The organism is Anaerostipes stercorihominis, from assembly GCF_057535655.1.
Window position 1 is genome coordinate 57,672 of record NZ_BAAJCL010000010.1, and the last position, 40,420, is coordinate 98,091.

At 40.8% G+C, this 40,420-nt stretch carries 39 protein-coding genes and 1 other annotated feature (1 of these 40 running past the window's edge); of the genes, 10 read left to right on the top strand and 29 right to left on the bottom strand.

What is annotated here, in order from left to right; all coding sequences use genetic code 11:
* From AC27EF_RS09895 to AC27EF_RS09915, 5 genes are all read right to left on the bottom strand, one after another.
* On the bottom strand, window positions 1-530 hold the 5' portion of the coding sequence (locus tag AC27EF_RS09895; protein ID WP_487110588.1) for a hypothetical protein. 205 nt of this gene lie to the left of the window's left edge; only the first 530 of its 735 coding nucleotides appear in the window; the start codon lies at window positions 528-530; its stop codon lies beyond the left edge, outside the window.
* A 120-nt stretch (window positions 531-650) separates the two neighbouring features.
* Complete coding sequence (locus AC27EF_RS09900) at window positions 651-1,469, bottom strand: Cof-type HAD-IIB family hydrolase (protein ID WP_487110589.1); 819 nt, start codon at window positions 1,467-1,469, stop codon at window positions 651-653.
* Complete coding sequence (locus AC27EF_RS09905) at window positions 1,454-2,206, bottom strand: DeoR/GlpR family DNA-binding transcription regulator (RefSeq protein WP_487110590.1); 753 nt, start codon at window positions 2,204-2,206, stop codon at window positions 1,454-1,456. The genes AC27EF_RS09900 and AC27EF_RS09905 overlap by 16 nt, the downstream gene beginning before the upstream one ends.
* Window positions 2,207-2,355: 149 nt before the next feature.
* The gene (rd, locus tag AC27EF_RS09910; RefSeq protein ID WP_487110591.1) at window positions 2,356-2,514 is read right to left on the bottom strand and encodes a rubredoxin; all 159 of its coding nucleotides are present in this window, start codon (window positions 2,512-2,514) and stop codon (window positions 2,356-2,358) included.
* An 11-nt stretch (window positions 2,515-2,525) separates the two neighbouring features.
* Complete coding sequence (locus tag AC27EF_RS09915; protein ID WP_487110592.1) at window positions 2,526-2,891, bottom strand: desulfoferrodoxin family protein; 366 nt, start codon at window positions 2,889-2,891, stop codon at window positions 2,526-2,528.
* A gap of 102 nt (window positions 2,892-2,993) precedes the next feature.
* On the opposite strand from AC27EF_RS09915, the gene AC27EF_RS09920 reads away from it, so the two are divergent.
* The gene (locus AC27EF_RS09920) at window positions 2,994-3,671 is read left to right on the top strand and encodes a Crp/Fnr family transcriptional regulator (RefSeq protein WP_487110593.1); all 678 of its coding nucleotides are present in this window, start codon (window positions 2,994-2,996) and stop codon (window positions 3,669-3,671) included.
* Between the two features lies 1 nt (window position 3,672).
* On the opposite strand, the gene AC27EF_RS09925 is transcribed toward AC27EF_RS09920, so the two are convergent.
* Together AC27EF_RS09925 and sfsA are read right to left on the bottom strand one after the other, a co-directional pair.
* Window positions 3,673-4,701, bottom strand: coding sequence for an NUDIX domain-containing protein (locus AC27EF_RS09925; protein WP_487110594.1), 1,029 nt, complete (start codon window positions 4,699-4,701; stop codon window positions 3,673-3,675).
* Between the two features lie 31 nt (window positions 4,702-4,732).
* Entirely contained in the window at window positions 4,733-5,413 is a 681-nt protein-coding gene (gene sfsA, locus AC27EF_RS09930; RefSeq protein WP_487110595.1) for a DNA/RNA nuclease SfsA, read from the bottom strand.
* Between the two features lie 66 nt (window positions 5,414-5,479).
* Between sfsA and AC27EF_RS09935 the strand changes: the two genes are divergently transcribed.
* Both AC27EF_RS09935 and AC27EF_RS09940 read left to right on the top strand, forming a co-directional pair.
* Window positions 5,480-6,244, top strand: coding sequence for an ABC transporter ATP-binding protein (locus AC27EF_RS09935; RefSeq protein WP_487110596.1), 765 nt, complete (start codon window positions 5,480-5,482; stop codon window positions 6,242-6,244).
* On the top strand, window positions 6,234-7,034 hold the full coding sequence (locus tag AC27EF_RS09940; RefSeq protein ID WP_487110597.1) for an ABC transporter permease: 801 nt from the start codon (window positions 6,234-6,236) through the stop codon (window positions 7,032-7,034). The genes AC27EF_RS09935 and AC27EF_RS09940 overlap by 11 nt, the downstream gene beginning before the upstream one ends.
* A gap of 68 nt (window positions 7,035-7,102) precedes the next feature.
* Here the strand turns inward: AC27EF_RS09940 and AC27EF_RS09945 are convergent, their stop codons facing one another.
* The 9 genes from AC27EF_RS09945 to AC27EF_RS09985 form a co-directional block, all read right to left on the bottom strand.
* Window positions 7,103-8,608 (bottom strand): alanine/glycine:cation symporter family protein, encoded by a 1,506-nt coding sequence (locus AC27EF_RS09945; RefSeq protein WP_487110598.1) that lies wholly within the window; start codon window positions 8,606-8,608, stop codon window positions 7,103-7,105.
* 68 nt (window positions 8,609-8,676) lie between these two features.
* A complete protein-coding gene (locus AC27EF_RS09950; RefSeq protein WP_487110599.1) occupies window positions 8,677-9,528 on the bottom strand; it encodes a (2Fe-2S)-binding protein in 852 nt (283 codons plus the stop codon).
* Window positions 9,518-10,648, bottom strand: coding sequence for an NAD(P)/FAD-dependent oxidoreductase (locus AC27EF_RS09955; protein WP_487110600.1), 1,131 nt, complete (start codon window positions 10,646-10,648; stop codon window positions 9,518-9,520). Before AC27EF_RS09955 ends, AC27EF_RS09950 begins: the two co-directional genes overlap by 11 nt.
* A gap of 3 nt (window positions 10,649-10,651) precedes the next feature.
* Window positions 10,652-10,966 (bottom strand): (2Fe-2S)-binding protein, encoded by a 315-nt coding sequence (locus AC27EF_RS09960; RefSeq protein ID WP_487110601.1) that lies wholly within the window; start codon window positions 10,964-10,966, stop codon window positions 10,652-10,654.
* Between the two features lie 21 nt (window positions 10,967-10,987).
* Window positions 10,988-12,070 (bottom strand): NAD(P)/FAD-dependent oxidoreductase, encoded by a 1,083-nt coding sequence (locus tag AC27EF_RS09965; protein ID WP_487110602.1) that lies wholly within the window; start codon window positions 12,068-12,070, stop codon window positions 10,988-10,990.
* Window positions 12,071-12,212: 142 nt separating this feature from the next.
* Window positions 12,213-13,133, bottom strand: coding sequence for a dihydrodipicolinate synthase family protein (locus AC27EF_RS09970; RefSeq protein ID WP_487110603.1), 921 nt, complete (start codon window positions 13,131-13,133; stop codon window positions 12,213-12,215).
* A 45-nt stretch (window positions 13,134-13,178) separates the two neighbouring features.
* A complete protein-coding gene (locus AC27EF_RS09975) occupies window positions 13,179-14,705 on the bottom strand; it encodes a xylulokinase (RefSeq protein WP_487110604.1) in 1,527 nt (508 codons plus the stop codon).
* Between the two features lie 34 nt (window positions 14,706-14,739).
* A complete protein-coding gene (locus AC27EF_RS09980) occupies window positions 14,740-15,414 on the bottom strand; it encodes a hypothetical protein (protein WP_487110605.1) in 675 nt (224 codons plus the stop codon).
* Window positions 15,415-15,430: 16 nt separating this feature from the next.
* Window positions 15,431-15,757: a cupin domain-containing protein gene (locus AC27EF_RS09985; RefSeq protein WP_487110606.1), complete on the bottom strand. Its 327-nt coding sequence runs from the start codon at window positions 15,755-15,757 to the stop codon at window positions 15,431-15,433.
* A gap of 264 nt (window positions 15,758-16,021) precedes the next feature.
* Between AC27EF_RS09985 and AC27EF_RS09990 the strand changes: the two genes are divergently transcribed.
* Window positions 16,022-16,810 carry a DeoR/GlpR family DNA-binding transcription regulator gene (locus AC27EF_RS09990; protein ID WP_487110607.1) on the top strand — a complete coding sequence of 263 codons (789 nt, stop codon included), beginning with the start codon at window positions 16,022-16,024 and terminating at the stop codon, window positions 16,808-16,810.
* Between the two features lie 146 nt (window positions 16,811-16,956).
* Here the strand turns inward: AC27EF_RS09990 and AC27EF_RS09995 are convergent, their stop codons facing one another.
* Together AC27EF_RS09995 and AC27EF_RS10000 are read right to left on the bottom strand one after the other, a co-directional pair.
* Window positions 16,957-17,733: a Cof-type HAD-IIB family hydrolase gene (locus AC27EF_RS09995; protein ID WP_487110608.1), complete on the bottom strand. Its 777-nt coding sequence runs from the start codon at window positions 17,731-17,733 to the stop codon at window positions 16,957-16,959.
* Window positions 17,734-18,170: 437 nt separating this feature from the next.
* A complete protein-coding gene (locus AC27EF_RS10000) occupies window positions 18,171-19,532 on the bottom strand; it encodes a citrate/2-methylcitrate synthase (RefSeq protein WP_487110609.1) in 1,362 nt (453 codons plus the stop codon).
* A gap of 134 nt (window positions 19,533-19,666) precedes the next feature.
* Here AC27EF_RS10000 and AC27EF_RS10005 point away from each other — a divergent pair, with 134 nt between their 5' ends.
* On the top strand, window positions 19,667-20,098 hold the full coding sequence (locus AC27EF_RS10005) for a MarR family winged helix-turn-helix transcriptional regulator (protein WP_487110610.1): 432 nt from the start codon (window positions 19,667-19,669) through the stop codon (window positions 20,096-20,098).
* 71 nt (window positions 20,099-20,169) lie between these two features.
* Complete coding sequence (locus AC27EF_RS10010; RefSeq protein WP_487110611.1) at window positions 20,170-21,045, top strand: PHP domain-containing protein; 876 nt, start codon at window positions 20,170-20,172, stop codon at window positions 21,043-21,045.
* 79 nt (window positions 21,046-21,124) lie between these two features.
* Here the strand turns inward: AC27EF_RS10010 and AC27EF_RS10015 are convergent, their stop codons facing one another.
* Both AC27EF_RS10015 and AC27EF_RS10020 read right to left on the bottom strand, forming a co-directional pair.
* Complete coding sequence (locus AC27EF_RS10015; protein WP_487110612.1) at window positions 21,125-22,525, bottom strand: NAD(P)/FAD-dependent oxidoreductase; 1,401 nt, start codon at window positions 22,523-22,525, stop codon at window positions 21,125-21,127.
* Window positions 22,509-23,045: a GNAT family N-acetyltransferase gene (locus AC27EF_RS10020; RefSeq protein ID WP_487110613.1), complete on the bottom strand. Its 537-nt coding sequence runs from the start codon at window positions 23,043-23,045 to the stop codon at window positions 22,509-22,511. Before AC27EF_RS10020 ends, AC27EF_RS10015 begins: the two co-directional genes overlap by 17 nt.
* A gap of 106 nt (window positions 23,046-23,151) precedes the next feature.
* Between AC27EF_RS10020 and AC27EF_RS10025 the strand changes: the two genes are divergently transcribed.
* Window positions 23,152-24,627: a TRM11 family SAM-dependent methyltransferase gene (locus AC27EF_RS10025; protein ID WP_487110614.1), complete on the top strand. Its 1,476-nt coding sequence runs from the start codon at window positions 23,152-23,154 to the stop codon at window positions 24,625-24,627.
* A gap of 191 nt (window positions 24,628-24,818) precedes the next feature.
* Here AC27EF_RS10025 and aspS read toward each other — a convergent pair whose 3' ends face one another.
* The 7 genes from aspS to AC27EF_RS10060 form a co-directional block, all read right to left on the bottom strand.
* Window positions 24,819-26,564 (bottom strand): aspartate--tRNA ligase, encoded by a 1,746-nt coding sequence (gene aspS / locus AC27EF_RS10030; protein WP_487110615.1) that lies wholly within the window; start codon window positions 26,562-26,564, stop codon window positions 24,819-24,821.
* A 130-nt stretch (window positions 26,565-26,694) separates the two neighbouring features.
* Window positions 26,695-26,918: a binding site (T-box leader), on the bottom strand.
* A 5-nt stretch (window positions 26,919-26,923) separates the two neighbouring features.
* Window positions 26,924-28,783 carry a PTS fructose transporter subunit IIABC gene (locus tag AC27EF_RS10035; protein WP_487110616.1) on the bottom strand — a complete coding sequence of 620 codons (1,860 nt, stop codon included), beginning with the start codon at window positions 28,781-28,783 and terminating at the stop codon, window positions 26,924-26,926.
* A 14-nt stretch (window positions 28,784-28,797) separates the two neighbouring features.
* Window positions 28,798-29,904: a mannitol dehydrogenase family protein gene (locus tag AC27EF_RS10040; RefSeq protein ID WP_487110617.1), complete on the bottom strand. Its 1,107-nt coding sequence runs from the start codon at window positions 29,902-29,904 to the stop codon at window positions 28,798-28,800.
* Window positions 29,888-31,558 carry an alcohol dehydrogenase catalytic domain-containing protein gene (locus tag AC27EF_RS10045; protein WP_487110618.1) on the bottom strand — a complete coding sequence of 557 codons (1,671 nt, stop codon included), beginning with the start codon at window positions 31,556-31,558 and terminating at the stop codon, window positions 29,888-29,890. The genes AC27EF_RS10040 and AC27EF_RS10045 overlap by 17 nt, the downstream gene beginning before the upstream one ends.
* Before the next feature lie 33 nt (window positions 31,559-31,591).
* A complete protein-coding gene (locus tag AC27EF_RS10050; RefSeq protein ID WP_487110619.1) occupies window positions 31,592-32,362 on the bottom strand; it encodes a glucose-6-phosphate isomerase family protein in 771 nt (256 codons plus the stop codon).
* Window positions 32,363-32,372: 10 nt separating this feature from the next.
* On the bottom strand, window positions 32,373-34,142 hold the full coding sequence (locus tag AC27EF_RS10055) for a class I mannose-6-phosphate isomerase (protein ID WP_487110620.1): 1,770 nt from the start codon (window positions 34,140-34,142) through the stop codon (window positions 32,373-32,375).
* Between the two features lie 178 nt (window positions 34,143-34,320).
* Window positions 34,321-35,052, bottom strand: a complete 732-nt coding sequence (locus AC27EF_RS10060) for a GntR family transcriptional regulator (protein WP_487110621.1) — start codon at window positions 35,050-35,052, stop codon at window positions 34,321-34,323.
* A gap of 160 nt (window positions 35,053-35,212) precedes the next feature.
* On the opposite strand from AC27EF_RS10060, the gene nox reads away from it, so the two are divergent.
* Window positions 35,213-36,586, top strand: a complete 1,374-nt coding sequence (gene nox, locus AC27EF_RS10065; protein WP_487110622.1) for a H2O-forming NADH oxidase — start codon at window positions 35,213-35,215, stop codon at window positions 36,584-36,586.
* Here the strand turns inward: nox and AC27EF_RS10070 are convergent.
* Entirely contained in the window at window positions 36,583-37,527 is a 945-nt protein-coding gene (locus tag AC27EF_RS10070) for a tRNA dihydrouridine synthase (protein WP_487110623.1), read from the bottom strand. The two genes, nox and AC27EF_RS10070, sit on opposite strands and share 4 nt — an antisense overlap.
* Window positions 37,528-37,633: 106 nt before the next feature.
* On the opposite strand from AC27EF_RS10070, the gene AC27EF_RS10075 reads away from it, so the two are divergent.
* Window positions 37,634-39,028 carry an alanine/glycine:cation symporter family protein gene (locus AC27EF_RS10075; RefSeq protein ID WP_487110624.1) on the top strand — a complete coding sequence of 465 codons (1,395 nt, stop codon included), beginning with the start codon at window positions 37,634-37,636 and terminating at the stop codon, window positions 39,026-39,028.
* A gap of 32 nt (window positions 39,029-39,060) precedes the next feature.
* On the top strand, window positions 39,061-39,927 hold the full coding sequence (locus AC27EF_RS10080) for a phosphoribosylaminoimidazolesuccinocarboxamide synthase (RefSeq protein ID WP_487110625.1): 867 nt from the start codon (window positions 39,061-39,063) through the stop codon (window positions 39,925-39,927).
* Between the two features lie 104 nt (window positions 39,928-40,031).
* On the opposite strand, the gene AC27EF_RS10085 is transcribed toward AC27EF_RS10080, so the two are convergent.
* Window positions 40,032-40,382, bottom strand: coding sequence for a YaaA family protein (locus AC27EF_RS10085; RefSeq protein ID WP_487110628.1), 351 nt, complete (start codon window positions 40,380-40,382; stop codon window positions 40,032-40,034).
* Window positions 40,383-40,420: the final 38 nt, after the last annotated feature.

A 40,420-nucleotide genomic window follows, 5' to 3' on the forward strand; every position in this document is an offset into this window, starting at 1 on the left:
CCGACTGAAATTCCTGTAGTTACCAACATACTTTTCCATCTTCCATCCATACTACATGCGATCCATAAAAAAATGATTCCAAACAAATGATAAAACGTAATTAAGATGATAGAATAACATATAAGAGACAGGAAAAAGGAACTTTTCAGCAAAAGCAAAAAGGATGATTTATTCCAGAGACAAAGAGTATATACCGTACTATAACTTCCCACAAACCATATTGCAGTAATCCAACTGTTTCTTATCAAGTTCTTTCCATAATGTTTTCGGTTCATCCTATACATCTGATAAATCTGTCCTCCGGAAAGAAAATAGGCAAGCAGCATCTGATAAATCATTAAAAAAGCGATTGCATGGAGAAATGGTGCCTGAATTCCAACTGATGAGCTGGTAAACCCAAATAGTTCTTCGGTCGTGACTGCTTTTCCCACCACCCTGCCATAAAGAGTGTTCCAAAAAAGCAATAATACGAACATCCATATTCCGCTTCCTACAAATACTTTTAAATATTTTGATTTTCTAATATCCACATCATCCCTCCTTTCATATACTAGATATATTTCCGTCTTATTTGGTTCCCAAAACATAAGAAAAAGTTTCCAAACTTTTGTTCAGAAACTTTTTCTTATGTTTTTTATGCTACTTCTTTTTTAACAAAAATATTTCTCTAATACTTTTAACAAACCTTCCCTGTCGTTTGTATCCGTCACGTAATCTGCAATCTTCTGAACCTCTTTCGCCGCATTTCCCATGGCAACTCCAAGCCCTGCATATTGAATCATATCAATATCATTATGATTATCTCCAAATGCAATAATTTCTTCTCTGGTTACCCCGAATTTTCCTTCCAGCCGGCCAACGGCATCTGACTTCGACGCCTCCATAGACATAATCTCAAGATATGTATCTTTGGAACGGTATATACGGATTTTCGGAAACTGTTCTTTGAGTCTTTCCTCCAAGTCTGCAATCCGGTCTGCTTGTCCCATACACAGGATTTTATGGACTTCCTCAAAAGCCGATGCAGTTTCAAACGATACCTCTTTTGCCTGAACTCCGGTAATTTCCATTTCCTGCTTCACCCAAAATTCTTTGTTATCTTCTGCCATCCAAAGATCATTTGAATATAAATTGATCGAAATCTCAGAATCTATTTTCCGAATCATATGACACAATCTGTAAGCATCTTCTTTTTCCAGCGGCGCACTGTACATCGGCTGATTCTTCTCATCCACAATGAGCGCTCCACTGTAACAAATCATCGGACTCTCAATTCTCAACTCCCTGCGAATTCCCGTCATTCCCTTGGGCATACGCGCAGAAACCAGTACAAACGGAATGCCTTGTTGATTTATACTGTAAATTTTTTTTCTCGTCAGTCCAGGAATTTGATGACTTGTATTTAACAATGTACCGTCAATATCACTAAACACAGCTTTATATTTTCGTTCTTTTATACAATCTCCCATACAACTTCCTCCCGTCTTAAAATTTCCTTCCATTTCTCAGGTAATTCCCGATCTGTAATGAATACATCAATCTCTCGAAACCCAATGGCACGATGCTTACTGACCCTCTGAAATTTAGGATAATCTGCCAAAACTACGACTCTTTTGGAACGGTGCGCGGCTAATTTCTTAATCTGAGCATCCTCTTCATCCTCAAAATAGATTCCGTCCTCTCCGATGGCTGCAGCTCCGAGCACTGCCTGATCAAATTGAAGATCATGCAGTGCTTCCCAAACTGGATATCCATAAAAAAATCGGTTGCTTCGGTTTAAAATTCCTCCAAGTCCGTGAACCTCCACCTGCACACGCCCGGCAAGATATTCTAAATTATCCAAAGAATGCGTATAAACGCTTATGGGTTCTTTTAAATTGTCACATAAAAACTTCATATGCGTAGATGCATCCATAAAGCATAATTCCCCTCGATGAAGGTATTTTGCCGCCGCTATTCCAATTCTTCTTTTTCCTTCCATATTATCTGCCATTCTAGTTTGATAATTGCCAATATTCATTACAAAATCGGCTCTCGCGATTCCTCCGTGTGTCCGCACCGCACGTTTCTCCTCGGTCAGCTTAACAATATCACGTCTGGCAGTATCTCTGGAAATATGCAAACGCCCCATCAGCTCCTGATTTGAAAGCACTTCCTCTGTTTCCAGCCATTTTATAATTTTTTTCAAACGTTCTTCCTGATACATCGGCACCTCCTTTTTCAGTAATTATAAGTATTTTCAGAAACTTTTTCAAGTATTTATAAGTATTTTCTCTTATAAAAAAAGCAGCAGATTTGCCGTACCAAAAAAGAGGATGCAAAAACAAAAGTTTTTGCATCCTCTTTTTATGATTTTTACGCTTCTACAAATACATCTTTTCCTAATCCACAGATCGGACATACCCAATCTTCCGGAAGATCTTCAAATTTGGTTCCCGGCGCGATTCCGTTATCCGGATCTCCGGCTTCCTCATCATAAATGTATCCACATGGTTCACATTCCCATTTTTTCATTGCTTTTCTCCTTATCTTTTTTCGTTTTCTGCTTTCCACAATCCATGAAGATTGCAATATTCATAAGCTGCGACAAAATCTTCCCCTTCATTTAATACAAAGACCGCCTTCGGCTCGTCTCCCGGTTTGAATTTGTGCAATTGCCCTCCTTTGGTTGTTTCTACATAAACCCCCATGATATAATGCTCTTCCAGCATAGGATGTGCAACAGAACCAACTTCTACTATAACTTCTTTCCCATTCTGAGTTACCTGCGGCACATGTTTCTCCCCTGCTGCATCCGTTGAATTGGCCTTTAATTCCTCTGCGCTCACTTGACCATCCACGCCAAAAATATCAAATAATACAGTTCCATTTTCACGATAAAATTTGCTCATTTTTGTTTTCCCCCTTTACTGTTCTGACTTATGGTTTTATAATATATCAAAACAAGTATAAATTCCGTAACTAATGTTACAAAATACAAAAAAGGTGAAAAAATGGAGTTAAAAAATACAATTCTTTTCCAAAATCTGGAGGATCAGGAAATTGATCGGGTTTTGCACTGCTCTCATGCCAAAACCATCTGTTATGAAAAACAACAATCCATTGTTCTTCCCGATGATATTCCTAATGTACTTTATTTAATTCTGGAAGGAACTGTCATCATTGAACAATATAATTATATGGGAAAGCCTATGAATCTTGAATATCGAACTGCCGGAGATCTGTTCGGTGAATCTGATCTGTTTCTGAAAAAGGAGCGTTTTGACTATTCTGTGCGTGCTGCCAGCTTCTGTCACATTCTAACTGCAAAGCGAAGCTTTTTTTACCGTACCTGTGAACAAAGCTGCGAGCATCACAGCAAAATTATATTTAATATGCTTCACATTCTTGCCAATAAAAATAAACAAAAACAACAGCGTCTGGAATTGTTAACCTGCGGAGATCTCAATCAAAGAACGGCACAATATCTGTCTGAAACTGCCAAGGGTTCTTCGCTCATTACACTTCCTATGGACCGCAGCACACTGGCTGCCTATCTGAATACCACACGACCTTCTTTATCCCGAATCCTCTCCTCTATGCAGGATCAGGGAATTATCCAAATCGAAGGGCGCAAAAAAATTCGAATTTTAGATCCGCAGACACTCCTTGCTGTTGCAGATGGTATTTAAATCACATAACAGGTTGCTGCAAATACCTGCCTAATTGCTCAAGCTCATCCATAAAAATGCAGTGCTTTAACTCCCCTGCCCTAATTTTCTGCTTAACTTGTGTATAGTCCATCCAAAGAACTTCCTCGACTTCTTCTTTTTGAAGGCAAAAATCAACTGTTTCCATCGGTGCATAATATACATACACTGCGCTGATCTCATAGTTTAAAAATGCTTTGCCATAAAAATTGTCCTTTACAATACCTTGATGCATTCCAATATAATGCAATTCTTCCTCTGTTGCTTCCATCCCCAATTCTTCTGACAATTCCCGAAGAGCCGTCTTCATATAAGTATCTCCGGCAGCCACATGTCCGGCAGCAGAAATATCATAACAGCCCGGAAAAGAATCTTTGTTTTGGCTCCTCTTTTGAAGCAGAAGATCAAATCCTTTCTCTGTTTTTCGCACTACCCAAATATGAGCCGTCCCATGAGGATCTCCATCCTCATGGACCAGGGAACGTTCTTTTATCCTGCCTGTTTTTTCTCCTTTTTCATCCAAAAGATCAAAAAACTCCAACGCCTTTCCATCCAGAGAAGCTCCGAGAAGACAGCCCTTTTTATAGGTCAATTTTAAAGAGAAAAAAGGAGTTCTCTCTTCCAGATATCTTAAAAATAAACGATCTCCCTCCCAAAGTTCCAGATGAACAAGCTCTTCTTTTTTCACCCATTCAAGAACGCCCTCATCGCACTCCTTTACTTCCCCATAAAATTCTTCAATATGATAAAGGCACATCCACTCCTGTGCTTCTTTTTCCGTTCCCATATCCGACAAAAAGGTTACAATACCGCAAAAACGATACGTTATCGGTGTCAGTCCCGTTTCTTCCATCACTTCCCGAAACATGCATTCTTCGGGGCTTTCCCCGGTTTCAAAATGTCCGCCGACACCAATCCACTTGTCTTTGTTCACATCGTGTTTCTTCACAATCCGATGAAGCATTAAATAACATCCATCTTTTTCTATATAACATAACGTTGTCATTCCCATGCGACTGTTTCTCCTTCGTTTCTGTGTCTCTTCACAGAGCAATCGAAATAATCTGATCCACTTTTAATTCATCTTTTTGCACTTGACAGTCCAGCGCCAAAACATGAACCCCTTTTTTTACTGCTCTTCTTAAAACTTCTCCAAATTCAGGATGAGTTCTGTTATTGGGTTCAAACCTTACCGGTCCTTTCATTTGAATCACAAAAATAAGATAGGCTTCATACCCTTTCTCCATGCACCCGATAAGCTCCTCCATATGTTTTATTCCCCGCTGCGTAGGTGCATCCGGAAATCTGGCAATCCACTCTTCCTCCAAAGTAACTCCTTTTACCTCCACAAATGCCTTTTTTCCGTCTCCCTCCACATAAAAATCAAACCGTGAAGCTCCGTATTTCTGTTCTGCTTTCAGCAATGTCACATGCCGATAAATACCCCCGTCTGCCAGCCATTCTCCAATGACCTTATTGGGAGCCTGTGAATCCATATTAACCAGAATCTCCCCTTTTTGAACTCCAATTAAAGAATACCTTGTTTTACGAGCCGGATTGTCATGTTCTTCTAACCATACGTTAGCCCCCGGAATCAGCAGTTCACGGCACCGTCCTGTATTCTTTACATGCACTTTTTCTTCTCTTCCCTGAACCTCTACCATTGCAAGAAACCGATTGGGGCGGCTCAAAAAAATTCCCTCAACAATATTTTTATATTTCATTCTAAGATCCTATCACTTTCTTTTTCCTCAGCATATTCTATTATAACAAATAATTCGGAGGTATCTATGGCTTCTGCCCTTTCTTTTCAAAATATTTCTTACACATATCATACTGCGGCACAGGAAACCCTTGCTTTGTCCAATCTTTCTTTCGACATTGAGCCCGGTGAATTTATTGCCGTTGTCGGTCCAAGCGGATGTGGAAAATCCACCTTGCTGCACCTTGCCGCAAAGCTGCTTCCTTTGACATCCGGCAATATTTTTGTCAATGGATATCCACTGGAAATCTCAAAAGAAAAAATCGGTTATATGCTGCAAAAAGACCAGCTTCTTCCATGGAAAACCATTTACCAAAATGTAATTTTAGGACTTAAAATTCAAAAAATCAATGATCGTGCGGCTTATCAAAAAGCGGAAGACCTTCTGATTTCCTATGGACTGGGGGATTTCAGAGATTCCTATCCCAACCAACTATCCGGAGGTATGCGTCAAAGAGCCGCGCTGATCCGAACACTCGCATTATCTCCAAACATTCTGCTTCTGGATGAACCTTTTTCTGCTCTTGATTATCAAACTCGGCTTAACGTATCCAATGATATTGGAACGATTTTGAAAAAAGAAAAGAAAACTGCTCTTTTAGTCACCCATGACCTATCGGAAGCCATCAGTATGGCAGACCGGGTCATTGTTCTCTCAAAACGACCGGGCACTGTAAAATCCATTGTTCCTATTTTACTTTCCTGTCAGGAGAGAACTCCGCAAAATGCAAGAAATTCTGTAGAATTTAAAGATTATTTTAATCAGTTATGGAGGGATATCAATGAAACCTGAATTGTCCAACGAGCAAAAACAATATTTACAGGCAATGCAGCGAAAAAAATATTGGATTCTTACAGCTCAAGTTTCTTTGCTTTTAATTTTACTTTTTTTATGGGAGTGGGCGGTTGACTGCGATTATTTAAACGGATTCATTTTCAGCAGTCCAAGCCGGATTGTACAATGCTTTTATACAATGACACAAGATTACAGTATTTTTATCCACATCGGAGTCACCATGCTCGAGACAATGGTTAGTTTTTCTTTGATTATGATCCTTACTGTGGGAATCGCCATGATTCTCTGGTGGTTCCCGACGCTGGCTGATATTTTAGAGCCGTACCTTGTGGTTCTCAACAGCCTTCCAAAGTCTGCTCTGGCTCCGATTTTAATTGTATGGCTCGGCAACAATATGAAAACAATTATTATTACCGCGATTTCCATTGCGGTTTTTGGAAGTATTCTAAATTTGTACAATGGTTTTATGAAGGTAGATCCTGAACGTCTCATGCTGATACGAACCTTGGGAGGCAGCCGGGCTGACAGCCTTCGGTTAGCCGTAATCCCCAGCTGCATTCCCTTGTTTGTCAGTCTTATGAAGGTCAGCATTGGATTGTCCTTAGTCGGAGTTATTATCGGAGAATTTCTTGCCGCCCGCGCCGGACTCGGCTATTTGATTATCTACGGAAGTCAGGTTTTCAAAATGGACTGGGTCGTTATGTCTATTTTTATTCTTTGTCTGATTGCTATGCTGCTCTATAAACTGCTGCACATTTTAGAAACATATGCAGTAAAACATATGTAAATCACCGAAGGCCCCGTCATTAAAACGGGACCTTCGGTTTTATCATAACTAAGAAGAATTGACATTTTTTATTTTTTTTCTGTACTTTCTTTGATTTTATCTGCGTTAATTTCCATCCAGAGATCTGCATTTTTAATCTGCAATTTCTCCGGATTAAATACCGGATCCAGTCCAGCCTCTTTTTGCTCTTTATAATCCTTATATACTTTAACAATCGTAGGTGACATAATTAATAAAATAATAACATTAAACCACACCATCAGTCCCACACCAATTTCTCCTGTTGCAAAACTTGTGGATGAAGATTGAATTGCAAAGTAAAAGAATACCAACGGCATTATCACCCTAAGTACCCAAATTGCCGTACTTCGTACCTTCTTATTATATTTGCTGAGCATATAAGCAATTGCCGTCTCTCCCTGATAATAGTAATTTAACAAAGTAGTAAACGCGAAGAAAAATAAGAAGAATGCGAGAATCGTTGCTCCGATTTCGCCCGGAAAAATAGAATTTAATGCTTCCTGCACCCAGGCAACTCCCGGTTCTACCGTATTTTGTGCGACTGCTGCTGAGCCGCTTGCTGTATGGATCACATCTCCTGCTGTATTCTGTACGTTAAAGCAGTCTGTTAAAATAATAATAAATGCTGTACAGAGACATACAAATACATCAATATAAACACTGAAAGAGTTCACCAGTCCCTGAACTCCCGGATGAGCACACTCTGTCGCAGATGCCGCCGGCACGGCTTCTCCCATACCTGCTCCGGAGGAATTTACACTACGTTTCACTCCCCACAATACTGCCGTTCCCATCATGCCTCCAAAGACCGCATCCATTCCAAACGCACTGGAAATAATCAATTTCAATGCTGCCGGAATGTGTCTGATATTAAAAAATATAATAACAATCGTTAATATGACAAACCCAATCGTCATAAAAGGAACTACAACTTCAGCCGTTTTCGCAATTCTTCGAATCCCTCCTGAAATGACAATGAACAATAAAACAGCGGCAATTGCACCTGTAATATATTGAGAAACCCCCAGACTCGTTTTGAATCCACTTGTAATGGAAAAGGCATGCGGAGCTACTGTTAAAATCGGAACACAAATTAACGTTAGCACTGCATAAACAAATGCCAATTTCTTTAATCCCATACCACGCTGAATATAGTAATATGCACCTCCACGATATTCTCCATCCTGTTTAATTTTATAAACCTGCCCCAATGCACATTCTGCATAGGAGATCGCTGTATCTAAAATAGAAGTCAACAACATCCAAAAAACTGCTCCGGGTCCTCCGCTCCAAATTGCAACTGCTACACCTGCCACATTTGCCGTACCCACACGATATCCGATCACTGTACAAAATGTTGCGAATGGCGAAATTCCTGCTTCCGAATCGCTGGAATTAAACAGTAGCTTGATTTGATGTTTTATATTCCTTACCTGTACGCCTTCCAACCGAATCGTAAAATAAACTGCTGATCCTAAGATTAAAAATATGATCGGATTCGACCAGACAATGTTATCAATCGCAATAAATAACTCACTTAAACCGCCCATCATTCCCTCCTTTTTACAGGGTATCCACAGGCATCCTTTCGAAGCAAAGATGCCTGCCTTATCAAAATCTCTTACCAGTCATGTTCAAACATTTCCTCATTTGCCTCAATATCCAGAGATGTATAACCACTTAACTTAATTGCACGTACCGGTCCTCTCTTTGTAGATTGAGGTACTTTATAAGGCGGAACCCCCAATTCTTGTGCAATAATACGTTCAATCGTCTTATTACAGTTCCGTCCCTGGCAAAGTCCCATTCCCGCTCTTAGCAAACGTTTTACTTCATTCACGCTGGTTGCGCCCATTCTGACCGCTTCGATAACTTCTTCTTTTGTGATTTCCTCACAACGGCATACATACATCTGATCTTCATCAATTCTATCAAGTTCGCTGTCAGAAGGAGTTTTCGTTTTATGATTGTCAGCCATCCTTGATTTATCTATGGAGATGTTTCGTACATCCATCCCAAACCCTTTTGGAACTTTTACCTCAACCACTGCTGTGCGATCATTGATTTTTGTCATAACCACACGGGCAATCGTTCCCATTGTGAGGAATTCACCTGCTCTACTTAGACAGAACACTTCCTGATCCTTTTGAGGAAGTGGATAGTATTCATACGGAATTGTTACTGTATCATATTCATCATTACTTAAATCCACCAAAAAGCATGCCTGACCGGGACACTTTGCAACACATAATCCACATCCGATACACTTTTCTGTGTCAACCACCGGTAAATTTGTAATCGGTTCTCCAATCGTAATCGCATGATGCGGACAAGCGGCTTCACATGGATTACACGGAATATTTTGTTTACATTCAATCACAACACATTTCTTTTTTGATAGAGCTTCCATTCCCGGAAAGCCTGGAATATCTTTTACTTCGTCAATATCTAAATAACCGTTCTTAGCAAGCATTATTCTTCACCTTCCATTCTTTCATCTCTTCGATAATCTTTTCTTTAGCATCTGCCCGCCCAGATCCAAATGGACCTGTCCGAAGCTGATTCAAAGAATTCCAAACATTTTCCTTCGCTTCCGCTGCCAATTCTTTATCAATTCTTCCAAGAGCTTCTGCTGCTGCGATTCCTGCCAATTTTCCTTCTTCAATCGCAGATGACGCTTCTTCCACACCGGAAGAATCTCCTGCAACGTAAATTCCTTCTTTTGTTGTCATCATATTCCTATCATGCATTGGAACCTGAGAACCAAGTCTTCCTGCATTTACAAATGTGACATCTGCCATTGATGGCAATCCAATATCCGGAGTTAACCCCACTGCAATTCCAATGGTATCACATTCAATGAATTCTTCTGTTCCCTTAATCGGCTGAAATTTATCATCTACTTTTGCTATAATGGCACCCTTTACTCCAGTCAAGTCTTCATTTGGTACCGCTTCTAAAATTGTATGTCCTGTATACATTGGCACACCGGCTCTTCTGATTTTGGCAGAATGTACCCCATATCCGCCTACCTGAGGAGCCGCTTCTACAATCCCTGCCACTTCTGTTCCCGATTGCAGCAATTGGTAACTTACAATCAAGCCAACATTTCCGGAACCGATCATTAATACTCTTTTTCCTACTCCAACTCTATGTACATTAATCATCGTCTGAATTGCACCTGCTCCGACAACTCCAGGAAGTGTCCAACCAGGAAAAGACAATGGATTTTCAGAAGCTCCCGTCGCCATAATAACCTTTTTGGGTTTGACAATCAATCCTTCTTCTCCATTCACAGCCAAAGCCACACCCTCATCATTTGGATAAATTCCGTAAGCTACTGTATCGAGCATAACTTCTACACCTAACTTTTGCACTTCATCCAACAGCTCTGTCCCGATATCAACACCTCTTGTCCCTGCTTTATGTCTTCTAGAACCAAAAAACTTATGAATCTGTTTAAATAACTGTCCGCCGGGTTTACTGTTTTCATCAACAACTAAAACACTTGCGCCGTATTTTGCTGCTTCAATTGCTGCGGAAAGTCCTGCTGGTCCTGCTCCGATCACAAGAATTTCTACTTCTTTTGCCATTCTTTATACCTCCCATTTTCCAAGACCATCCTGTGTCTCAACTACCATACCATCTTCTACCGGAGTAATACAGGTACGAACATTTGGATCTCCGTTCACAGTCATTACACAGTTGGTGCAACGACCAATTCCGCAAAAATATCCTCTTGGTTCATGATGCTTCGGACTAATATTCGCAACCTTAATATCATTTGCAAGGAGCGCTGACAAAATAGGTTCTCCCTCTTTTGCCGGAATCTTTTTCCCGTCAACTGTGATCCAAACTTCCTTTTTTTCTTTCAGATCACCTAAAATAATATGATTTTCTATTCTGGACATATGCTATCCTCCTAATCTTCCTCAGACTTTTTTAACCTGAAAATATTCTTCTCCGTTCATACATTTAATCGCATGTGCTGCCACTGCCGGACCAATACAATAACCGCAGAATCCTGTAACTGCATAATAAACACCCGGATAATCATCTACTTCACCGATATACGGAAGTCTCTCTGGTGTAAAGCCTTCAAAGCCAGACCAGCTACGAAGGATATTCAACTTCTTCAAAGATGGTATAATATCCTGAGCCTCTCTTACGTTAAAGCATAAACCATCAATGGACACATCTTTTCTTTCACTTGTCGCTAGATCTCCATAACCCTCACGTCCACCACCAATCAAAATAGATCCTTCTGCAGTCTGCTTCATTGTCATCGTTGGTGTTGTGATTGTATAGTCAATAAAATGCGGCGCTTTTTCTGTAACCGTAATCATATTATGCTTTTCTTCTAACTCGATGTGAACGCCCAGAGGATCTAATAATTTTGGAGAACGAATTCCACTGGAAACTAATATTTTTTGTGCATGATATGTTTCGGTTTCAGAAACCGCATAATAGCCGCCTTCCGAAGCTGGCTCAATCTTAGTTATAAGCTCATGATCTTTAAATTGAACTCCTAATTTCTTCGCTGCCATAAGAATGGAAACTCCAGCCTTCAGCGGATTAGAATATCCTGAAGTAGGACTAAAGTTCGCTGCAATTACTTCACTGTCTGCCATTGCAGGGACCATCTCAAATACCTCTTCTCGAGTTAAACGCTGAATTGGCAAATTGTTCTTTTCAAATCTTTCTTTTTGTTCATCTAGAATATGTAAATCTTCTTCTTTTAATATACAGTATAATCCACCGGTTCTGTGATATCCTACATCAATTCCATCCTCATTCTGAAATTCATTCCATAGTTTTGCTGATAATATATGCAATGGCAATGATTTTGGAGGTTGCTGCAATAATTCCAATCCACCGGCATTTACTCCGGAAGCCTCATTGCACGGATAGGTTCGATCCACCACCATTACCTCTTTTTTATCTTTTGCTAAGAGATATGCCGCACTGCATCCGACAATTCCCGCACCAATAATCAAATATTCTGTATTTTTCACAAGAACTCCTCCTTGTTTACAAACGATCTATTTGTAGTCTACCTAAGGTTTTTAGAAAATCCAGAGAATCCTCTGAAAGGATTCTCTGATACATGAAATAGAAATTTTTCCCGTACAAATCTCAAAAATTCATAACTTATTATTATGAAAGATTTGTCTTAGAGAGTTCTGCAATTTCACTCCAATCCAACACTAATTTCTTTTCTTCATCGCTGATTTCATGACGAGGCGGTAAACAAATTCCTTCCTCAAATCCCATAACCTCCTGAAGAACATATTTAACTGCCTGTGTAGGTTTTGGAAAACGTTCCGTCATATTAACAACTGGATATATTTTTTTGTAAATTTCCAATCCTTTTGCATAATCTTTTTCTACAATCATCGCATTATGGAAATCTGCTGATAATTTCGGAAGAATATTTGCAGTCATACTGATCCATCCAATCGCACCTGTGGCATATGCCTGATATAATAAGTAATCGCATCCACAAAGCACAGCTTTTTCTCCTTTTGCTTTTTCTGCTTCAAAAATATAATCTGTCATTACATCAATTGTCATAGAAGCATCTTTTACAATTTTTACATGATCCAATTCATACAATTTTCTCATTGTTTCTGTTTCGATCGGACTACTGCAATGAGGGTTGTTATATACCATAATATCGAGCCCTGAATGCTCATTGATATATTCATAGTGTTTGTAAATTTCTCCCTGATCCATACGATAATAGAAAGAAGGTAAAACCATCGCTGCATCTGCTCCTGCTTCACGAGCATTCTCCATCAGTTCTACTACATCTTCTACACGTTCTCTGGATGCTCCGACAATCACAGAAGCTCCAAGATTCTTAATATATGGCACCATTTCTCGAACATATTCTTTGTGTTCTTCCATAGTCACACTTTGATATTCACCAGCTGCCATTAACACACCGACACCGCCGATTCCATTGTCAATCATCCATTTTGCATGTGCTTTTGCAACTTCATAGTTAAAGCTTCCATCCTCTTTAAACGGTGTTACCATAGCCGGAAATACATGTGTAAATTTTTTTAAACTCATAGTTTCTTCTCCTTTTCTTTGATATATTATTACGTTAATTGTTCGCTATTGAAAACTTGAATCTTCATAAAACTGTTTCATACCATATTGTAATTTCATAGTTTTTTCAAATAATTTATCGTACGCATCCTTCACTTCTAAGTTTGGTTCATATGTAGATTCAGCATAAATAATTTCATCTGCTGCTTTTTCGCAGGATTCCCAAATTCCTGATGCAACTCCAGCCAAAATCGCAGCGCCAAGACATCCTGAACTTTCTGTTGTAGACATAATACTAATCGGAATTCCCGTGGCATCCGCTTTCAACTGACACCATACATCACTTTTAGACCCCCCTCCAAGAGCAATGATTCGTTCTACTTTTACTCCCAAAGGTTCCATCGCATCCATCATTCTTCTAAGAACCATGGCAATACTTTCCATGACCGCTCTCGCAAAATGATATTTATTATGTGCCAAGGTAATCCCAAAGTAAACACCTCTCTGATGATTGTCAGTATCCGGAGGACCTGATCCCTGCAAATGCGGAATCATCACTAATCCATCATTGCCCGGAGCAATTTTCATGATTTCTTTTCCAAGCTGATCAAATGCTGACATTCCGCCTTCTTCCTCAATTTTCTTTTCCATCTGACAAAACGTATCGCGAAACCACTTTAATACCATTCCGCCACTTGAAAATGCGTGCAGCATATACTTTCCGGGAATTGCACTTGCAAAACAAGGCATTTGCATATCGGGATCCAAAATCAGTTTATCTACAATTGCCACCGTAGACAGATTGGACCCTGTGCAATCTGTAAACGATCCCGGTCTGACATTGCCGACCCCCAAAGCTCCGCATGCCTGATCCAATGCCCCTGCATTTACAGTTGTTTTGGTACTTAATCCAAATAATGCCGCACCTTCCGGCGTAATATTTCCAACCTCTCCTCCCTGTTTCACAATTTCCGGAAGCTGATCTTCTCGAATCCCCAATAAATCCATCATTTCCGGCCAATACTTTCTCGTATTAATATCCCAATACATCGTTGTACAGAGAATAGAATCTTCACATACCATCCTTCCGGTTAACAGATAACTGAAATATCCCTTAAGTTGCACATATTTATAAGTCTTATGATATGTTTCAGGTTCATTTTTCTTTAGCCACAAAATTTTTGATGCCGGCCAAATTGCATCCATCCCGGGCTGTCCTGTATGTTTCTGGATATTTTCTTTTCCAATAGCTTTTTCGATAGTCTCTGCTTCCTGAGCTGCACGAATATCCATCCACACAATCGCCGGTCGAATCGGCTGATAATTTTCATCCAGACAAATAGTCGTTTCTCCCTGTGCAGACATTCCCACGGAAATAATATCATCGGAACAAACTTTTGCCCTTTCCATAGCGGTCTTTGAGGCAAGGATAAAGGTATCAATGTACTTTTGAGCATCCAGTTCCGCATACCCCGGCTGTGGTGTTTCTAATGTATATTCCACGGTTTTCGCTCCGCATTCTTTACCCTTTTCATCAAACACTGCCGCTTTAATTGCAGTTGTTCCAAGGTCCACACCTAAAATGTAACCCATATGCACCCTCCTTTCCTTTCTTCTTAATATTTCTTTAGTTACTTAAGTAGCCTAAAACATATTCCAGATTTTCACGGAAACCTCCATCTTTTACAAAATTCCTATTAAATAATGCACTTCCCATGGTATATTCCGCAACACCGGCTTCTTCCATTGCATCCATGCGTTCTGTCGTTCCAATGCTTCCTGCAATACAAACTTTCTCTGCTCCAACTGCATCAATCACTGCTTTTGTAAGTTCAACTGCATCTCCATCAGCATAACGATAGGCTGTCAAATCAACTCCTGCCGCTCCTTTTTCAATACACATTTTTGCAGATTCAACTACAGATTCAATACTTCCTTTAAGCTCTACCGGGCTTCCTCCAACCTTCCCGACAAAAGGACAATATTTCAAATTATGTTTCTTAGCATATTCAAACACGGAGTCAAACGGCAAAGTTCCTGTTAAATAATCAAATCCGCACTCGTAGGCCAATTTCGCACCTTCTAAGCATCCTTCCTCGGTATAAGTGACAACTTCAATATAAGTTTCTTTTCCTGCATCCTTCATCGCTTTTGCAAGTTGAATCATTTGATTCTTTTCCAATCCTACATCCTTAAATCCCCATTTTTTTGCATCCAAATCTTTACACTCTTCAAATACTTCTGCTGCATTTTTAACTGTAATATCATTGTTGGTTAACATAATAATTAATTCTGCTGCCATCTCTTATCTCCTTTTCCTATTCTGAAGGCGCCATACTCCAACTGGTAATGGATATTTCATCCCCAATATTCGTTAACTGATGCGGTTCTCCCGGCGGAATAATCTGTGCATCTCCTTCATTTAATTGATATAATTTATCTCCACATCTTAAAAGGACCGTACCTTTCACTCCATAAAATACTTCATGAGAATTCTGATGTCCCGAATCCACGGCTCCCGTCTGCCCCGGATGAAGCTGAGATGTTCCAAAAGTTATTTTTTCTGTTTGAAAATATTGTCTGCATACTTCAACTCCTTCCAAAAACATCTCTGCCTGTTCAGCTTTTACCGTCTTTGTTTCCATTCCGTTTCTCCTTTCTTGTTGATAATTGTATTTTACCAGAAACAATCATCGTTTACAATCGTTTTTTAATTTTATTATCATTTTTGTTAATTGTTTATAATTGATATTCGCTTTTTTTGTGCATTTTTACAATTTATATCCGTTTAAAATCATCGTTTTTCATTTTTTATCGTCTTTTATCATTTTTTCTATTGTCTTCTTTCTTGAGATCATCTATAATAAAATCAGAACATCATTATTCAAACGAAAGAAGGGATCGATCCAGTGGCAAAATCAACAAATGCTCAATTTTCAGAAGAGCGTGAGCAAATTATTATGGAAATTTTAGAAAAGCAGGGAAAAATCCGTATTACAGAAATTACAGATATCTTAGGCATCGCTCCGTCAACCGCACGTTTGCAGCTTCAAAAAATGCATGATAAAGGGATGTTACTCAGAACTCATGGCGGCGCCATTATGATTGGAAATTCAAATACTAAGAAAAAAGAAAAAAATTTTCATGAAATTTCTCGAAAGGATAAAAAAACTAAAATCGCAGAGGAAGCTCTTAAGACCATTCATGACGGAGATTACATCGCTCTAAGCAGCGGTACCACTACTTTTTTACTAGCTTCCATGCTTCATGACAAAAAAGAACTTACAGTTGTTACCGATTCCCTGCCCGTAGCATATGAATTATCTGACAATTCAAATATCACTGTGTATATTTGCGGTGGATGGATTATGCACCGCAATCGTGCCTGCCGAGGTATCACTGCTGAAAATTTTTTCAAGGATCTAAGAGTTGACAAAGTTTATTGCAGTGTTGATTCTATTAATATCGATTATGGAATTACATCCGTAGATTTTGATCCAAGAACGGAAAGTGCTGTATGCCGCTGTGGGAAAGAATGCTATGTACTTGCAGATTCCACGAAATTTCATGTCAAACCTTTTCTTGATAAGGTAATGAATCTTTCTGAAATATCTTATTTAATTTCAGATTCTTCTCTGGAAGAAAATTATATTCAACTTTTGAAAAATAAAGGAATTCAGGTTTTAATAGCAAATTGAACATCACCTCAAAAATTTAGTCCAAAAACAAAAGATAATTGATGAAAACCAAATAAGGATATCCCACGAAAATATATGTTTTTCATACATACATTTTCGTGGGATATCCTTATTTTCAGTCCGTGTGCCAAAACAACTTTTCAGATCTATATTAACCCTTGTTCCTTGCAGTAATAATAAATTCCATCTTCTGCAGCACTTCCGCAAATCATATCCGCAGCTTTTTTCACATTTTCTGTAGCATTTCCCATGGCAATTCCACATCCCACCGCCTGCAGCATTTCAATATCATTGGTTCCATCGCCAAAGGCAAGCGCCTGATCTTTCTTAAGATGGAAATACTCTAAAACTTTTGCAACGCCAAGTCCCTTTCCGCCTCCGGAAGGAATAATATCTGCTGCACGCGTCCACCACGCTGTGATTTCGGCTCCTTGAACTCCCTTTAAAATATGTGGATATTCCTCCTTGCGGCATCCAAGCATGATCTGATAAATTTCCTCCGCTGCCAATGCTTCAAAATCCTCCGCCAATTCCACTTTCTGTTTGGAAATCGCATAATAGTCTACCAAATCCTGATCTCTTCCATTTGCTCCTAAACGGTCCAACGCCGCAAGCGAAACCGGACGCCCGATTTCTTTTGTGTTCTCAATGATTTTTTTTACATCAGGAGCAGGAATGGGGTTTTTAAAAATCACCTCCTGTCCTGTATAACAGTAGGAGGCATTATACGTCAAAAAAGCATCGAAGCTGATTCCCGGAAATCGAGGAACGCTTCTCGGAGGCCTTCCCGTCGCAATACAAATACGAATTCCGTTATGCTGCATTCTGTTCAGTGTTTCCAACATTTTGTTGGAGATTTTCTTTTTCTCCATGTCGATCAAAGTTCCATCAATATCAAAAAAAACAATTTTTATATTTTTCATGTCCGTCAAAGACTCCTCCCATTTTTCCTGTTTTTTCTATTATAATCGATCTTTCTTTTCAGTTCCACTCTTTCTGACTTGGTCCATTCTGTCTCTTGTGATAAAAACATAAATTCCTCATGTTTTTATCACATTTTTTTCACATTTTCCGGCTATACTAAAATCATAGCAAGTAATCAATAGCACAACTTACTTAGCTAGAAACTTTTTTTCATACTTTTTCATAATGCCGGAGACACCCCTCGTCTCCGGTTTCCTCATTTCTGAGCATATTCCCCATAATACTTGGTAAAAATAATGCGAATCACTGGAACATTCCAGGATTGAAAGTGGTGTACAGGACCTCGGACAAGCCCGGTCTTTGGCTCATCGCTGTCACAAAAGGGACCTTAGATTTCTCCAAGGTCCCTTTTTTCAAATTCAATCATTCCTTTTACCTACCGGTCATCCATCGGCACGTATTCCTTTTCATCCGCAATGCTCTGATATGCCGGACGCATAATCTTATCAACATTAGTTAATTCTTCCAGACGATGTGCACTCCATCCGACAATTCGTGCCATTGCAAAGATTGGTGTAAATAATTCTAACGGAATATCCAGCATACTATATACAAAGCCACTGTAAAAATCCACATTGGCGCTGACGCCTTTGTATATTTTTCGTTCTTCTCCAATCACCTTTGGCGCCAGAGTTTCAATTTTGGAATACAATGCAAAATCTTTTTCCCTTCCCTTTGCCACTGCCAATTTCTCGACAAATCCTTTGAAGATCTGGGCTCTCGGATCCGAAATACTGTACACTGCATGTCCCATTCCGTAAATCAATCCTTTTTTATCAAAAGCCTCTTTTCGCAGTAATTTTCGCAGATATTCTTCTACCTGCGCCTCATCTTCCGTATCTTTCACATGAGCGCGGAGATCCTGCATCATTTCCACAACTTTAATATTGGCTCCTCCATGTTTCGGTCCCTTGAGAGATGACAGAGCCGCCGCAATCACAGAATAAGTATCAGAGCCTGCAGATGTCACCACATGTGTCGTAAAGGTAGAATTATTTCCCCCTCCGTGTTCCATATGAAGAACCAGGGCAATGTCCAATACTTTGGCTTCCAGTTCCGTATAAGCTTTGTCTGGCCGGAGCATCCGCAAGATATTTTCCGCCATAGAACAAGTTACATCCGGGCGGTGAATGTACAAGCTGTCGTCATTGATATAATGGTTATAGCCGTGATAACCGTAAACGGCCATCATCGGAAATACACTAATGAGCATCAGACATTGACGAAGTACATTTTCCATAGAAATATCTGATGTATTCTCATCATAAGATGCCAACGTCAACACACTCTTTGTCAAAGTATTCATAATATCCTTTGATGGCGCTTTTAAAATTACGTCACGGGTAAAATTTTTGGGAAGCGTCATACTGGAAGCTAAAATCTGGCGAAATTCTTCCATCTGTTTACGGTCCGGCAGTTTCCCAAATAATAACAGATATGTAATTTCCTCAAATCCATATTGGTTTCTTTTTTTAAAACCGTTGACTAAATCGTAAATATCATATCCTCTGTAAAATAATCTTCCATCGCAAGGAATCTTCTTTCCGTTTTCCGTTTTACTGGATTGAATACATGAAATATTCGTCAGTCCTGCCAACACTCCAACACCATCTAAATCCCGCAGACCACGTTTAACTCCCAGTTCTGTATACAATTTCTTATCAATTTCACAATTATTCCGGCAGACCATCGCCTGGCGATTTAAATATTCGTTCATTTCTTCTCTTGTCTTCGTCATGGTTTCCCTCCTTATTTCCAGTCTCTTCTCTTTATATTTTTTTATCATATCTTTTTATTTGATTTTTGTCAACTATTGATTTTTGTTAATTGAATGTTATAATCATGTTAAAATATTGAAAGGAAGAAACCCCCATGAAAAATATATCCGCACTGTTTGAAATTTTCCCAATTTGTCAAAAACTTTTATTAAACTCCATAGATCTTCATTCCATTGATCTTACAAGAACTCAAATATTCATTTTGTTTTCCTTATCCTCCAGAGAACGGCTCAATATGTCCCAATTATCTTCTTACCTGGCTTCCTCCAAAGAGCAGACAACCCGCGCCGTTACCCCTTTGGTTAAGGAGGGATTTTTAAAACGATTCCGAAGCGAAGAAAACCGCAAAAAAGTTTATGTACAGTTAACACCAAAAGGAAAGGAATTCATCCAACAGGAACAAATTTTAGTGAAACAACGTCTTTCTGCACAATTTCAGACCCTATCCCAACAGGATCAGGAACAGTTTCACAAATCAGTGGAGACCATTCTCTGTCTGTTAAAAAAATTAGAAAAAGAACTTTAAGTTGATTATTTCTTTACGAACTTTTCCCGGTGGAGTATACTGATCATATTAAGATTTTTTGGGAGGTTTTTATGAAAGCTGATTTACACTGTCACACTGTATTATCTGATGGCGCTATGGATATTGACCAGCTCTTACATTATGCGAAGCGAATTGATTTGGATTACGTTGCCATTTCCGATCACGAATCCACCCACTCCATTCCCGCTGCAAAGGCTCTGGGCGAAGAGCTTGGTCTGCAGATCATCCCCGCTGCGGAAGTGAATGCATACCATAAGGAAACCGGAATTAATGTACATCTTCTGTGCTATTATCCCATGGATTTAAAACGCCTTCAGCACCATCTTGACAAAGATTTAAAGGTCTTTTCCGACTCGGTCGTAAAATCTTACCAGTCACTGATGGAGCAATATCCGGTCACCATGGATCAGCTTTTCGACGCTTCCAGACGAAGCACCGGCATTTATTATACTCATATTATGCAAGTTCTGTCTTCCATGGGATATACAAAAACCCCAATCGGACAGCTGCATGATGAACTGTTCCATTCCGGAAGCCCTCATAAGTTTCCTTATCAGTATATGGATACCTCACAAGCCGTCCAACTGATCCGCTCCTGTGGAGGAGTTGTGGTTTTAGCTCACCCGGGACAATATAAAAATCCTATGTTGATGGAAATGATGATAGAAGAACAATTATTAGACGGAATTGAATGGAACCATCCAAGGAATGATTCCAAAACAAGAGAACAGATTGAACTTCTGTGTCGCGAACATGATCTTTTTATGACCGGAGGAACCGATTTTCATGGTCTGTATACCAAAACTCCTTACCCTCTGGGAAGTTTCCTCTGTCCTCAGGAAGGACTGGAGCGGCTGATTGACGCAGGCCAAAAAGCCAATACCGCCTATCTGCAGCAACAGGCTGCCTCCAGTCCCATTCATTAAGTCCGGCATACAAAGGTTTGCAAGAGACTGTCTGCTTCCGTACAGTCTCTTGCAATTTTTCACTTAAGGCTCCCCGATACTAAGAATTGTTCTTCAAAATACTCTTTGCAACACTCAGTCCATTGGCAGATGCCTGCTGCAGTCCTCTCGTGACAGATGCACCGTCACCAATCGCTCGAAGCCCTTTGATATTTGTCTCAAAGTCCTGATTTACCAAGATTTTATTGGAATAAAATTTTACTTCCACTCCGTAAAGCAAAGTTTCATCACTTGCCATTCCCGGAGTTACCTCATCCAATGCGTAGATCATTTCTTCAATATCTTTCATCAAACGATACGGAAACACAAGAGACAAATCACCCGGTACTGCATCCTTAAGAGTCGGTGTAATATTATTGCGAATCAAACGCTCCTCTGTGGTGCGTCTTCCCCGCACAAAATCCCCAAATCTCTGAACCAGAATCTTCCCATCACAAAGCATATTACTAAGCTGCGCAATATGTTTTCCGTATTGAATCGGTTCTTTGAATGGCTTTGTGAAATTTTTTGAAACCAATAACGCAAAATTCGTATTCTTTGTTTTATATTCTTCTCCTTTATAGGCATGTCCATTGACAACAGCAAGACCGTTTTCATAATATTCTGTTGCCACTTCTCCGGATGGATTACTGCAAAATACCCGAACCTTATCATCAAACGTCGGCGTATAGTAAACCAGTTTTGCCTCATATAAACTTTGATTGAGTTCTTCCATAATTTCATCCCGAACTTCTACGCGCACACCGACATCCACCGTTCCGACACTGGTTTGAATCTCATATTTACGGCAAAGATCACTGAGCCATTCAGAGCCCTCTCTGCCAACGGCAGCTACAATTTCTTCTGCATACAATGTTTCATTTTGCTCTGTCACTATTCCATATGCCGTTCCGTCTTCGATCAGAAGATCTTTCACCATTGTGTCGAATTTCATCTCCACACCCATATCCAACAGGTATTCCTGAAGTCTGGAATAAATTTTATAGCCTTCTTCTGTTCCGAGATGACGAATCGGACATTCAATCAGTTTCAGATTTGCCTGAATCGCTTTCTTTCTGATCTTTGCAATCGCATCCTCCTCATCCATCCCATATACTTTTGTGTCGGCGCCGAATTTTAAATAAATGTCATCGGATTCTCTTAAAAGCTCAATGGTTCTGTCATATCCTAAAATCTCAGGAAGATTCCCGCCAACATCCGGAGACAGCGATAACTTTCCGTCAGAAAACGCCCCGGCGCCTGCAAAACCTGTTGTAATCGAGCAGGGCTTGCAGCCTACACACACCTTGGTATTACGCTTCGGACACTGGCGCTTTTCAATCCTCCTTCCTTTTTCTATCATCAGAACTTTTAGCTCTGGTTTTTTCTGCATCAATTCATAGGCACAAAAAATTGCCGAAGGCCCTGCGCCAATCATAATTACATCATATTGCTGTTTCATTTCTTTCTCCTTTTCTGCCGACATTTTTTTCCATAATTAACCGAGGCAGACCTCCATACTTTTCAAGCCGCTTCGCCTCCCTGTAACCTGCTGTCAAAAAATTCCTTCTGCTGTATTGATTTTGGGGATGAACCGTTGCCAGAAAACAATCATATCCTTCCATAAGAAGTCTCCGCTCTGCCTCTTTTAGAAATCTGCGCAAAATTCCCTGCCCCTGTGCACTTTTCGTCACAACTGCAGAATCCATATGCGCTGTCCGATCCAGCAAATCCACAGGATATCCAAGATCATATCCCAGATTCCATGATTGTCTCCCCGGCAAATCTACAATAAAAAATCCCAGAATATTTTTTTCTTCAGAAGCTTTTAATATAAATCCCTGATCGTTGATTCTCCTCCTCACATAAGCAGCATCATCCGCCGCAAACCAGACAGGGTCCTTTACAAGGCATTTCGCCTCTTCCATCAATCGCATGATGGCATTCAGATCCTCCATTTGCGCTCTGTTGATCTTTAACATTTTTTATCATATCCTCCTCTTTTTTATTTTATCACAATCCTCGTCCATTTTATTTAAAATCTGTATTTTTGTGTGGTATACTAAAGAAAAAAAGGAATTTGTACTTATGATCAATCGTTTATGTCAAAAGTTAAATCACTCTATGGAAGTTCGTCAGACATTAAGCAGACTGCGTCAGGAAATCAAGGACCCTGACAAAAAGAAACTGCTTCTTTCATGGATTGAGGCTGGTAGTCTATCCCTTGCCGGCTTTTTATCCAGCGAGGATCCAAAAACCAGAAAAAATGCCGCTCTTCTCATTGGAGAATTAAAATTATGTTCCTGCATGGACCCTTTGTTTTCCGCTTACCAACAAGAAACTACACTTTTTGTGAGAGACGCTTATTTAACTGCATTGCGTTCCATGGATGCTTCCCCCTATTTGTCTGCTCTCAAACAACGGTTCCAAACACTTTCCTCCTATCAGGCTCCGCCGGAGGAACAAAAGCATATTCAAAAAGAGCTTCATGCCCTGTCCGACTGCATTCAATCCCTGGAACCTCAGGCAGGACATTCATTTCACAGTGGACGTCAGACCTTCCACTGCCTCCTCCGAACCAATCCTTTTTTTCCGGAAATAACTCAGCAGCAAATTGCCGATCCTCATGCTTCGTCTTCCCGTCTCGGAGTTCAGGTTAAAACCAATCACTTAAATCGACTGCTGTCCATCCGGACCTGGCAGGAACTCCTGTTTCAGATTCCCGGCATGACTTCCTGCAAGCCGGATCCGGCTGTAATTGGCAAAACCATTGCCAAATCTGACCTTTTAGAACTTCTGCTGCGCACTCACGACGGAGAGTTTCCGTTTTTCTTTCGGCTCGACATCCGAAGCAAAATGTCTCTCTCGGACCGCAGTCGTTTTGCCCAGAAAACAGCGGCAGCCTTAGAAGCTTCTACGCAGAGAAAGCTCATAAATTCCACCTCACATTATGAATTAGAATTTCGATTGATTGAGGGCGCATCCGGCACTTTCTATTTACTGACAAAATTTCATACGCTAAAGGATCATCGCTTTGCCTATCGAACAGAATTTATTCCTACCAGCATCAAACCTGTCAATGCAGCGCTTCTGGTGGAACTTGCAAAAGATGAAATGGCTGCCGACGCACAGGTTCTTGACCCTTTCTGCGGAGTCGGCACGATGCTCATTGAACGTCAGAAGGTCAGAAAAGCAAATACTTCTTACGGAATCGATCATTCTCCCGAAGCAATCGAAAAAGCCATCCGAAATACGGAAAACGCAGGACAAGTAATTCATTATATCAATAAAGATTGTTTTACTTTTACCCATTCGTATGCCTTTGATGAAATTTTTACAGAAATGCCTTACGCCACAGGAAAAAAATCAGAAGCGGAAATCTATCATATTTATCGAAACTTCTTTCCGTTTGCCAGACGACATCTGACACCGGAGGGCACTATAATTTTGTACACAAGAAACCGTGAATACATCCAAACATTTGCCCCAAAGCATCAATATCACATAATCAAAGAATATCTTATCAGCAGAAAACCAGAGACTTGGCTGATCATTTTAAAATAGCAGCTTTCTTCTGCACATGATGTACATCCCTGCAGAGCATTTTTATTTGGCAGGAAATTTTTAGAAAGTAAGCGGGCGTCAAGGTCCCGGACAAGTCCGGACTTTGGCTCATCACTATCACAAATAAAAAGGAGTTGCAGTCAAAGCATTCCGCCGCTTTAATCTGTAACTCCTTGTTTTCTTTATAATTTCTAGTCTCTTACCTTGATGTGAACTTCTCTTAATTGCTGTTCCGTAATTTCATTGGGCGCTCCGCACATTAAATCCTGTGCCGTTCCACTCATCGGGAATGCAATCACTTCACGAATATTTTCTTCATTGCGAAGCAGCATAATCATACGATCAATTCCCGGCGCCATTCCTGCATGAGGAGGAGCTCCAAACTGGAATGCATTATATAACGCGCCAAATTTCTCTTTTAAGGTTTCTTTATGATATCCGGCAATCTCAAATGCTTTTTCCATAATTTCCATATCATGATTCCGCACAGCTCCGGAAGATAACTCGACTCCATTGCAGACAATGTCATACTGATATGCCAGCAATTCCAGCGGATCTTTCGTATTCAGCGCTTCCAATCCCCCCTGCGGCATAGAAAACGGATTATGCGTAAAGCCAAGTTTTCCCGTCTCTTCATCAATCTCATACATCGGGAAATCATTGATATAGCAGAAACGGTATGCATTCTTCTCTAATAGATCCAGACGTTTTCCCAATTCGTCACGAATCTGACCGGCATAGATACAAGTTGCCTTTTCCGGCGCAGCAATAAAGAAGATGGTGTCTCCTTCCTGAAGTCCTGCCAATTCCGCCAATTCTGTTTTCATGTCTTCCGGAATAAACTTATCTATCGGTCCTTTATATTTCATTTCTTCCTTGACTTCCAGATATCCAAGTCCACCCATACCGATGGACTGTGCAAATTTCAAAAGCTTCTCATGCTGCCCTTTGGAAAGCTTCGCATGTACGTTGATGGCACGTACCGTCTGCCCATGAAAAGGTTTAAAACTGCATCTCTGGAAAAACTCTGTGACATCAAGAATTCGCAGAGGATTTCTAAGATCCGGCTTGTCTGTGCCAAACCGAAGCATCGCTTCCTTATAGCTGTAAATCGGATATGGCGCTTCCGTAATATGACTTCCCTCCGGTGCAAATTTTTTAAATGCCGCTGTTAATACTTCTTCTCCGACTTTAAACACATCTTCCTGTGTTGCAAAACTCATCTCGTAATCCAACTGATAAAATTCTCCCGGAGAGCGATCTGCTCTGGCATCTTCATCACGGAAACACGGAGCAATCTGATAGTATTTATCAATTCCTGATACCATCAAAAGCTGTTTGTATTGCTGCGGCGCCTGAGGAAGCGCATAAAATTTTCCTTTATATCTTCTGGATGGAACTACATAATCGCGGGCTCCTTCCGGAGACGACGCACAAAGAATCGGTGTCTGAATTTCCACAAAGCCCAGTTCCTCCATTTTATCCCTCAGGAATCGAATGACCTTTGAACGGAATAAGATATTCTCTTTTACCTTTCTATTTCTCATATCCAGATAACGGTATTTCAGACGCACATCCTCACGAATTTCCTTGGATGTTGCAATCTCAAAAGGAAGATCTCTGTAAACTTTTCCTAAAATATCAATTTTGTGAGCTTCCAGCTCAATGGTTCCCGTTGGAATCTTCGGGTTATAAGTTTCTTCATCTCGATGCTGTATCATACCTTTAACTGACAAGCATTCTTCTTTTCTTACATGCGCAAGCAGACTGGTATCTCTAAGAACTACCTGCATCACTCCATACATATCACGCAAATCAATAAAAGATACTCCGCCATGATCCCGGATATTTTCTACCCATCCGGCAATCCTTAATTCAGATCCGATATCACGTTGGGAAATCTGATCCATGGTTCTTGTCCGGTACATCTCTGACATTTTCTTTCTCCTTTTTTCAAATTCAATTCTCAAATATTCAAGGCAGTACGATGCAGCAAAGCGTTTTATAATATATAGGAAAGTTTTTATTTTCCTATATATTATAAAAAAAGTCCGTCCTGAAATTAAATTTCAGGACGGACTGATACTATCCGCGGTACCACCTGATTTACTGTTCTCACAGTCTCTCTCGTGTGTCTGTTAACGCCAGACGTACGTCGCACCTAATAACTAACAGCGTTCAGCTTGATGCTCAGGAGTGTTCTTCACATAAATTCACTTTACAGGGTTTCCACTGTCTCCTGCTCACTGGGAACGATAAGTTATGCTACTTCTCTCCGTCATTGCCTATTGAACTATTATACGTTAGATAAATCGCTTTTGTCAACAAGATCTTTTTTCAATAATCCAATCAGCAGCGCGGTTGCAACAACTCCGATTGCAATCACTACCAAAAACATTGCGATATTTTGTACTACCGGAAGAACAAAAATTCCTCCGTGCGGAGCCGGAACTCCCACATGAAATGCCATAGACAGCGCTCCGGTCAGTCCTGCTCCTGCGATCAGCGATGGAATGATCGCTTTGGGATCTCCCGCAGCATATGGAATCGCCCCCTCACAAATAAACGATAATCCCATAATATAGTTGGCTTTTGCCGCATTTTGTTCTTCTTTTGTAAATTTCTTCTTATAAAGACTGGTTGCCAGCGCTACGCCCACTGCCGGCACCATTCCACTGGTCATAACCGCCCCCATAATCTCATAATTGCCTGATTCCAGCATTGCAATAGAGAAGGCATACGCGGCTTTATTGATCGGACCTCCCAGATCGGCAGCCATCATCATACCGAGTACTAAGCCAAGAAGAATTCGATTGGCGCCGCCCAAATTATTTAAGAAATTGGTAATGACCACATTCACTTGGGACATTACAGGATTTAAAACAACTACGATCGCCATTCCCACAAGAAAAATGCTCAGCAGCGGATATAAAAGAACGGGTTTTAATCCGTCGAGAGATTTTGGAAGACCGGAAAAAAGTTTCTTTAATCCCAATACTACATACCCTGCCAGAAATCCTGCCGCTAATGCTCCCAAAAAACCACTTCCGCCGTTATAAGATAACATTCCGCCAACCAAGCCCGGCGCCAGCCCCGGGCGATCCCCAATGCTATATGCAATATATCCGGCTAAAATCGGAAGCATTAAGCCAAAGGACGCATCTCCTACCTGTTTGATCCATGCAGCAATCTGATGAAATTGTTCACTGTCCGCATTGGCAGAATTGATTCCCCACAGAAAAGAGATTGCAATCAAAATTCCTCCGCCTACAACCAAAGGAAGCATATTGGATACTCCACTCATTAAATGCGTATAAATTCCCCGTTTTGGTGTCACCATCTCGGCGTCATCCTCTGTTTCTCTGTGAAGCTCCGCCTTTAATGCACGCTCAATTAATCGTTCCGGCTCCTTGATTCCCTGAGTCACCGAAGCAAACACAACTCTTTTCCCATTAAATCTTGCCGTTTTCACCTTCGTATCTGCTGCCACAATAATTGCGTCTGCCCCTCGAATTTCTTCCTCTGTTAAAAGATTCTGCGTACCGGACTGTCCGTTGGTTTCTACTTTTACTTCCATTCCCATCTGCTTTGCTGCTTTTTCAAGATTCTCCGCAGCCATATAGGTATGAGCCACACCGGTTGGGCATGCGGTAACCGCCAGTATTTTCCTCTTCTTTTCCGCTCTCTCCATCGTTTCTTCTCCTTTTTCATCCAGCTTTTTTAGAATTTCATAAAGCTTTAAAACGGTATCTGCTTTTTTCAGCTGCTCTACAAACTCCTCGTCTACCAACTTCCTGGAAAGCGCTGCAAGATATTTCAAATGCTCTTCTCCTGCATGTTCCGGTACCGCAATCATAAATATCAGAGAAACCTCGTTCCCTTCCAGACCTTCATAATGAATCGGATGCCTGGATTTGAAAAAAATAACCGTTGGCTGCTTCACCACATTACTTTTTACATGGGGAATCGCCACCCCATTTCCGATTCCTGTCAGAGATAAACCCTCTCTTTCCCACAGTCCCTGTTCTACAACGGCTTCTTCTCCCGATTTTATTTCTCCACGTTCTGTTAAAAATAATGCCAGACGGTGAAAACATTCTTTTTTATCCTGAATGTCGTCCACAATACATATATTTTCTTTCCGAATCATTTCCATAAGCTGCTTTCCTCCTATTTTTCTTTATAAATCACAGAAAACTCCTGAAATAAAGCGCTTCCTTCTTCATTGATGCCCCAAAGTGTTTCTAAGTTCTGAAGTACCTGATCTTTTGGCATTTCCTCGATTTCTGTTTCTGTTCCTATCAATGTTTTGATAAAATATAACCCGTCCGTAATATCATGTCCGTTCTTTTTTTGTTGAAGAAGAGGCTTCACGAAGCGTTCTTCCAGCGCCAATTTCCCCCATAAATTTCTTGCCACCGTAGAAAGTTCTCTTGGTATCTTTTCGTTGGAAAGTCTTCGTTTGTAAATCGTCTGCCATTGTTCCAGCTCTTCTTCCGGTATATGATAAGTTTCATGAAGCAGACTTTTTAACAGCTCCATAAATGGCTGCATGGTTCTCTCAATTTCTGTATCTGTCACTGCCTCATAGAGATAATGATATCCTGATTTTTTTGCAAGAAATGACGCTGCATCCGCATAAGAGTTCAGTAAATATCTTTTCCGGTAAAAATGCCCTTCAATATTATCAACGCTGTCAATTTGGCGGATCTTTGTCTCTGGAACAACTCTTTGATCCACACTTAATTCATAGAAACTTTCACTGACCACCGAACCGGCTTCTGAATCCATCGAACAAATCCGGTCTACTATGGTATTTGGAATTTGAAACTTCTTTACATTTTCCTTTTGTTTCTCCGTCGCCTGTTCCATCAAAAGCTTTTGAAAACAGGTGCCTGCATGCTCCACATTTTCACAGCAGATAATCAGTTTCCCTGTGCCATCTTCCTGTCCCCATGCCTCTAAAATAGGTTTTACCAGGTACTTTAAATTTTCCCTCTTTACCGATGTGGTAATTACAGATGTCTCTCGCAGTTCCTTTTGCAGTAATTCTCCTTCCGTAATTGAAGAAACAGCACATCTTACCGGAATATGTCGAAGGATTCCCTGATCGGAAATCAAAAGATCATATCCTTTCTGTTCCTTCAAAATTTCCAGGACCGTCTCATTGGTATCCACCGCAGTAACCTCTTTCCCGCTTTCCGTCAGCAAAGGAATCACCAAGCCTCTCCCCAGTGCTCCGCATCCAAAGTGGACCACTTTATTTTTTTCGTCCATGACATAACGCCCCTTTCCCTTCGATTTCATAAAGCCGCTGCTCTGCCTGCAAGTTCCATCCGTTCTGCGTGACTTCTTTCATTCCTGCATCATACGTTTCCATTTCCTTTACAGGGATTAATGGCAATTTAGTAAGCTGCGGATACACAATGACTTTTCCCGGAAATCTTCCGCAGGCAACCGCCTGGACGGCATCCTTTAAGGCATAGAAGCCTGCCACAGCCATCACATTTTGATCCAGCCGATACTGTCCTTTTTCTATTTTTTTCAATACCTGCTTTTCATCGTCCACAGCAGATCCGCTGCTGGCATTGATTCTTCCGCAAAAGCTCGCTGTATATCCGATTGGAAGATGGGCATAGCTGCCGTATTTTGTCCCGGAGAACAGAACAAGCATTCCATTTTTTTTCAAAAACGGCACTGCCATCTCCACCGGTTCCACTCCCGGAGCCGATACAATCACGTCATCAAACCCATCCTCTTGGCAAAGAGCATACAGTCGTTCCTCCCATCCTTTCTCACTGGTTGCCACAATCTCTAATTGTTTTCCATGTTCTGCGGCAATCTGTGCAAAGTCTTCTTTTAATGATTCCAAGCGATTCATTCCCCTTGCCGTTACAGCAATGAGTTTCGGTCCGTTTTCCATCATCAGCGCCCTCAGTGTGTGGATTCTCCCCATAGCGCCTGCTCCGCCCATAATCAGCATTTTTCCGTTTTCTTTCAGCTCATGTCTCTGCTTTTCCTTTTGAAATCCATCGGAAAGACGTTTGGTATTTGTTCCAAGCCAATTGATTTTTCCATAATGGACTTTTGCAATATCCACCTGCACTTTTTGCTCGGTGACAGCAGACGGAAGCCAACAAAACAGCCCATCAGAATTCATATGATCAAGGATCAGCTCCAATTCCTGATCCTCGATGTTTCCCAGAATCAAAATATCATGAAATCCATGTTCCGCAGATAGAACTGCCTCTTCCAAAGATGAAAAGCATCTCATATTTTCAGGATATTCTTTTGTTGCTTTTCCCTTGATGAACGCTGAGATCTTTGAATGACAAAGATCCTTATCAAGAACAAAAGATTCATCCCCCTCGTTCCCGATATAAAGAAGCAGCGCTCCCTCTGGCTTAAAATCTTCTCTTCCCCATCTTCGATAAGCAGCTTCCACACAGGCGTTTGGCTCCAGCTGCGCCACCGACGCATAGCTTAAATCTTCTTTTACCGGAAATACGGTTTCTCCCTGATCGGAATAAAAGATCGGTTTTTTCAATAATACATATTGCTGCATTCCCCCATCTGTGTTGACTCCCATACAGTACCGGACAGAATTCATATAGACATCCGGCTGCACTCCGACCCTCATTCCCGGTTTCCACCGTGATTTTAAATTTTCCCCGACTTCCACAATCGTCAATGACAATTCATGCCCTAAAACTGCCGGAGCATTTTCAAAATCACGGTCTTGAAACAGTGGATATTCATTTCCCATCCGCATCATTTTAATATCCGATGCGCAAAGCGCCAATGCGTCCACTCTTGCCAGTATCTCATCTTTCCCGGGAGATTCCATCTCTCTGATTTGCGGCTCTCCGTTGGTCCCCAAAGACTGAATTCCATCTCCGTGATAATACCAGACCATATTTTTCCCATCCATAAGCTTCTCCCTTCCGATTTTTTGTCTGCCGCCTTACGGTTCATAATGTTCCCAGATGTCTTTCACTGTCTCCGGTTTTGTAACAAAAGCAAACAATTCCGGATCTTTTTCATATTGCGTATAAATCGGAACTCCCTCTGTCAGATGAAATTCCGGGTAACTGCGCGCCTCCACAATTTTAAAATCTGAAGTATGATAGGATGGATTGGGTTCAAATACTATTTTTTCATCTTTTACCTTCGGAAAATAGGCAACACCTCCGTGCTCTCTGATTTCCTTATACTCAAACCCATAGTCTCTGACACACCATGCTCCGAACAGCATCGGTTTGATTGGATCCGCATTGATCGTACAGTGCGCCCATCCAGGCGGTACAATAACAACCTGCCCTTCTTTGGCATGAACAGCAAAACAACGCCCCGGATTATCTTTTGCACTTTCCTGCATGTAAATGTATGCCTCTCCCTGCCAAATTTCATAAACTTCACAGGTAGACGCCTGACAGGAAGGAGAAATCGCGTGAATATGCCCCTGACTGCGAATCGGTTCCTCTCCAAGGATTCCGCTTCCAAAAATCATAGCGCCGTATAATAAATTTCGCTTTTTTAAATCTTCCTGATGCTCCTCCTTTCCCACATCCATTGCAACAGCATAGACATACTCTGGCCCTTCTACCTGCGGGTTGCTTAAGCTTTTCCGAATATCATCCAATTTTCTTTTTTCTGTTTTAGGTCCAAACACGCCGTCTCCATAAATAAATTCCATGGCTTCTGTGTCTGCTTTCAACGGAAATCCTGCGTTCATTTTTCTCCTCCTATCCTCTGACTCTGGCTTTGATCACTGCAATTTTTTTTCCTTCGGATCTTCCGTACGGTGCAATCTCATATTCTTTTACACATTCCGGTATCACAAAAGTTTCTGCATAATGTACAATATACGGAGAAAAACTTCCGTCGGTAGAAATCACAACTGCTTCTTCCCCTTCAATCAAATTCAGCACATTTACCGATTCCTCACAGAAAAATTTCTGTTTTGCATCAAACCAGTATCTCGTAGTTTCTATAAATTCCAATTCATGCAGTCCGGTCTGTTCTACTGTGCAATGCTCGGTTTTCTCCAAAGTTTTGACAGGACTTACCAAATGCTCTTTGACCCAGTCGGTGGTTCTGTCATATTGAATGGAATCTGCCCCCCGGTCTACATTGATCGGACGTGGTTTGCCATCCAGACCGACTCTGCCCCAATCCCATAATTTCATCGTAAAAATATAAGGGGTGGCGCTGATTTCCAATACCATTGCCTCACTTCCGGAACAGTGAATTGTACCTGCCGGAATTAGAATATGATCATGTTTCTGAATCGGAATTTTATTAATATACTTGGTATCATCAAATATTTCCTCTCCGGTTTCTGCCCGTTTTAATGCCGGAATCAAATCTTCTTCTGTAACGCCGTCCTTCACTCCCAGGTACACGCAGGCCCCTTCTCCGGCGTCTAAAATATAATAGCTTTCATCTTGAGTATAATGCATCCCGAAATTTTGCTGGATATATTCTGTCAAAGGATGTACCTGCAGCGACAGATTTCCTCCGCCCATGGTATCCAGAAAATCAAAACGAATTGGGAATTCTGCCCCGAAACGTGAAAACACTTTGGCTCCCAGCAGTTCCTTTGGTTTCCTTTTTACCAAATTTATGGCAGGCATCTCAATGGTCACATCGCCGAATTTTCCGCAAATCGCATTTTCTTCAGGGACCCCGTCAAAACACCATGCAAAATTATGCTCCTTTCTCTTTAAACCACATACTTCTTCCATCCATCTGCCGCCCCAAATCCCTTCATCAAAATACGGAACCAGCCGAAACGGTCTTGCTGCAAATTGCCGAAGCATCTCATTCAGAGCCTTTTTGGTCATCATTTTCGGATGGTTCGTCTGATTCATATCCAAAAAGTAATCGATCTGATCAAAAATACTCATTTTATGACGGTCCAGCATTCTCCATTCTACAAAATAGCCGCGTTTGTATTTTCTTAGAATCTCTTCCTCATAGTTTCCAGCCCCCCAGTTATCCAGTTCACCACTTCGATATCGAAGCTGTATCTCCCATCGGCTGATATCTCCGTACACCAACAAATCTGCTTCTGTAAACAGCGCCGCCCCGATTCCGTAAACTACTATCAAACCGCAGTCAAACGCTTCGATCTTCTGACGCAGTTCTTCAACTCTGGACGCATCATAAAAATCTTCCATCCCTTGTGTTCCTAAAACGCCAAATACTCTGTCATCTGTAATGTTATATTCTAATTTTAGTTTCAGGACTTCTTCTTCCCATTTCGCTTCTTCACAAAAAATTGTTTCATCCGGATAGAGTCCTTGGATGATCATCTCAATTTCGGATTGTCGGACCCCATGATAATAATCAAAAACAACAACTGTTTTCTCTTTTCCCAGATCTTTTATTTTTTGATGTAACTCTCTGATGACAGAATCCGCATTTTCAAACGCCTCTCCTTCCATATCGTTTATTTCCAGACACGGATACTTATCATAATTTGCCTGTCTTCCCTGAAAATACATTTTCATCCTCCTTATACATCATATTGTTATAACCTTTATTTTTATTTCATTATAATGTTATGACAAATAATTGTCAATAGATTTTTTAAAAATAAGAGAGGAGCGTTTTTGTGATATAGGAAAGTCAGAACTTTCCTATATCACACAAAAAAAAGACTGTCGCACTGACAATCTCTTTTCTTCTTTATTTTGTCAAAACCAACGAATACTTGTATTTATCCGCTTTATAATATGCACGCACATATTCCACATGGTTTCCATTCTGATCAAAAGATCTTCTGGAACGCAGCAACACTGCTGTTCCCTGCTGAATTTTTAAATCCTCACTAATTTCTTTGTCAACAAATCCAACTTCAATATCTTCGTAGGATTTGCTGACCACAATCCCTTTCTCCCGTTCCAGATATTCATACAAAGACCCCCGGTAAACTTCCTCGTCCACACTTAAGTTTAAAGCGGACGGAAGATAACTGCTCAAACTGCAGAAAGGTTCTCCGTCAATATAGTATACACGATGCAGCAAATAAACATTCTTTCCCTCTTCAATGCCTAAAGCTTCTGCAACAAGTTTGGAAGCTTTCTCGATGGAAATATTGATGGAATGTATTGTATATTCAATTTTTTTCTGCTTCATCTCATTGGTAAAATTACTTAATGTATTCAGATTTTCCGTAATCTTTTCTTTTAGAATCCGAGTTCCTTTTGCCCGTTCCCGAATCAAATATCCCTCGCTTACCAATTCATCCAGCGCCTGGCGAACCGTAATTCTGCTGACATGAAATAATTCCTGAAGTTTTTTCTCTGTAGGAATCTTATCCTTATAAACGCCGGATTCAATCTCCGATAACAGAATCTCTTTGATCTGTGCATATAACGGATTTTCACCCTTTCCGCTTTTCAAATCATATTTTCCCATATTGTGCAAAATCCTCCTGTACTTTCACATTGCCGTTATCTATATTATAACATTATAACAAAAAACGTCAAAGAAATTTTTCAGTACCCAAAAATGCTCTGTATTTTTTTGAAAAATCCGGCAATACTCTCTTTAGATCTAGAAAAGGAGAATTATAATAATGTCACAAAAAATTATTGTCGTCGGCGCCAACCATGCCGGTACGGCTGCTTTAAATACAATCCTTGATACTTATAAAGATGTAGAAGTTTCCGCATTTGATGCCAATTCTAATATCAGTTTTTTAGGCTGCGGCATGGCTCTTTGGATTGGCGGTCAAATTTCCGGTCCGGACGGACTGTTTTATTCAAATAAAGAACTGCTGGAGCAAAAAGGCGCTGCTGTTCATATGAATACCCGTGTGAACGCCATTGATTTTAACCGCAGGGTTGTCAAAGCAAAATGTTCCTCCGGAGATTATTATGAAGAATGCTACGATAAACTGATTCTTGCTACAGGCTCCATTCCTACCTCCCTTCCAATCCCGGGAATGGACCTTGAGAATGTTCAATTTGTAAAATTATATCAAAATGCCCAGGATGTCATAAAAAAATTAGAAAATCCGGCAATTCAAAATGTTACCGTCATCGGAGCCGGTTACATCGGCGTAGAACTTGCCGAGGCTTTTGCGAGAAATGGAAAAAAAGTCACCTTAATCGACTCTGCTTCCACCTGTCTCTCAGCCTACTATGATGCCGATTTCTCCCGAAGAATGGAAACACAGCTGCGTTCTCATGGAATTCATCTGGCATTTCAAGAAAATGTCGAACGATTGGAAGGAAACAAAACCGTACAGAGAGTGATTACAAATCAAAATGTTTATGCTACTGATCTGGCTGTATTCTGTGTTGGTTTCCGTCCAAATACATGGCTCGGAGACGGCATTCTGGAAAAATTCCAAAATGGCGCCTATCTGGTAAATCAAAAACAGGAGACCAGTGTGAAGGATGTCTATGCCATCGGAGACTGTGCCACCGTTTATAACAATGCCACACAGCAAACAGACTACATCGCCCTTGCCACCAATGCAGTCCGCTCCGGTATGATCGCTGCACACAACGCCTGCGGCACATGCATAGAATCTCCGGGAGTACAAGGTTCCAACGGCATTAGTATCTGGGATCTCAAAATGGTCAGCACAGGATTATCTCTAAAAAAAGCAAAAAAGCTTGGCTATGATGCCGCGGCTGCAGATTATGAAGATTATCAAAAAGCCAGCTTTATGGAAACCGAAAATTATCAAGTAGCCATACGGATTGTATACGATAAAAAAAGCCGCCGTATTCTCGGCGCCCAGCTGTGTTCTGAATATGACATTTCCATGGCGATTCATCTGTTCTCGATGGCAATTCAGGAGCATGTAACCATTGATAACTTGAAACTTTTTGATTTGTTTTTCCTTCCCCATTTTAATCAGCCCTATAACTATATTACAATGGCAGCTCTCAAAGCTCAGGATGGATCCTCCAAGACGGATCAAACAATGGAATCCTAGACTGACAGATGAATTTCCTGTTCCTCCAATAACGATTCCACAGCTTTTTCATAGCTTCTGAGATTTTGAGACTTACGAATTTTCTTTTCGTATTTTTCATAATTTGTAAAAATTGTCACAGGATTGCTCCAAAAATCTTTCATTTTAAACAAAATATTTTTTTCGCCGGATAAAGACTTCCCATATGCTTCATAGACTCTGTCATGCAGCGCCTTCAGCTTTCGTTTGGACAAAGGTTCTCCTCTTTGAATCCATCCAATCAGGGATGGATTTCTTAATAAGCCTCTGCCAATCATAACACATTTCAAATCCGGAAACTGTTCCGTCAGGTGTTTGTAGTCATCCGCTGTTACAATATCCCCATTGTAACACAGCGGATGACGACTGATGGCAGTGGCCTTCTGAAAACAATCCCAATGAGGCTTCCCTTTATAAAATTCTCTCTGAAGCCTCGGATGAATGATCAATTCATGCAGCGGATGCCGATTATAAATTTCTAAAATTTCTTCAAACTCTTTAAGATCCGCCATTCCAACCCTTGTCTTCACAGAAATATTCATATCCAGCGCGTCAAAAATCTTTGTCAAAAAAACATCCAGCGCTTCCAGATCTTTTAACAAACCAGATCCTTTTCCTTTGGAAACCACTGTTTTGGACGGACAGCCGACATTCAAATTAATCTCATCGTATCCCATGATCTTCAGCTCTTTTGCAGCTTTTACAAATTCCTCCGGTTTCTTTGTCAGTATTTGAGGAACCAAAGGAATTCCCGGATTATTTTCCGGCAAAACATCCAGGAGCTCTCTTGTCCGAAAGGTTCTCCTGCCGTTGGGCATAAGAAATGGTGTAAAGTATTTATCAATTTCTCCGAAACATTCTTCATAGGCGTTTCGATAATGATAAATTGTAATTCCCTCCATTGGCGCAAAGTAAAACTTCATTTTCTCTATCCTCCGATGTCTGTACTTTTTTGGGAAAATATGCTATGATCCCTTATGTATCTGTGTTTGCAGATCTATCAATAGAACACTTTAGAAAGGTTCCTCTATGTTAGAAATCATAAAATCAATCAATGATACTGTCAATAACTTTATCTGGGGAGTTCCCGCTATGGTCTGTATTATCGGCGTCGGACTTTTATTAAGTTTTCGGACAAGATTTCTCCAGATTCGTAAATTTCCCTATGCGCTCAAAGAAACCATCGGACGAATTTTCCAGAAGCAAACTGCCCGCGAAGGTTCCATGACCCCATTTCAAGCTGTTTGTACGGCTTTGGCTGCAACCGTTGGTACAGGAAATATTGCAGGAGTTGCCGGCGCCATCGCCATAGGCGGTCCCGGTGCGGTTTTCTGGATGTGGGTTTCTGCATTTCTTGGAATGTGTACTAAATTTTCGGAAGTTACTCTGGCTGTTCATTTCAGAGAACGAAATCCTCAGGGAGATTACGTTGGCGGACCAATGTATTACATCAAAAACGGTCTGAGCAAGCGCTGGCACTGGCTTGCATATCTTTTTTCTGCCTTCGGTATCTTAACTGTCTTCGGAACCGGAAATGCAACCCAGGTCAACACAATTACCACTGCAGTGAACTCCGCTCTTTTAAATTTTGACCTCATTTCTGATGCGGCACTCCCTGCAAGCAATCTGATCATCGGCATTCTTTGTGCCGTTCTTGTGGGATTGATCCTTTTGGGCGGCGTCAAAAGAATCGGACAGGTTACAGAACGACTCGTTCCGTTTATGGCAATTATTTATATTCTTTTATCTCTCGGAGTGATCATTTTTCATATTGAAAAAGTCCCGGAAGTTTTGTATTCTATAATTAACGGAGCGTTCCATCCCTCTTCTGTCACCGGAGGATTGGTCGGAAGCTTTTTCCTGAGCATGAAAAAAGGAGTTGCCAGAGGAATTTTTTCCAATGAAGCCGGTCTTGGTACCGGTTCCATCGCACACGCCTGTGCAGATACCAAAGAACCGGTAAAACAGGGATTATTCGGTATCTTTGAAGTATTCACTGACACCATCCTTATCTGTACGATGACTGCCCTTGTAATTTTATGCAGTCAGGTTCCAATTACCTACGGTGTTGATGCCGGTGCAGAACTTACAATATCAGGATTTACTGCAACTTACGGAAACTGGATTTCTGTTTTTACAGCGGTTGCACTGTGCTGCTTTGCTTTTTCTACCATCATTGGATGGGGTCTTTACGGGGCACGCTGCATCGAATTCCTGTTCTCTGTGAAAATAATCAAACCATTTATGGTCGTCTACTCTCTGGTAGCTGTTCTCGGCGCTACTGTTGATCTCGGCATGCTCTGGAGTATTGCAGAAACTTTTAATGGCTTGATGTCCATTCCGAACCTGATTGCCCTGTTCCTGTTATCGGGAACGGTTGCCCGCCTGGTGAGAGAATATTTTTCAAAAAAGGTGCTCCCATAACTTTTTAATTACAAATCAGCGAGGTAAAAATAATGAAAGAAATGAAACCAATCAAAGAAGGCAAAGTCCGTGAGATTTATGACAATGGCGACAGCCTGATCATGGTTGCAACAGATCGCATCAGTTGTTTTGATGTTATCTTAAAAAATGATGTCACAAAAAAAGGAACCGTTTTAACACAAATGTCTAAATTCTGGTTTGATATGACAGAAGATATTCTTCCGAATCATATGCTTTCTGTCGATGTCAAAGATATGCCGGAATTTTTCCAGCAGGATCGTTTTGACGGAAACAGCATGATGTGCCGCAAGTTAGAAATGCTGCCGGTTGAATGCATTGTGCGCGGATACATTACCGGAAGCGGCTGGGCAAGCTATCAGGATAATGGAACGGTATGCGGAATTCAGCTTCCGGAAGGATTAAAGGAATCTGATAAGCTCCCGGAACCAATTTACACACCGTCTACCAAAGCAGAGCTTGGCGATCATGATGAAAATATTTCCTTTGAGCAAAGCATTGATGTGTTGGAAAAACAATTTCCTGGAAAAGGACAGGAATACGCAGAAAAGCTTCGCGACTATACCATTGCTCTTTATAAAAAATGCGCAGATTACGCTTTGAGCCGCGGCATTATCATTGCCGATACAAAATTTGAATTTGGTTTAGATGAAAATGGAGAGATTGTTCTTGGGGATGAAATGCTGACTCCAGACAGCTCCCGCTTTTGGCCGGCAGAGGGTTATGAACCAGGTCATGGACAACCTTCCTTCGACAAACAGTTTGCCCGCGACTGGCTGAAGCAAAATGACCATGATTGGAAGCTTCCTCAGGATATCGTTGACAAAACCATCCAAAAATACCTGCAGGCATACGAACTTTTGACTGGTGAAAAGCTTTAACATAAACTTATAGATATTACTTTTGCAAAAAGGTGTCCGGCGGATTTTCCGCTGAACACCTTTTGTTATGATATGGAAAAGTTCTCACTTTCCTTCTTCGGTTTTTAACTTTTTGTAAAGACATATTTTTTCCCATGAGAAAGTGACGGTTCAAACCGATAGCCATCCCATTGAAATTCTTTCAGCGGTTCCGGTGTCTCTATGCGGTTCTTCACGATATACCGAACCATCTGACCTCTCGCCATCTTTGCCCACGCCACAATGGTTTTTAATTTTCCGTTTCTCATAGTTAAAAACTCCACATCCAGAAAAGGATCTTCCGGTCTTAGGTATCTGCGGATGGTTTTTGCATATTCCTCTGACGCCAGATTCACCACAAGATCTCCTTTTTGATACAGTTCTTCATAGAGATCTTTTTCCCAGAAGCGATACAGCGTTGGTGTTAGAATATAAATAGTACAAAATAAACATGACCATTTTCAATAAATCGTAT

What these genes read in the sequence shown, in the direction of transcription:
- AC27EF_RS09900 (WP_487110589.1), bottom strand. Translation starts at nt 1,469, where the DNA reads ATGGGAGATTGTATAAAAGAACGAAAATATAAAGCTGTGTTTAGTGAT.
- AC27EF_RS09905 (WP_487110590.1), bottom strand. Translation starts at nt 2,206, where the DNA reads ATGTATCAGGAAGAACGTTTGAAAAAAATTATAAAATGGCTGGAAACA.
- rd (WP_487110591.1), bottom strand. Translation starts at nt 2,514, where the DNA reads ATGAAAAAATGGGAATGTGAACCATGTGGATACATTTATGATGAGGAA.
- AC27EF_RS09915 (WP_487110592.1), bottom strand. Translation starts at nt 2,891, where the DNA reads ATGAGCAAATTTTATCGTGAAAATGGAACTGTATTATTTGATATTTTT.
- AC27EF_RS09920 (WP_487110593.1), top strand. Translation starts at nt 2,994, where the DNA reads ATGGAGTTAAAAAATACAATTCTTTTCCAAAATCTGGAGGATCAGGAA.
- AC27EF_RS09925 (WP_487110594.1), bottom strand. Translation starts at nt 4,701, where the DNA reads ATGGGAATGACAACGTTATGTTATATAGAAAAAGATGGATGTTATTTA.
- sfsA (WP_487110595.1), bottom strand. Translation starts at nt 5,413, where the DNA reads ATGAAATATAAAAATATTGTTGAGGGAATTTTTTTGAGCCGCCCCAAT.
- AC27EF_RS09935 (WP_487110596.1), top strand. Translation starts at nt 5,480, where the DNA reads ATGGCTTCTGCCCTTTCTTTTCAAAATATTTCTTACACATATCATACT.
- AC27EF_RS09940 (WP_487110597.1), top strand. Translation starts at nt 6,234, where the DNA reads ATGAAACCTGAATTGTCCAACGAGCAAAAACAATATTTACAGGCAATG.
- AC27EF_RS09945 (WP_487110598.1), bottom strand. Translation starts at nt 8,608, where the DNA reads ATGATGGGCGGTTTAAGTGAGTTATTTATTGCGATTGATAACATTGTC.
- AC27EF_RS09950 (WP_487110599.1), bottom strand. Translation starts at nt 9,528, where the DNA reads ATGCTTGCTAAGAACGGTTATTTAGATATTGACGAAGTAAAAGATATT.
- AC27EF_RS09955 (WP_487110600.1), bottom strand. Translation starts at nt 10,648, where the DNA reads ATGGCAAAAGAAGTAGAAATTCTTGTGATCGGAGCAGGACCAGCAGGA.
- AC27EF_RS09960 (WP_487110601.1), bottom strand. Translation starts at nt 10,966, where the DNA reads ATGTCCAGAATAGAAAATCATATTATTTTAGGTGATCTGAAAGAAAAA.
- AC27EF_RS09970 (WP_487110603.1), bottom strand. Translation starts at nt 13,133, where the DNA reads ATGAGTTTAAAAAAATTTACACATGTATTTCCGGCTATGGTAACACCG.
- AC27EF_RS09975 (WP_487110604.1), bottom strand. Translation starts at nt 14,705, where the DNA reads ATGGGTTACATTTTAGGTGTGGACCTTGGAACAACTGCAATTAAAGCG.
- AC27EF_RS09980 (WP_487110605.1), bottom strand. Translation starts at nt 15,414, where the DNA reads ATGGCAGCAGAATTAATTATTATGTTAACCAACAATGATATTACAGTT.
- AC27EF_RS09985 (WP_487110606.1), bottom strand. Translation starts at nt 15,757, where the DNA reads ATGGAAACAAAGACGGTAAAAGCTGAACAGGCAGAGATGTTTTTGGAA.
- AC27EF_RS09995 (WP_487110608.1), bottom strand. Translation starts at nt 17,733, where the DNA reads ATGAAAAATATAAAAATTGTTTTTTTTGATATTGATGGAACTTTGATC.
- AC27EF_RS10000 (WP_487110609.1), bottom strand. Translation starts at nt 19,532, where the DNA reads ATGACGAAGACAAGAGAAGAAATGAACGAATATTTAAATCGCCAGGCG.
- AC27EF_RS10005 (WP_487110610.1), top strand. Translation starts at nt 19,667, where the DNA reads ATGAAAAATATATCCGCACTGTTTGAAATTTTCCCAATTTGTCAAAAA.
- AC27EF_RS10010 (WP_487110611.1), top strand. Translation starts at nt 20,170, where the DNA reads ATGAAAGCTGATTTACACTGTCACACTGTATTATCTGATGGCGCTATG.
- AC27EF_RS10015 (WP_487110612.1), bottom strand. Translation starts at nt 22,525, where the DNA reads ATGAAACAGCAATATGATGTAATTATGATTGGCGCAGGGCCTTCGGCA.
- AC27EF_RS10020 (WP_487110613.1), bottom strand. Translation starts at nt 23,045, where the DNA reads ATGTTAAAGATCAACAGAGCGCAAATGGAGGATCTGAATGCCATCATG.
- AC27EF_RS10025 (WP_487110614.1), top strand. Translation starts at nt 23,152, where the DNA reads ATGATCAATCGTTTATGTCAAAAGTTAAATCACTCTATGGAAGTTCGT.
- aspS (WP_487110615.1), bottom strand. Translation starts at nt 26,564, where the DNA reads ATGTCAGAGATGTACCGGACAAGAACCATGGATCAGATTTCCCAACGT.
- AC27EF_RS10035 (WP_487110616.1), bottom strand. Translation starts at nt 28,783, where the DNA reads ATGGAAATGATTCGGAAAGAAAATATATGTATTGTGGACGACATTCAG.
- AC27EF_RS10040 (WP_487110617.1), bottom strand. Translation starts at nt 29,904, where the DNA reads ATGGACGAAAAAAATAAAGTGGTCCACTTTGGATGCGGAGCACTGGGG.
- AC27EF_RS10045 (WP_487110618.1), bottom strand. Translation starts at nt 31,558, where the DNA reads ATGGATGGGAAAAATATGGTCTGGTATTATCACGGAGATGGAATTCAG.
- AC27EF_RS10050 (WP_487110619.1), bottom strand. Translation starts at nt 32,362, where the DNA reads ATGAACGCAGGATTTCCGTTGAAAGCAGACACAGAAGCCATGGAATTT.
- AC27EF_RS10055 (WP_487110620.1), bottom strand. Translation starts at nt 34,142, where the DNA reads ATGAAAATGTATTTTCAGGGAAGACAGGCAAATTATGATAAGTATCCG.
- AC27EF_RS10060 (WP_487110621.1), bottom strand. Translation starts at nt 35,052, where the DNA reads ATGGGAAAATATGATTTGAAAAGCGGAAAGGGTGAAAATCCGTTATAT.
- nox (WP_487110622.1), top strand. Translation starts at nt 35,213, where the DNA reads ATGTCACAAAAAATTATTGTCGTCGGCGCCAACCATGCCGGTACGGCT.
- AC27EF_RS10070 (WP_487110623.1), bottom strand. Translation starts at nt 37,527, where the DNA reads ATGAAGTTTTACTTTGCGCCAATGGAGGGAATTACAATTTATCATTAT.
- AC27EF_RS10075 (WP_487110624.1), top strand. Translation starts at nt 37,634, where the DNA reads ATGTTAGAAATCATAAAATCAATCAATGATACTGTCAATAACTTTATC.
- AC27EF_RS10080 (WP_487110625.1), top strand. Translation starts at nt 39,061, where the DNA reads ATGAAAGAAATGAAACCAATCAAAGAAGGCAAAGTCCGTGAGATTTAT.